We start from the raw sequence: 56,353 nt of genomic DNA on the forward strand, positions 1-56,353 counted from the left end.
GGCAACGGGCGCAGCGGCGGCCGGCTCGGCAGCGGGAGCGTCGGGCACCGTCACGGCGGCACGTGACGTCTCGCCCGGCACAGCAGCGACGGCGGACACTGCCGGCGCGGCCTCGGACGGCGGCCAGGGCTCGCCGCCGGGCACGCGCGGAAGGCCCCGACGGAGAGCCGGGCGCGGTGCAACGTCGTCCGGCAGAGAGGGGGTCGCGACAGCGGTCTCGGCCTCGGCGGCCCCGCGCTCGACGCGCTCCGTCGTCGCGGACGCCGGAACAGACGCCGTCACGTCGGCGGGCGGCCACGGCTCGCCGCCCGGCACCCGCGGAAGCCCGCGGCGCAGCACCCGCGTCGCCATGACTACTTCTTCCGCGCCTCGAGCGCGGCGATCACCTGCGGGACGATCGCGAACACGTCGCCGACGATGCCGAAGTCGGCGACGTCGAAGATCGGCGCCTCCGGGTCCTTGTTGATCGCCACGATGTTCTTCGACGTCTGCATGCCGGCGCGATGCTGGATCGCGCCGGAGATCCCGAGCGCGACGTAGAGCTGCGGCGACACCGAGACGCCGGTCTGCCCGACCTGGTGGGACTGCGGGATGTAGCCCGCGTCGACGGCGGCCCGCGAGGCGCCGACCGCGGCCCCGAGGGCGTCGGCGAGCTCCTCCACGAGCACGAACTTCTCCTTCGAGGCGAGACCGCGGCCGCCCGACACGACGCGGGTCGCTCCGCGCAGCTCGGGCCGGGACGAGGTGGCCTCGACCGTCTCGATGGGGCCTGCCGTCGCGGCGACCGCTCCGGACGGAGTGACCGCGAGCTGTTCGACCTGCGGGGAGGCGACCGCCTCGGCCCTGGCCTCCACCGCACCCTGACGCACCGTGACGACGAGCGTGCCGTACGTCGCGGCCGCGTCGACGAGGTACGCCCCGCCGTAGACCGAGTGGTGGGCGACGATGCCTTCGTCGTCGCGGGAGACCCCGACCGCATCGACGGCGAGCGCACTCTTCGTCCGCACCGCGAACCGCCCGGCGACATCGCGTCCGGAGATCGAGTTCGAGATGAGGACGGCCGCGGGCTGCACCTGCGCGGCGGCGGCCTGCAACGCGTCGACGATCGGGACCGTCAGCGCGGACGGGTCGCCGTCGGCCGTGAGCACGACTGCGGCTCCGGCCTCCGCTGCGCTGGCGACCGCGGCTTCGGTACCGCCGACGATCACCGCGACCGGTGTGCCGATGCCCGCCGCCGCGCCGAGGAGTCCGGCGGCACTGCTGGCGAGCTCGCCGGACGGGTCGACGTCGAGGAGCACGAGGATCGGGTTCTCGGGGTACGCCATGTCACACCAGCCTGTTCTGCACGAGGAACTCGACGAGCTTCTCCGCGGCATCGCCCTCGTCGGTGATCTTGACCCCGGCGGCCCGCGGGGGCTTCTCCGAGACCGCGGTCATGATGGTCCGCGGAGCCGCCGCCGGGTCGGCCGACACGTCGAGGTCGGCGAGGGACAGCACCTCCAGCGGCTTCTTCTTCGCCGCCATGATGCCCTTGAAGTTCGGGAACCGGGCGTCCGGGAGTGCCTCGGTGATGGAGATCACGGCGGGCAGCGGCGCGGTCACCTGCTGGCTGCCCGCGTCGGCGCCGCGGGTGCCGGAGACGCCATCTGCGGTGATCTCGACCGCGGTGAGGGCGGTGGCCTGCGCCCAGCCGAGGTGTTCGGCGAGCATGGCCGGGAGGACGCCGCCGGCGCCGTCGGTGGACAGGTTGCCGGTGATGACGAGGTCGGGGGCGCCGCGGCGGATCGCGGCGGCGAGGACCTCGGCGGTGAGGCCCAGGTCGGCGCCGACGAGCTGCTCGTCGACGACGTGCACGGCTGACGCGGCACCGATCGCGAGGGCGCGTCGCACGGAGGCGGTCGCGCTCTCCGGCGCCATCGTGAGGGCCACGACCTCGGTGCCCTCGTTCTTGTCGGCGTGGGCCAGGGCGACCTCGAGGGCCCGCTCCGTGATCTCGTCGAGGACCACATCCCCGGCGCCGCGTTCGGCGAGTCCGGTCTCGAGATTCAACGTGCGATCGCCATAGGTGTCCGGCACCTCTTTGACCAGGACGAAGATCTTCATCGAATGCTCCTCACGACACGCTGAGTCTATCCGCACGCTCTTCTATGTAGCCAAAGGCGGAGGGATCCGCAGGCCGCACCCCCGATTTCCGCCACGAATGTATACATAGTCGACAGTCGCGCCCCACGGCTCGCCGCTGGCGACCGGGGGCGGCCTCCCCCGGTACCGTAGAGACGTGGTCCGACCCCGCCCGCTTCCCGTCGACCCGCTCGCCGAGGCGAAGCGGCAGTGGATCGCGCACGGCTGGACCGAGGCCGCGGACGGCATGACCGTCGTCACCTCGGTCATGCGCGCTCAACAGCTGCTCCTGGCCCGTGTCGACGCGGCCCTCAAGCCCTTCGCGCTGAGCTTCGCCCGCTACGAGGTCCTCCGCCTGCTGGCCTTCAGCCGCGCCGGACGCCTGCCGTTGTCGAGCGTCGTCGCGCGCCTGCAGGTCCACGCCACCACCATCACGAGCACCGCCGAGCGGCTCATGCGCGACGGCCTCGTCATCCGCGAACCGCACCCGCACGACGGGCGCGCGGCGATGCTCGCCCTGACCGACGACGGCCGCGACCTCGTCGAGCGGGCGACGACCGCCCTCAACGCCGACGTCTTCGCCGACCCCGGCATGAGCGAAGCCGACGCCGCCGAGCTCGTCGCCATCGTCGCCCGCCTGCGCCGCGACGCCGGCGACTTCATCGACCCGCGCCCCCTCCCCGAACCGCTCTGATGCCGCGGTTCGTGCTCGAGACCGTGATCGCGGCACCCCGCCCTGCCGTCTTCGCCGCGGCGCTGGACCCGGAGCTGCATCTGCAGTCGATGGCGCGCTACGACGAGACGATGATCGAGGAGCCCGCGGCCGCCTCGTCGACGCCCTCGTGCTCGGCCGGTACATGGAGCGGCTGATCGCCGAACGCAACTCCGCGCTCGTCGCCGCGATCGAGGATGGCGGGCGTACTCTTCCTGCATGAGCGAACTGCGCGTGCACACCGTCCTCACCGGTCGCGGCCCCGCCGCGGCGATCCTCCTCACCGACGAGCAGGTGGCCTCCTTCGGCGCGGGCAAGGCCTTCCCGGTCGCGGTCACGATCGGCGGCCGCACCGCGCGCCTGCGCCTGGCCCGGATGGGAGGCGAGAACATGATCGGTCTCAGCAAGGCCGCCCGCGCAGACCTCGGGGTGGAGATCGATCAGGAGGTCGATGCCGTGATCCGGCTCGACACCGCGGAACGCACGGTCGACGTCCCGGCCGCACTGGCCGCCGCCCTCGATGCCGACCCCGCGGTGCGCGCGGCCTTCGATGCCCTCTCACCCTCGGCGCGCAAGGAGCACGCCCGAGCGGTCGCCGAGGCCAAGCAGGAGGCGACGCGCGAGCGCCGGATCGCGAAGATCGTGGAGTCCCTGCGCGGCTGACCTGTGCCCCGCCGTCAGCGGTTCTGGAAGTCCGGCGTGCGCTTCTCGCGGAAGGCCGCCATCCCCTCCTTCTGGTCGTGCGTGTCGAACAGTGCCGCGAACGCCTGCTTCTCGTGGGCGAGGCCTGCGGACAACGTCGTCTCCATCGCCGCATCGAGCGCGGCCTTGGCGGCGTAGACCGACGGGAGCGACTTCGACGCGATCGTCTCGGCCAGCGTCGTCGCCTCGGCCAGGAGATCCGCCGCGGGGACGACACGGGACACGAGTCCGGCGCGCTCCGCCTCCTCGGCGCCCATGAAGCGCCCGGACAGCACGAGCTCCGCCGCCTTGTAGTACCCGACCGCGCGGATGAGCCGCTGTGTTCCGCCCATGCCCGGGATCACCCCGAGGTTGATCTCGGGCTGCCCGAACTTCGCGGTGTCCGCAGCGAGGATGATGTCGCACATCATCGCCAGCTCGCAGCCGCCGCCGAGCGCGAACCCGGAGACCGCCGCGATGACCGGCGTGCGCACGGCCGCGAAGTCGTGCCAGACGCCGAAGTGGTCCGTCTCGAGCATCTCCGCCGCGGACATGCCCTCCATCTCCTTGATGTCGGCGCCGGCCGCGAAGGCCTTCTCGGAGCCGGTCACGACGATGGCACCGACGCCGTCATCCGCATCGAAGGCCTGCGCGGCCGCGGTGACCTCCTCGGCGAGCCGGCTGTTCAGCGCGTTGAGCGCCTCGGGACGGTGGAGGGTGATCCAGCCCACGCGTCCGCGCTGCTCCACCAGGATCGTCTCGTACTCCGTCATCGCTCCCGCCTTCCTGTCGTTATCCACCCTCCCCTTCGAATCGCCCGATTTGCTGCATTTCGGCCGGATTCGCGACCATTCAGGCGATTCGAAAGCCGGAGTCAGCCGCGGATGTCCGTGATGATGCCGGAGAAGTCGCGGGCGGCGCCGTCGCCGGCAGCGTAGGCGGCGTACAGCTCCTGCGCCAGACGACCCATCCGCGCGTCCGTCGAGGTCTGCTCGATGGCCTGCAGCGCGAGACCGAGGTCCTTCGCCATGAGGGCGCCCGCGAACCCCGGCTGGTAGTCCCGGTTCGCGGGGCTGGTGGGCACCGGACCGGGCACGGGGCAGTTCGTGGTGAGCGCCCAGCACTGCCCCGACGCCTGGGACACCACATCGAACAGGGCCTGATGCTCGAGCCCCAACCGCTCGCCCAGCACGAACGCCTCGGCGACGGCGATCTGCGACACCGCGAGGATCATGTTGTTGCAGACCTTCGCGGCCTGACCGAGCCCCGGTCCGCCGCAGTGCACGATCCGCTTCCCCATGATCTCCAGCAGCGGAAGCGCCGCCGCGAAGTCGTCGTCGGAGCCCCCGACCATGAACGCCAGGGTCCCGGCCTCCGCCCCGACCACACCTCCGGATACCGGAGCGTCGATGTGCCGGTGGCCCGCGGCGAGCGCGAGCGCATGGGCGGCCCGCGCCTCGTCCACCGCGATGGTCGACGACTCGATGAACAGCGTCCCGGGGCGCGCGGCCGCCAGCAGCTCCGTGCGGTAGGCCTCGATGACGTGCTTCCCCGCCGGGAACATCGTCACCACGACCTCCGCGTCCGCCACCGCCTCCGCGCCGCTCGCCGCCACGGGGATCCCGGCCGCCCGCGCCGCCTCGATGGCCGCGGGCACGAGGTCGAAGCCGTGCACCTCGTGTCCGGCGGCGACGAGGTTCTTCGCCATCGGCAGCCCCATGTGCCCGAGCCCGAGGAAGGCGACGCGGGTCATGATGCGCTCCGCATCGACGCCGACCCCGCGGGTCGCAGCATCTCCCGACCGACAATCAGGCGCATGATCTCGTTCGTCCCCTCCAGGATCTGGTGCACGCGGAGGTCGCGGACGATCTTCTCGATGCCGTAGTCCTGCAGATAGCCGTAGCCGCCGTGCAGCTGGAGGGCGCGGTTGGCCACATCGAAGCCGGCGTCGGTCGCGAAGCGCTTCGCCATCGCGCAGCGCATCGTCGCGTCCGGCGCCTTCTCGTCCACCGCCTGCGCGCCGTCGCGCACCATCAGCCGCGCGGCCTGCAGATCGGTGCGCATGTCGGCGATCGCGAAGAGGATCGACTGCTTCTCCGCCAGGGGCTCGCCGAACGCGACGCGCTCGTGCACGTACTGCACCGCCTTGTCGAGCGCGGCCTGCGCACCGCCGAGCGAGCACGCCGCGATGTTGAGGCGCCCGCCGTTCAGCGCCGACATCGCGATCGCGAAACCGCGCCCCTCGTCGCCGAGCATCGCGGACGCCGGCACCCGCACACCGTCCATGATCACGGGGCGGGTCGGCTGCGCGTGCCACCCCATCTTCTTCTCCGCGGCGCCGAAGCTCAGGTTCTCCGCGTCGCCGGGGACGAGGAAGGCGCTGATGCCCTTGGCTCCCGGCTCGCCGGTCCGTGCCATGACGACGTACACCGCGGCCTCACCGGCTCCGGAGATGAACTGCTTCACCCCGGTCAGTACATACTCGTCGCCTTCACGGACGGCGCTGGTCGCGATGTTCGCCGCGTCGGAGCCGGCCCCCGGCTCGGTGAGGCAGTAGCCGCCGAACTCCTGCATGGCGGTCAGCGACGGCAGCCAGTGCGACCTCTGCTCATCGTCGCCGTAGGTGTCGATCATCCAGACCACCATGTTGTGGATGGAGATGTAGGCGGCCAGGGCGGGGTCGGCCTTGGCGAGCTCCTCGAAGATGGCGACGGTGTCGATTCGGGTGAGGCCCGTGCCGCCGAACTCCTCGCTCACATAGATCCCGCCGAGGCCGAGCTCGCCGCCGCGCTGCAGCGACTCTCGCGGGAACAGGTGCTTCTCGTCGCGTTCGGCGGCGAACGGGGCGAGCTCCGCGTCGGCGAACTCCCGCACGGCATCGAGGATCGCCTCGCGCTCCTCGTCGGTGGTGGTGACGGTGGTCATGGTCATCGCGTGTCCTTAGTGCATCGTGGGGATGACGAAGCTCGCGCCCTCGCGGATCCCCGACGGCCAGCGGCTCGTCACGGTCTTGGTCTTGGTGTAGAAGCGGAAGGCGTCGGCGCCGTGCTGGTTGAGGTCGCCGAAACCGCTGCGCTTCCAGCCGCCGAACGTGTAATAGGCGATCGGCACCGGGATGGGCACGTTCACGCCCACCATCCCGACCTCCACGCGAGCGGCGAAGTCGCGAGCCGCGTCGCCGTCGCGCGTGAAGATGGCGACGCCGTTGCCGTACTCGTGCTCGGAGGCCATGCGCAGCGCCTCTTCGTAGTCGGTGGCGCGGGCGATCACGAGCACCGGGCCGAAGATCTCCTCGCGATAGATCGCCATGTCGGTCGTCACGTGGTCGAAGAGCGTCGGTCCGAGGTAGAAGCCCTCCTCGTGCCCGGGGACCGTGAACCCGCGGCCGTCGGCGAGCAGCGTCGCGCCCTCGTCGATGCCCTGCTGGATGTAGCCCTCGACGCGCTCGACGGCTGCCCGCGTGACCAGAGGTCCGTAGTCGACGTCCGCCGCGAGGGACGGCCCGACGCGCAGCTGCGCGACGCGTTCGGCGAGCTTGGCGGCGAGGGCGTCCGCGGTCTCCTCGCCGACCGGGACGGCGACCGAGATCGCCATGCACCGCTCCCCCGCGGAGCCGTAGCCGGCACCGATGAGGGCGTCGACGGCCTGGTCGAGGTCGGCGTCCGGCATCACGATCATGTGGTTCTTCGCGCCGCCGAAGCACTGCGCCCGCTTGCCGTGAGCGGCCGCGGTGGCGTAGATGTACTCGGCGATGGGCGTGGAGCCGACGAACCCGACGGCGCGGATCCGGTCGTCGGTGAGGAGGGTGTCCACCGCCTCCTTGTCGCCGTGCACCACGTTGAGGACGCCGGCCGGCAGCCCCGCTTCGAGGAACAGCTCGGCGAGACGCACCGGCACCGAGGGGTCGCGCTCACTGGGCTTGAGCACCACCGCGTTGCCGGCGGCGAGCGCGGGACCGGCCTTCCACAGCAGGATCATGGCGGGGAAGTTGAAGGGCGTGATCGCCGCGACGACCCCGAGCGGCTGCCGCATCGAGTACACGTCGATGCCGGCCCCGGCCCCCGTGGAGTACTCGCCCTTGAGCAGGTGGGGTGCGCCGGCGGAGAACTCGATCACCTCAAGGCCGCGCTGGATGTCGCCCTTGGCGTCGTCCACGGTCTTGCCGTGCTCGCTCGCGAGAAGTTCGGCCAGCGAGGTCATCTCCTGCTGCACGAGGTCGAGGAACCGCAGGAGCACACGGGCGCGCTTCTGCGGGTTGGTCGCCGCCCACGCGACCTGCGCCTCTTCGGCGTTCGCGATCACACGGCGCACCTCCTCCGCGGATGCGAGCGGCACCCGGGCCTGCACGGCTCCGGTGCTCGGGTTGAAGACGTCGGCGAAGCGGCCGTCTTCCGGGGTGACATGCGTTCCGCTCACGAAGTGCGGGATAGTACGGGTCATTGTGCAACATCCCTCCGGCCGTCTTTGGCACATCGGCGAGTTTACTCCGACGACCGTGAAAATACGAGGACGTCCTTGTATCTTGCGGCGCCCCGCGTTCGGATGCCGCCGTCGCCCGTTCTCCGGCCGTTCACCCGCCGGACATCCGGGCCGATTACAACTGCAGATGCACGGCACAGACTCAGACCGGATCGGGTAGTCGCGTCTCCCGTGCGCACGGTGAGCACTCTGGCTCCCGAGACCCCCGCCGAATCGGGTCGGCGGGGGTCTTCTCTTCCCTTTCGAATCGCTTGCTTTGCTCCATTTCGGCCGGGGATGGAGCACAGTGCGCGATTCGAACGGGGGCTGTGGAGACGGACCCCGGCCCGACCGCCGGGGTGCGAGCGTGGGGGCATGGGACGACGACAGCAGCTTCCGGGCCGCTTCGAGGGGGACTTCGCGGTGCGGACGGCGCGAATGCACGGAATCAGCCGCGGACGGCTGCGCGGATCCGACCTCGAGGCTCCGTTCCACGGGGTCCGCGTGCACCCGCGCCCGGCGCCCGGGCCCGCCATCGCGGACCCGTACGAGCGGCAGCGACGAGCGCGGGTGGCACGAGCGCAGTCCTATGCCCCGATCCTGCATACCGGGCACTTCTTCAGTCACGAGACCGCCGTGTCGATCTGGGGAGGCCCGCTGCCACTCGCCTTCGACGACCGCGGGGGTATCGCGACGGCGGACGACCTCGCCCTCCACGTCAGTGCGTCCGGCGGGATCCCGTTCCCTCGCGCCCGCGGCGTGACCGGACACCGCACGCTGTCCAGCCTCACCTCGATCCGCTATCGGGACGGACTCCGCGTGACCTCCCCCGCCGCGACCTGGGTCGCCCTGGGCACGCTGCCGCTCGTGGACCTGGTGGCGCTCGGCGACTACTTCTGCCGGCACTGGAGACCGGGCGTCGGGCGGCCGGGGGTCGGGCGGCAGCCGTGGGCGACGGTCGACGAGCTGCGGGAGATGCTGGCTGCCGGGCGGAGGCGCGGGGCGGCACGGTTGCGGGAGGCGGTCGAGCTGGTGCGGGAGGACTCGTGGTCGCCGCGGGAGAGCCGGCTGCGGTGCCTCCTGGTCGCGGCCGGGATTCCGGAGCCGCAGCTCAACGTGGACGTGTTCGACGACCGGGGCCGTTTCCTCGCCTGCGTCGACATGGTCTGGGAGGCCGAACGCGTCGCAGTGGAGTATCACGGCATGGTGCATGGCGCGCAGTGGGCACGGGATGTCGAGCGGGTCGCGGCGCTGCGGGCTGCCGGGTGGACGGTGATCGAGGTCACCGCCCCTCTCCTCCACAGACCAGAGGAACTGATCCGCCGTGTGGCGTCGGCTCTGGGGCGGTGACCCCGCGTTCGAATCGCGCGAATGGCGGCATCCGGCCCGGATTTACAGCCAATCGCGCGACTCGAAGGAGAACTAGAATCGACCAGGCGCCGCGACCCTGGCGCCGCCACCCCGCGTCCGCACCCCGACGCCGCTCACCCCCGAGGACCGCACCATGTCCGCATCCGCGCCCGTCTCCGAACCCGTCACCGTCTCCATCCGCCGCGAGGTCGACCCGGAGCGCATCGCCGAGGCCACCGCGTGGGTGCAGACCGGGGTGAACCTCGCGACGAAGTACCCGGGATTCCTCGGCTCCGGCTGGGTCCGTGCCGGCGAGGACTCGCAGGTGTGGCACATGCTCTACCGCTTCGCGAGCGAGGAGGCGCTCACCGCGTGGGAGCAGTCCGGGGAGCGCGCGTGGTGGCTGTCGATGGGCCAGGGCTTCGTCCGCAGCGAGCGGTCCAAGCGTCGCTCCGGCATCGAGGGGTGGTTCGACGAGCCGTCCACGGGCTCCATCCCCGTCGTCGACCCTGACGGCACGACCAGCACCGTGACCGTCGCCCCCGCGCCGCCGCGGTGGAAGCAGGCCGTCTCGATCTGGCTCGGCTTCTTCCCCGTGAACCTCGCGTTCACGTATGCCATGAGCCCGGTGCCGGGATGGGACGCCGTGCCGCTGTGGCTCCGCGTGCTCATCACCACCCTCGTGCTCACGCCGATCATGACGTACTGGGTGCTGCCGTTCGTCACGCGCTCCCTGCGAAACTGGCTCGCCCGCTAGCGGACCCCCTTCTCAGGAGCCGGATTCCGTACCCGGGGTGACCCCCTTCTTCGCCGGCTCGACGAGCGACAGCGGATCGGCGATGTCCTCCAGCGACTTGCCGGCGGCACTGACGCCGAAGACACCGCACACGACACCGCCGAACATCATGATCGCCGCACCGAGCACATAGCCCCAGAACAGCGGACCGCGGTCGCCGGACTCCGCGCTCGCACCGATCAGCGCACCGTAGAGCACCGGGGCGATGGCGCCGACGAGCTGCCCGATCGAGAAGACGTACGAGATCACCTGGCTGCGCAGCTCGAGCGGGAAGATCTCGCTCACCGTCAGATACGCGGCGGAAGCCCCGGCTGAGGCGAAGAAGAACGACGCACACCAGAACGCCGTGTGCGTGCCCGCGTTCAGCACCCCCGCGTTGAAGAGGAAGGCGCTGACGAGCAGGATCAGTCCCGCGAGCACATACGTGCCGAACAGCATCCGCCGACGACCCCACGTGTCGAAGAAGTGACCGAGGATGAGCGCACCGGCAAGGTTGCCGACCGCGAAGACGATGAAGTACTGCGACGCGGATGCCGGCGGGGTGTCGTAGAAGTTCTCCAGCACGAGCGCGTAGGTGAAGAAGATCGCGTTGTAGAGGAACGACTGCGTCACCATCATCGTGATGCCGACGAGCGTGCGCCGGGGGTATTTCTTGAACAGCACCTTCGCGATCACGAGGAAGGGGACGCTGCCGTACTCCTTGACCGTGATGGCCTTGCTCTCGTCGACGGGCTCGATCGTCTTGCCCTCTTTGCGGATGCGCTCCTCGATCTGGTCGACGTTGCGCTCCGCCTCCTCCTCGCGACCGTGGGTCATCTGCCAGCGCGGGCTCTCCGGGATGTGCCGCCGCAGCCAGATGATGAGCAGGCCGAGGATCGGGCCGACGAAGAAGCTCAGCCGCCAGCCGATGTCGGCGGGCAGGATGTCGGTGTTGAGGAAGAACATGTTGGCCACGGCACCGAGGGCCGCACCGCCCCAGTACGTGCCGTTGATGGCGATGTCGACGCGGCCGCGGTACTTCGCGGGGATGATCTCGTCGATGGCCGAGTTGATGGCCGCGTATTCGCCGCCGATGCCCGCCCCGGCGACGAAGCGCCAGATGTAGAAGAACCAGGGGGCGAACGCGAGGCCGGCGACGGCCGACCCGACGAGGTACACGCCGAGGGAGAGCAGGAAGAGGTTCTTGCGGCCGAGGCGGTCGGCGAGACGGCCGAACACGAGGGCGCCGAACACCTGGCCGAGCAGGTAGCAGGTGCCGGCGAGGCCGACCTCGGCCGGGCCCATCCCCAGCGTCTGCGCGTAGCCGTTCGCCGCGACGATCTGCACCTCGAGGCCGTCGAGGATCCAGGAGAACCCGAGTCCGACGACGATCATCCAGTGGAAGCGCGACCAGGGGAGCCGGTCCATGCGCGCGGGGACGAGCGACCGGACCTCCTTGACGGTGACGTCGGACGCGGACATGGGGCCTCCTTCTCGCGGGACACGCTTTCGTCCCGGATCCGGTTTACTCCTCCCCGGAATCCGCCGCATCGGCTTGACCCCGGGGGCGTCGGCACGCTACCGCTCCGAATCGCGCGAATGGCTCCATCCCGGGGTGAGATGGAGCCATTCAGGCGATTCGAACGGAGGAGGTCAGCCGGTGACGTGCCGCTCGTCGGGGCCGTCGTAGTGCGACAGCGGGCGGATCAGGGCGTTCGCGCCGGCCTGCTCGATGACGTGGGCGGTCCAACCCGTCACCCGCGCCGCGACGAACAGCGGCGTGAAGGTGAGGGTGTCGAAGCCGATGAGGCTGTACGCCGGACCGGACGGATAGTCGAGGTTCGGGTGGATCCCCTTGCGCTCGACGAACTGCGACTCCAGCGCGTCGTACAGCTCCGCGACATCCTCCCGGCCGTAGTGCGCGACGAGGGTGTCGAGGGCGGCCTTCATGGTCGGCACGCGGGAGTCGCCGTTCTTATACACGCGGTGCCCGAAGCCCATGATCTTGCGCTTCTCCGCGAGGGCCTTGTCGAGCCAGGCCTCCACGGCGTCCGCCGACCCGATCTCGGTGAAGATGTGCAGCACCGCCTCGTTCGCCCCGCCGTGCAGCGGGCCCTTGAGCGCGCCGATGGCTCCGACGACCGCGGAGTAGATGTCGCTGAGGGTCGAGGTGATGACCCGGGCGGTGAACGTCGAGGCGTTGAAGGAGTGCTCGGCGTAGAGGATCATCGACCGGTTGAACGCATCGACCACGACGTCGTCGGCCTCCTCCCCGAACGTCATCCAGAGGAAGTTCGCCGAGTAGTCGAGGTCGTCGCGCGGAGCGATGAGCTCCTGGCCACGACGGCGACGCTGACCGTAGGCGACGATGGCCGGCAGCGCCGCGAACAGGCGGATGCTGCGCGCCAGGTTCTGCTCGGGACTGCCACCGGCGTCGAGCACCGAGCCGCCGGCCTCGGGGTCCGATGCGCCGATGAGGCTCACGGCCGTGCGCACCTCGTCCATCGGGTGCGCCTCGAGGGGCACGAGATCGATCGCGGCCTTCACGTTGTCGGCCAGGGCGCGGTGCTTGCGCTCCTCCAGCCGGAACGCGGCGAGCTCGTCGCCCGTCGGCAGCTCGCCGTTCCACAGCAGGTACGCCACGGCCTCGAAGGACTGCGTGTCGGCGAGCTCCTGCACGGGATAGCCGCGGTAGAGCAGGCTGTTCGTCTCGGGGTTGACCTTCGAGATCGCCGTCGTGTCGACGACGACCCCCGCGAGGCCCTTCTTGATGTCCGGCTCGGTCATGGTCACTCCTTCGTAACGGTGAAGTTGAAGACGCCCGAGTCGAAGTGGTTGTACGACTCGTAGTCGATCAGCTCGTAGAGGTCGGCGCGGTGCTGCATCTCGCCGAGCTTCGAGGTCAGGTGCCCCTCGTCGTTCAGCGTATCGAGCGCACGGCCCGCCGCCCCCATCGCGATCCGCAGCAGCGAGACCGGCCAGATGACCATGCGCACCCCGGCATCGCGGAGTGCGTCGACCGAGAACAGCTCGCTCTTGCCGAACTCGGTCATGTTCGCGAGGATCGGCACGTCCAGCGCCGCGGCCATGGCCTCGAACTCGCCGATCGTGCGCATCGCCTCGGGGAAGATCGCGTCGGCCCCCGCGTCGACGAGCGCCTTGGCCCGGTCGATCGCCGCGTCCAGCCCCTCGATCGCGCGGATGTCGGTGCGCGCCATGATCAGGAAGTTCTCGTCGCGGCGGGCATCGGCGGCCGCGCGGATCCGCTTGATCGCGGTGTCCTCGTCGACCACGGCCTTGCCGTCGAGGTGGCCGCAGCGCTTGGGGTTGACCTGGTCCTCGATGTGCGTTCCCGCGAGGCCGGCGTCTTCGAGCTCCTGGATCGTGCGGGCGACGTTCATCGGCTCGCCGAAACCGGTGTCGGCGTCGACGATCGCGGGGAGGTCGGTCATGCGGGCGATCTGCTTCGCCCGCCCGGCGACCTCGGTGAGCGTGGTGAGGCCGATGTCGGGCAGGCCGAGGTCGGCGGAGAGCACGGCGCCCGAGATGTAGACGCCCTCAAACCCCTTCTGCTCGATCAGCCGGGCGCTCAGTGGGTTGAACGCGCCGGGGAACCGCAGCAGCTCCCCGGAGGCGAGCCGTTCCCGGAACAGGCGCCGCTTCTCGGCGGGCGTCGTCGTGGAGTACAGCATCAGAACAGACCGGCCGGGGCGTCGGCGTCGTCGAGCAGACCCGGCTTCGCGACGATCGAGAGCTCGGCGACCTCGGCAGCCGTGAGCTCGGGCAGGCGCTGCACGAGCTCCAGGAACCGCTCGATCTCGGCCGGCTCGAGCACCGGCTCCGCGAGCAGACGGAACTTGGCGATGTAGTTCTCCCGTGCGAACGGACGGGCACCGAGCGGGTGGGCATCGGCGACGGCGATCTCGTCCACCACGGTCGAGCCGTCGGTGAGGCGGATCTCGACGCGACCGCCGAAGGCCTTCTCGTCCGGGTCCTCCGAGTGATAGCGGCGCGTCCACTCCGCGTCCTCCGCCGTGGTGATCGTGTGCCACAGCGCGACGGTGTCGGGGCGGCCTGCGCGCTCCGGCGTGTAGGAGTCGACGTGGTGCCAGCCGCCGTCCTGCAGCGCCACCGCGAAGATGTACGGGATGGAGTGGTCGAGCGTCTCGCGGGAGGCCGTCGGGTCGTACTTCTGCGGGTCGTTCGCGCCCGAGCCGATCACGTAGTGCGTGTGGTGGCTGGTGTGCAGCACGATCGAAGCGATGTTCGCGGGGTCGCGCAGGGCCGGGTTCGCGGTGCCGAGCTTGCGGGCGAGGTCGATCCACGCCTGCGCCTGGTACTCCGCGGAGTGCTCCTTCGTGTACGAGTCGAGGATCGCGCGCTTGGCCTCGCCGGCGGCGGGCAGCGGCACCTCGTAGGCCGCGTCCTTGCCGTCGAGCATCCAGGCGATCACACCGTCCTCGCCTTCGTAGATCGGCGCGGGGCTCGTCTGTCCGCGCATCGCCCGGTCGACCGCCTCGACGGCCATCTTCCCGGCGAAGGCCGGGGCGTGCGCCTTCCAGGTGGAGATCTCGCCCTTGCGGCTCTGGCGCGTTGCGGTCGTGGTGTGCAGCGCCTGACCGACCGCCTGGTAGATCGTCTCGACGTCGAGGCCGAGAAGGGTGCCGATGCCGGCGGCGGCGGACGGGCCGAGGTGTGCGACGTGGTCGATCTTGTGCTTGTGCAGGCAGATCGCGCGCACGAGGTCCATCTGGATCTCGTAGCCGGTGGCGATGCCGCGCACGAGCGCCCGGCCGTCCTTGCCGGTGTGCTGCGCGACCGCGAGGATCGGCGGGATGTTGTCGCCCGGGTGCGAGTACTCGGCGGCGAGGAAGGTGTCGTGGTAGTCGAGCTCGCGCACGGCCACGCCGTTCGCCCAGGCCGCCCACTCCGGGCTGGTGCGGCGGTCGAGCGGGGTTCCGAACAGGTTGGCGCCGGCCCCTCCCGTCGAGACGGGGTGGCTGAACGCCTGCGCGCGGGCTGCGACGATCGGCGCGCGGGTGAGGGAGGCCGCCGCGACGGCGGCGTTGTCGATGATGCGGTTGATGATCATGTCGACGACGGGCTGCTCGACCTCGACCTGGTCGACCGCGACCTCGGCGATCTTCCAGGCGAGCTGATCCTCGCGGGCGAGGTTCTCGGAGCTGGCGTGCACGCGGACGTGGTGGGTGACGGTCATGAGTGTCCTTCGCTGTCGGGGAGGGAGTCGAGGATGCCGGTGAGCGCGTTGTGCAGGTGCACGTGCGTGGCATGGGCGGCGAGGTCGCCGTCGCGCGCGGCGAGCGCCTCGGCGATCGTGCGGTGCTCGGCGGCGGAGGCAGCGAGCCGGGCGGGCTTGTCCCGCGCCATACGCCGCACGCGGACGAGGTGGGTGCGGACCGTGCGCAGCGCCGCAGCGATGTAGTCGTTGGCGACGGCGTCGTCGAGGGCCGCATCGAATCGCGCGATCAGGGCGTAGTAGGCGTCCCGGCCCTCCGCCCTGGTGAGGTCCACGTGCGCGAACTCCGCGGCGAGCGCGGCGAACCGGTCGGCGTCGCCCCGGACGGCCGCCAGTCGGGCGGAGGTCTCCTCCAGCGCGCGACGGATCTCGAACAGGGACCGGATGTCGTCGGCGTCGAGGTCGGCGACAACCGTGACGCGCGGCGACTGCTGCACGACCAGGCCGTCGGCGGCCAGGCGGCGCAGAGCCTCCCGCAGCGGAGTCCGGCTCACACCCAGGCGCTCGGCCTGCTCCACCTCGCCGAGCACGTACCCGGCCGGCAGCTCCCCGGACTGGATGCCGTCGAGGAGCGCCGCATAGGCGCGATCGCCCATGGACGTGCGCTCGACAGGGAGGACCATCTCGCCAGTGTATACATAAACCGGCCCACATGGTCGACTTCTCGGGCGCGAGCGGTCTATTCGTATACATAGTCTCCCCCGCCTCCTTCCCACACCCACACCCACACCCGGGCACAGCTTCGGAGATCGCCCGGGACACGCCGCACGGCCGGGCCGGGGGCCGGCGTGTCGGCTCCGATCTCCGAAGCCGTGCGCGCGAGTGGGCTCAGGCCGCGGGGCGGGGCTCGCCGAGCTTCACGACGACCACGCCGGCGAGCACGAGCACGCCCCCGAGGGCCTGCAGCGGACCGGGGAGCTGCCCGAGCAGGAGCCAGCCGAAGAGCAGGGCCGCCACGACCTCGGCGAGCGCGACGAACGAGGCCAACCGGGAGCCGAGCATCCGTGTCGAGACGATGCCGAGCACGTACGCGAGGGCCGTGGCGATCACGCCGATCGCGAGGACCGGCACGAACCAGGGCACCGCGCCGAACCGGTAGTCCACGTCGACCGTCGTCCACGCGAACGGCAGCACGCCGACGAGCCCGGCGAGACTCAGCCCCACGGCACCGAGCAGCAGGCCGCTGCCCGCGAGGGCGATCGGCGGGATCCCGGTGCCGGCCCGGGCGGACAGCACGAAGTAGCTCGCGGCACCCACCATCGCCCCGAGCGCCCAGAGGACACCGACCACGTCCACCTGCGCCCCGGTGACGATGTCGAGCATGAGGACGAGTCCGACGAAGGCGATGCCCGCACCGAGGATGCTGCGCCGCGTGGGACGCTCGCCCCGGCGCAGCCAGAGCCAGAGGAGCACCGCGACCGGGGCGGTGTACTCGATGAGCAGCGCGATCCCGACGTCCATCACCGCGACGGCCTGGAAGTAGCAGAGCTGGGTGGCCGCGACGGCGAGGAGGCCGTAGGCGCAGACCATCCCCACGTTCTGCCGGAGGGCACGCCACCGACCCCGCAGCGCGAGGATCGTGGGGACGAGCAGCACGAGCGCTGCGACCCACACCCGCACCGTGACGGCGGCGCCCGGCGTCCATCCCGCGTCGATGAGTCCGCGCGCCCACGCCCCGGACGAGCCGAACGCGAAGGCGGCCGCGACAGCGAGCGGGAGCCCCAGGCGCATGCCGGTCCGCGTCCGGGTGGTGTCATCAGCCACAGCGCTCATGGGACGTGACGCTACGCCGGCGGGAGTAAGCTGTCAACATGGTCTTCACCGATGACACAGAGGATGCGCTGCGCGCGGCGGTCTGGCTCGCGAACTCGGCGGAGGACCCGGACACCCTGGTCGACATCGAGGACGAGAAGACCTTCCTGCAGGTGTTCCCCTACACGGGGCGCGTCGACGGGGACACGGTGGAGCTGGACGACCTCCGCGCCCTGCGTCCGCGGCTCCGCGCGATGCTGCTGGCCCCGCGCGACGAGATGGCCGCGCACGTCAACGCCGCCCTCGCCGAGGTGCGACTGACCCCTCGCCTCGTCCGCCACGGCGAGCTGGACTGGCACCTGCACGGCCTGGCCGATGAGCGCCCGCTCGCCGAACGCGTGCTCGTGGAGACGGCGATGGCCCTGATCGACGTCATCCGCACGGACGAGGGCTCCCGGCTCACCGTCTGCGACGACGCGACCTGCCAGGCGATCGCGCTCGACCTCTCCCGCAACCGCTCCAAGCGGTACTGCTCCACGAGCTGCGCCAATCGCAACGCCGTGGCGGCCTACCGCGCCCGCCGCGCCGCCGGCTGATCCCGTCGCCCACCACGCTCGGAGTCCGCCTTCTCCGAGCGTGACCTGATGCTGCCCGCCCTTCACAAACGATTATCGATCAGTGTAATGTCGCGAGCGGCCCTCCCTTATGCATCAGGAAAGGATCAACGATGATCAAGGCCCGAGTCCTCCCCCTCGCCGGCATCGCGGCGGTGTCCGCCCTCGCCATCGCCGGCTGCTCGACCACCGCCGGCGACGACGGCGGGGACGCCGGCGGCGACGTCACCGTGCGCATGCTCGTGAACGTCACCCCGAACCTGACCGAGGAGTTCTGGAACGACCTCGTCGCGCCGTTCGAGGACGCCAACCCGAACATCGACGTCGTCATCCAGAACCCGGGTGCGGAGGGCGTCGAAGCCGCCGTGCCGCGCCTGCTGGCCGCCGGCGACGCTCCCGACGTCGTGCAGTCCATCGCCCCCACCACCAAGCTCGCTCCCGAGCTCGTCGATCTCTCGCAGTACGAGTGGGCGTCGTCCGGTCCGCTCGCCGACCAGTACTCGATCGACGGCAAGAACTACATGGCCGGCATCGGCGTGCAGCTGCAGAGCCTCTTCTTCTACAACAAGACCGCGTTCGAGGAGGCGGGGATCACGGAGGTGCCGACCACGGTCGACGAGCTCACCGAGGCCCTCGGCAAGCTCAAGGACGCCGGGTGGACGCCCGTCCAGACCGGCGGCGACTGGATGACGAGCCACACCCTGCAGGCGCTCGGACTGCCGACCATCATCGCCGAGGACCCGGAGTGGTTCCAGGACATCTCGGCAGGCGACGTCACCTTCAGCGAGACCTACGGCGATGCGGTCGAGACCTACGCGGACTGGGTGTCCGAGGGGTACATCCCCGGCGACGCCCTGGGCATCAAGTACCCGGACGCCGAGCAGGCCTTCCTCTCGGGCAAGACCGCGGTGTACTCGATGGGCAGCTGGTTCGCCGGCACGCAGGCGAAGGCCGCCGACTCCGCGGATATCGGCGTCTTCCGCGCCCCCGCCACGAGCGCCGACGAGCAGCCCGCGATGGGCGCCAACATCGCCAGCCCGTACTCAATCCTCAAGGCGAGCAAGAACCAGGACGCGGCGGCGAAGCTCATCGAGTTCCTCACCACCGACCAGACCGCGGTGAGCGACCAGCTCGCGGTCGACGGCAACTTCCGCGACGGCTACGAGTACGACATGACGCCGCTCGGCGAGGAACTGCTGCAGATCGTGGCCGACACCCCTGCCGAGGCCTACACGCCCACCGGCGGCGGGTACGGCGAGCGCACGCTCCCCGACGGCTACTCCGGCGAGATCAACACCCAGACCCAGGCCCTGCTCGGTGGCGCACCCGCCGACCAGGTGCTGCAGGCCATGGACGACTGGTTCGCCGCCAACGCCGGCTGACCCTCGGGGCGCCGGGGAGGCTTCCTCCCCGGCGCCTCCCCGGCGCCTCCCGCGCCCTCCCCCGAACGCGCCACCGAGAACGAGAGTGCCGCCATGACCCCGCCCACCACGACCGCGCCGCCGTCGGCCGCCGCCGCCATCCCGACAGGACCATCGACGCCGATGAGCTCGACCCCCGCCCCGCGCCGCCGCACCGCGCTGCAGCAGTGGCGGAACCGCATCCCCGGCATCCTCATGGGCGGCCCGGCCGTCGCCGTGTTCCTGGCGATGTTCGTCATCCCGATGATCCTGGCTGCGGTGCTCAGCTTCACCGACTGGAACGGCTACAGCCTCAACTTCACCTTCATCGGCTGGGACAACTACATCAAGGCGTTCCACAGCCCGCGCTCGACGCAGGCCGCGATCTTCACGGGCATCATCGCGGTGGTGGGCACGATCCTCTGCAACGCCATCGGCCTCGCGATCGCCGCGCTCATCTCCGGGCCCGGCCGCTCGAACACGATCCTGCGCACGATCTTCTTCTACCCGTACGTGATCAGCGCGCTCATCATCGGCTTCCTCTGGTCGGCGATGCTCTCCCCCACCGGCGCCGTCAACGGTCTGCTCAGCACGCTCGGCCTCCCGGCGATGCCGTTCCTCACGGACCCGACCTTCGCCAAGGCGAGCGTGATCTTCACGATCGTGTGGTCGCACTTCGGCTTCAACATGATCCTGTTCCTCGCCGGCATCAAGTCCGTCCCCGCGGAGTACTACGAGGCGGCGACCGTGGACGGCGCCTCGCGGTGGCAGCAGTTCCGCTCCATCACGCTGCCGCTCATCGCGCCCGTCTTCACCGTGAACCTCGTGCTCACCCTCGTCGGGCTCCTCAAGGCGTACGACGTGGTGCTGTCGCTCACCGACGGCGGGCCTGCCGGCTCCACGCAGACGATCGTCTACCAGATCCTCAAGGACTCCTTCGCGAACTCGGCCCTCGGCTTCGGCGCCGCGCAGTCCATGATCCTCCTCATCGTCACCGCGGTCGTCGGCCTCGCCGTCACGCTGGTGCGACGCCGCGCCGAGCAGAAGGCGACCGACTGATGAAGCAGACCCGCAACCGCCCGGCCCTCGCCGTCAGCACGATCCGGTGGATCGTCCTCGGCGTCGTCGCGATCACGATGCTGATCCCGATGTACACGATGCTGATCAACGCGTTCAAACCGCAGGCCGACATCATCGAGAACCCGCTGCTGATCACTCCGCAGATGTTCACGTTCGACTACCTGTGGGCCGCGATCACGAGCAGCAAGTTCAACGTGATCGCCGCGTACGGGATCACGCTGCTGTTCGTCGTGCTCGTGAACCTGTGCTGCATCGCCCTCGCCGCGCCCGTCGCGTACGTCATCGCCCGCGGGCGATCGAAGTGGCACCTGGGACTGCTGCTGCTCTTCGTCTCCGGGCTCTTCATCCCGGGGCAGGTGACGCTGATCCCGGTGGTCTTCGTGCTGCGGGTGCTCGGGCTCATCAACACGATCCCCGGGTTCATCCTCTTCGAGACGGCGGCGACCCTGCCGGTGACGATCTTCCTGTTCACCGCGTACCTCCGCAGCGTGCCCCGCGACATCGACGAGGCGGCGTCGCTGGACGGCGCCGGTCCCATCCGCGCGTTCTGGGCGTGCATCTTCCCGATCATGAAGCCCGTGGTCGCGACGGTCGTGGTGCTCAACTCGATCGGGGTGTGGAACGACTTCGTGAGTCCGCAGATCATCCTCGGGCCGAGCTCCGGGATCTACACGGTCACCACCGGCGTCTACGCGGCGGTCGGACAGTTCTCGACCGACTACACCCAGGTGTTCCCGACCCTCCTGCTGGCCGTGCTGCCCGCGATGGTGTTCTTCATCGTCATGCAGCGCCACATCATCGGCGGCCTCGTCGCCGGCGCGACGAAGGGATGACCGTGCCCGAGACCCCGCTCACCCGTCCGCTGCGTGCCATCCCTGCGTGGGCCGTGCTGCAGCGCCGGCTCTTCGCCGAGGTCGAGGAGGCCCGCCGCCTCTTCCGCGACCGTTACACGCTGCCGGACGGCCGCCTCCGCGGCGTCGCCGAGTTCATCGACCGTGACGGCGTGGACGACCTGTACGAGCCCTTCTTCAACTGGCCCGCGTTCTACCTGCTCGGCGGACCGGACGAGGTGCTCGCCGACGCGAAGCGGAACTGGGAGGGCGTGACCGTGCAGCTCGCCGAGGCGGGCATGCTCACCGAGGAGTACGACAACGGCTACGACTGGTTCCATCAGGGGGAGTCGCTGCTGTTCCTCGCCGGCATCTGCGCCGCCGACCCAGCCGACACCGCGTTCGCCGCGCGCGCCGCCCGGTTCGCCGCCCTCTTCACCGACCCCGCGCAGGGCAACTACGACGCCGAGCGCAACATGATCCGCTCGCCGCACAACGGAGCCCTCGGCGCCCGCGAGGGGCTCGACGAGAAGATCGTGCCGTACACCGCTGACCGGGACGAGATGCGTCCCTACGGTCTCCCGCTGCACGGCCTGGACGGCATCGCCTCGTGGGACGATCTCGCCGACCCCGCGCACGCGCAGCGGATGGCGGAGGAGATGCAGCGCCGGGCTGCTGGCGACATCGCCGTGAACCTCGCCGCGACCTCGCTCGCCGCGAACCGCTGGCTCTACGACGGCGACGAGGAGGCGGCCGCGTGGATCCGCCGCTACGTCGACGGCTGGCGCGCGCGGGCGGACGGGGGCCTGCTCCCCGACAACGTGGGCCCGGACGGCACCGTCGGCTCCCTCCACGACGGCCGCTGGTGGGGCGGCCACTACGGCTGGGCCTGGCCGCACGGGCTGCACTCCGTCGGCATGAGCGCCCTGATCGGTGCCCTCAACCACGCGCTCGTCACCGGCGACGACGGCGCCCTCGACCTCGTGCGCACCATGCTCGACACGGTGCTCGCCGAGGCGCGCAGAGGCAGCGTCGCGGAGTCCACGTACAGCCTGCGCGGCGGGTGGATGGCCCGACTCGGCGCTGCCGCCACCGAGCCTGCTCTGCTCGTCCCCTACCGCCACGGTGCGGACGGCTGGTTCGACTACGGTCCGCTGCAGCTCGATCTGCCGCTGTGGCTCTGGTGGTGGTCGCGACGTGCGTCCGATCGGGAGCGGCTGGAGACGGCCATCGCCGGTCTGCCGGAATCCGCCGACCTCGTCGCCCCGTTCCGCGACAAGGAGGAGGCGGGTCACGAGGCCGGCTGGTTCGCGTACCTCTCCGGCAACCTGCCCGACTACCCGGTGCGGGCGCTGGAGATGGCGCTCGGCCAGGTGGCGCGCCGTGCTGCCATGATGCTCGCCGACGACCGCGACCCCGACGCCGCGCACCTGCACTTCTGGCAGCGTGTGAACCCCGTCGTGACGGAGGTGCTGACCCAGCTCGTCGCCGGGGCGCCGCAGGTGCTCTACAACGGCGGGCTCGGTTTCACGGCGCTCCGCTACGAGGACGTCGACCGCGCCCGGCCCGGACTCCCGGCGGACGTCGCCGCGCTCGTGCACCGTCTCGACGACGGCGGCATCGGCGTGCAGCTCGTGAACACCTCTGCCGTGCACACCCGCACCGTGCGCCTGCGCGGCGGACGCTTCGGCCTCGACCGGATCGTGCGGGTCACGGCCTCCGGCGAGGAGCCCGGCTTCTGGCCCGGCGCCTCGGGCACGTACACCGCCCCGGACGCCCCCACCGTCACCACGACCTTCGACGTGGACGACGACCTCGTGGTGACCCTGCCCCCGGCGCACATCGCCGACCTCGACCTGACCATCGCGCGTGCGACCGGATCGCCGCGCCACCTGTTCCCTGAAGGAGACGCATGAGCGCCGATCTGATCCGACCCGACTTCGCCCTGCCTGTGCGGGGTGGGGCCTACCAGCGGCCCTCGCGCGAGGTGGTCGACTCGTTCGACGCGATCTCGTCCGCCACCGCGTGCGCCAAGCTGCACGGGCTCGGGATCCGCCGCAGCTACATCGACGGGCCGGAGCCGCTGAGCCTCGGCCAGCGCGTCGTCGGCTCGGCGCTGACCCTGCAGTTCATGCCGCAGCGCGAGGACATGGCCTCGGGCGACGGCCAGGAGTACGCCGAGCGGAACACCGCCCTGTGGCACGTGCTCGAGGCCGTGCAGCCCGGCGACGTGCTGGTGATCCAGGCGTACGGCAGCCGGTTCTCCGGGTGCATCGGCGACATCCTGGCGCGCTACTTCGCACGCAAGGGCGGCGCGGGGATCGTCGTGGACGGGCGCATCCGCGACGCCGGCCGCATCCGCGAGCTCGGGATCCCGGTGTGGTCGACGGGCACGACCCCGCACTACGCCTCGCAGTCGGAGCTCGTGCCGTGGGCGTACGACGTGCCGGTCGCGGTGGGCGGGGCCCTGTGCATGCCGGGCGACCTCGTGGTCGCCGACGACGACGGCCCCGTCGTGGTGCCGCAGGCCCTGGCGCCGCAGGTCGTGGACGACGCGCGCGATCATGAGGAGTGGGAGGTGTTCAGCCGCCGCCGCCTCGACGAGGGCGCGCGCCTGAGCGACTACTACCCGTTGACCCCCGACAGCCGCGAGGAGTACGAGGCATGGCGTTCCGTCCAGAGCTCCGTCCGCTGAATCCCGAGGTCGCCGCGCGCGACGACGTCGGACTCGGGTGCGCGCCGATCGGCAACCTCTTCGCCCCTGTGCCTGACGGCGACGCGGTGGCAACGGTGCAGGCGGCGCTCGCCCGCGACGTCCGTTTCTTCGACACCGCACCGCTGTACGGCTCGGGCGAGAGCGAGCGGAAGCTCGGCCTCGCCCTGCGCGGCGTGCCGCGGGACGACTACGTGATCGCGACGAAGGTCGGCCGGGTGCTCGTCGATGCGGACGGCCGCCCCGTCGCGGGGGCCGCGAGCGGACACGACTCCGTCGTCGACCTCAGCAGGGACGGCGTGCGGAGGAGCCTCGACGGCAGCCTCGCCCGGCTGGGCGTCGAGCGTGTGGACGTTCTGCACCTGCACGACCCCCTGGACGTGGAGGCGGCGCTCGCGACGGCGCTTCCGGCGCTCGTCGAACTGCGCGACGAAGGGGTGGTGCGCGCGATCAGCGTGGGCCTCGGGCGGCTCGACCCCCTGGAGCGGTACGTCGCCGAGGCGCCGCTGGATGTGGTGATGGAGGCCGGCCGGCTCACGCTGCTCGACCGCACTGCGCTGGACCGGCTGCTGCCGACCGCGGCGGCCCGCGGCATCGGGGTGCTCGCGGCCGCGGTGTTCAACTCCGGCATCCTCGTCGACCCGGTCGGCTCCCCGTTCTTCGAGTACAAGCCCGCTCCCCCGGAGCTTCGGGAGCGGGCGCAGCGCCTGCAGGCCGTGTGCGCCTCGTACGGCGTGCGCCTCGCGGATGCCGCGGTGCAGTTCCCGCTGCGGCAGGGTGCGGATGCGGTGGTCGTCGGGGCGCGCACCCCCGCCGAGGTGGACGCGTTCGTGGACGGCCTCGACGCCGTGCTGCCCGCCGCGCTGTGGGACGCCCTCGACGCGGAGGCTGCATGACCGCGCGGCCCGGGAGCTGACGTGCGGATCGTCGACGCCCACGTGCACGTCTGGGATGCGGACGCCGTGCCGATCCCGTGGTTCCGCGACGACCTCGGGCTCCCCCGGCAGGCCGCGGCCGCTCGTCTCGGACGGGAGCTGACCGTAGCCGGCGTCTCCTCCGCCATCGCCGTGCAGGCGGCGGACTCGGTGGCGGAGGCGGAGTGGCTGACCGCGACCGCCGCCCGCGACCCGTTCCTGCGACGCGTGGTGCTGCAGTACACCCCCGCGCCGGGACGGGCCGCCGGCGCCACCGCAGTCGCGTTCTCTCCCGCCGTGGTCGGCGTGCGCGCCGCGGTGCCGCAGTTCGCCGCGGATCTCTCGGATGTGGACGGCCTCGACGCCCTCGCCGACCACCTGGGCGCGACCGCCCGCACCCTCGAACTCCTCATCCGCCCGGATCAGCTGCCCGCCGCGGCCGCCCTCTCCCGACGGCACCCCGACACCGCGATCGTCGTCTGCCACCTCGGCCTCGGCGCCCGGACGGCCGATGCCGCATGGCTCTCCGCGCTCGCCGAGGCTGCGTCGGCTCCGGGGGTGTCGGCGAAGGTCTCCGGGCTCGACCTCGCGGCGCGCGGGGCGGACGAGTTGCGGGGACTGCTGCGCTCCGCCTTCGCCCTCTTCGGCGCGGATCGGCTGATGTACGGCAGCGACTGGCCGATGTCCACGCGGACCACGACCTACGCGGAGGTGCTCGCCGCGACCCGGCGGGCTCTTCCACCGCTCTCCCCTGCCGAGGCTCGAGCATTCTGGTCCGGCACCGCCGACCGCCTCGCCCCCTTCACCGCGTAGCCCCGTCGCAGTTTCGCACCGAGGTCGCAGCGACTCCGGTCACCCCTGCGACCTCGCGCCGAAACTCCGACCTCGCGCAGGGAGTCCGCACCCCGGACACTTCCGCACCCCCGTCGCGGATCCGCCCCGCGTCGCAGGGACTCCGGTCAGCCGTGCGACCCCGGTGCGAAACTGCGACCTCGCGCGGGGGTCAGTCGAGGAGAGTGCCGGCAGCGTGGGCGCGGAACAGGGAGGACGCGGCCTCTTCGTCACCGGCCTCCAGCGTGTCGAGCAGGCCCTTGTGCCAGTCCGCGACCTCGTGCCAGTTCCCCGTGAAGGTGGGGTCGCCGAGCACGTGCATCACGCGCAGGCTCGGCTCCAGGAGGTCCCACATGCGCGGGAGGTACACATTGCCGCTGGCCTCGATGACCGCACGGTGGAAGGTGAAGTCGAGCTCGCGGAACCGGGCGAGGTCTTCCGCCTCAGCCGCCTCGTGCATCTGCGCGATGAGGCCGACGAGCTCGGCACGCCGCTCGGGATCCAGCGCCCCGCAGGCCAGCCGACCGGCGAGCCCCTCCAGCTCGACGCGCGCCACCTTCGCCTGCGCCGCCTCCTCCGCGGAGTAGCTCGCGACGAAGTTGCCCTGATGCCGCACGTGCGACACGAGCCCCTCGTGGGCGAGCCGCTTGAGGGCGTCGCGCACGGGCGCTTGGCTCACCTGCATCTGCCGGGCGAGCTGCGACTCCACGAGCTGCTCGCCGGGAGCCAGCGTGGAGTCCTTGATCATCGCCTTGATGAGCGCGTAGATCTGATCGGACAGCAGTCCGCGCTGCAGTCCGGCCGTGCCGAGAGCATCCGTCATGACCATCAGTCTACGTCCATTATCGACTATCGCTAATGGACGCGGCCGTGCGCCAGGCATCCGCGATGAGGGCGGATCCGAGGGGCGTCGGGTGCACCCCGTCCGGCGCGAGCTCGACGACCGGATACTGCTCCGCCGCCGCCGTCAACACCCCATGCAGGGGCACGAACGCCGCCCCGTGCTCCGCGGCGAGAGCCCGTACCGCCGCCCGCTTCCCGTCGAGGTCGTCGAGCCACGTGCGCTGCTCTTTCGTCACCGGAAGGAAGTACGGCTCCATGAGGATCAGCCGCGGGGCGTGCGCGGCCACCGCGCGGCCGAGGAGGTCGCCGAGCGTGGCGGCGAACTCCTCGGCTGAGGTCGGGTCGTCGCTGTCGAACCGACGCCACATGTCGTTCACGCCGACGTACACGGTCAGCAGCTCCGGCGCCGTGGGCAGCAGCTCCGCGTCCCACCGCGCGGCCAGGTCGCGGGCGCGGTCCCCCGCGATCCCGAGGTTGCGGACCGTGGCCCCAGCGGCCTGCAGCTCGGGGACGAGGAGCGACACATAGCCGTCCCCGAAGGACTCCGGGTCGGAGCGATCGCGCCCCGCGTCGGTGATCGAGTCTCCGATGAAGGTCACCCGCATCGTGGCACGTCCTGTTCGTCGTTCTTGAGCTTCGGTCGCACCGAGATCGGGAGCTCGACGCTCGCGCCAGCGTACGTCACGGTGATCGTGTGGTGCGGGCGCACCTTGCTGCTGTCGAAGCCGCTGACCATGTCGGCCGTCACCTGCTGCGTGGTGCGGGACCCGTCGCTCCAGTCCACCCCCAGCAGCATGCCGGTCACGTCGAGCTCCTCGCCGCGCACGTAGCGGGTCTTCGGCTCGGCTTCGGGCGCCCAGCAGATGCCGGTCACGGTCGCGGGCGGCGGTGTCGGCCGCACGACCAGGGTGTTCGTCTTGCCGTAGTGGTAGACGTTGAAGAAGCCGTCGGCACCGATACGGAGGTTCTCCCTGGCGTCGACCATGTTCCACACGGTCACGTCGTCGACCCGGAGCACGATGCGGGTGCCGCCGTCCTCGGCGACGGCACCGAACTCGATGCGGTGCGTGGAGCCCGGCTCGATGACGGTGTTGGGGATGCTGTCGAGCATGGTCTGGCCCGGCGTCCAGCTCTGGAACTCGATCACGTCCTCTTTGATCACCGCGAGGTATCCGGTGTTGGAGTTCTGCCAGGCGGGGAGCCCGGTCTGGTCGGAGCGCGCCTGGAAGCCGTACCAGCCACCGTCGAAGGCGCCGAACTCCGCCTCGAACTGCAGCAGGGTGTCGCCGAAGCGCTCGGCCTCGTAGCCGTGCACGCCCTGACCGCTGATCACGACACCCGTGTCGTCCACCGCGATGAGGTCGGACTCACTCCAGTTCGCCCCGTCCTTCAGCTGACCGTCCAGGCGGGTGGTCGGGTACTCGGCGTCGTCCACGGTCACGGTGACCGTGTCGCTGAGGCTCGGATCGGCGACCGAGGTCGCGGTGATCGTCGCAGTCCCCGCCGCCACCCCCGCGATCCGTCCCCCGGAGACCGTGGCGACCTCCGGGCTGTCGGTGGTCCAGGTGACCCGGGCGTCGCTGGCATCCTCCGGGGCGACCGTGGCCGCGACGGACCGCCGCTCCCCCACGGTGAGTCCGACGGCGTCGGCGTCCAGGCTCACGCCCGTGACCGGCACGCCGGAGAGCGAGAACCCGATGTCGTCGAAGTCGAGCGAGGCGTAGTTCTCCACGTAGAACCCGACCCGGCCGGCCTTTCCGGGGCCGGGATCGGCGCCTTCCAGCGCGATCGCCCCGTTGACGGAGATGCGGATCTGCCCGTCCTGCACCGCGATGCGGACGTGCGACGTCTCGCCGGGGGTCAGGCCCTGCGCCGCCGGCACGACCTTCTCCGCAACGACCTTCCAGGCGTCGTCGAAGATCGTCCAGGTCGGCCCGGCGGCGGCCTGGCGGAAGCGGATGTAGCCGCCGCCCTTGCCGTTGCGGTCGTAGACGATGAGTCCCGCGTTGGCGGGGGTCGTGGCCGGGGCCGTGACGTCGAAGTCGAGCACGAACTCCGTGAAGTCCCGCGGCAGGATGCTGTTGGCGCCCTTGAGGATGCGGTACACCTTGTCGCCCGCAGCATCCACCTGGATGCTGCGGTTCGGGTCGGTCGGCCAGCCGTTCGCCCCCGACTCGAAGTCGGTGAAGTGCAGCACGCCGTCGCCCTCCTCGACGATCACCTCGATGGTCGCGGTCTTGGTGGCATCGGCCTTCGCGGTCGCGGTGACCGCGGTCGCACCGGGGCCCATGCCGAGCACCACGCCCTTGTCGTTGACGGTGGCGACGGCGGCGTCGGCCGAGGCGTAGGTCACCGCGGCGTCGTCGGCGTTCCAGGGCAGCGGCACGGCGCGCACGCGCACCTCGTCGCCCGCGTCGATCGTGAGCGTGTCGCTGTCGAACGCGATGTCCTCGAGCGGGATGGTCTGCGGCTGCTGCGTCTGCCCGATCGCGCCGTCGACCCCGATCTCGCCGAACGCGATGGCCTCGAAGCCGGGGATCTGGTCGAACACGGCCGCATCGGCTTTCAGCGTGTAGTCGCCGTTCGCAGCGTCCACGAAGCCGGGGTCGGCGTCGGCCACCCAGTTGTCCTCGTAGTTCAGGAGGTTCTTCCCGTCCTTCGCGCCGTGTTCGTTGACGCCGGCCATCCGGGCCCGGTTCGGGTTCCACACGACGTTCTCGGCGAACGTGCTGTGGTTCGGGAAGTGGTGGTCGTCCTCGAAGAAGTGCGCGAGCTCGGGGTACTTCGTCAGGTACGGCGTGCCGACGAAGTCGTTGTTGTCGGCGAACACCTTCTCCCAGGCCGGCATGTAGTCGCGGTCGACGACGTTGCCCTCCTGGTCGCCCATCCACTGCTCGTAGTTGTCGTACGGCGCGTACGCGTCGACGAACACGTTGTTGCGCGCCTCGATGTAGTCGGCCGAGCCGCTCTTGATCGCGCCGTTGCCCATGTTCACGAACACGTTCTTCTCGATCGTGAGGTCCCACGTGAAGTTGTCGGCGTAGATGCCCTCGACGCCCGCCATGCCGACGCCGATGTCGTGGAAGTAGTTCTCCCGGAACACGTGGCCGCGCTGCTGCGGGGTCTTGCCGGAGTTCATGTAGATCGCACCGAGATCGTGGAACTGCTTGCAGACGTCGTACACCTCGTTGCGTTCGAACAGGTGGTCGTTGCCGTGCACGATGATCCCGGGGTGCGGGGCGTCGTGGATCTCGTTGTCCCTGGCGATGTTGCCGACGCCGTCGAACATCACGCCGGGGTTGTAGGCCTTGTGGTAGTACGCGAAGTCGGCGATCTCGGAGTTCTCGACCCGGTTGCGGCCGGGTTCGAGCGTCGTCTTGTCACCGCCCTGGAGCACCACGCCGACGCCGCCGACGTGCGTGAGCCGGCTGTCGGTGACGGCGTGGTCGCGGCCGCCGCGGTTCACCGGGATGCCGTCGTACGTGTAGCGGCCCGGCGAGTTGATGAGCACGCCGCCGTCGGTGAAGTTGCGGATGTCGCTGTGCGAGATCGTCACGTGCGAGCCGCCGAGGATCACCGCGGCCGTCGCGCGCCCGTACTCCATCACGAGGTCGTCGAAGTTCACGTACGAGGCCCCGTCCGCGCGCAGCATCGGCTCGTCGAGGGTCGTCACCGTCACGGCGCCGCGACCCGACGTGAACGCGGCGTTGGGGATGAGGTACAGCTTCCCGGCGTCGCGGTCGATGTAGTACTCGCCGGGGGCGTCGAGCTCCTCCAGCAGGTTCTGCGCGAAGTGGAAGTCGGGGAACCAGCTTTTCATGATCCCGGACATCTCGCCGTAGCGGAGGGTGATGGTCTTCGCCTCGGTGTCGATGCTCTCGATCTTGTTGTACGACCACTCCCAGCTGTAGCCGAAGATGCCGTCCAGCCACACGTCCTCGGCCTGGGTCCAGTGCTTCGGACGGTCGTAGCCGTAGCGGAACGTGCCGCCGCGCTCCTGCAGGTCGGCGTCGTTACGGTCCGGCCCGGCGTCGATGATGTCGCCCATCTGCACGGTCGGGGTGGCCGCGTCGGCGTTGGGCCAGCGCGCGAGGGTCATGCCCTGGCCATCGATGAACAGCTCCATGGGCGGCGTGGTGCTGACGTCGTTGGCCTTCCAGTAGCCGTGACGGCTGAGCTGGCCGTAGTCGGTGATGCCGAGGTCGGCGAGGTCGATCCCGACCACGCGGTCGCGGGCAGCCGGGTCGATGATGCGGTCGGTCACCGCCGCGTCGTCGACCGCCGCGAACTGGTCACGCGGCAGCTCGCGACCGCCGGTGAGGGTGGCGGTCTCCCCCGGGTACGAGCGGTAGGTGATGGGGGCGTCGGCAGTGCCCGAGTCCTGCGCGCCGATCTCGAACGACGCCGAGCGGGGGTACGTGCCCTCCCGGAGGTACACCGTGAGGCCGTCGTCCGGGAGCGCGGAATCCGCCTTCAGCGCGCGGATCCGGTCGCGGGCGCCTTCCAGCGTCGCGAGGGGGTCGTCGATCGTGCCGGAGGCCGCGTCGTCACCTCCCGGCGCGAGGTAGAGGGCGTCATCGTCCGCGGCCGCAGCCGCCGACGGGACCGCCGCAGCGAGGGCGGATCCGAACACCGCCGCCAGGGTCAGGCTTGCCAGTACACGCTTCATCGCGTCTCCGAACTGTCGCTTCCCGCACGGCCGATGCGCGCGGCGCCGCGGGAGCGGCTGCTCCGACCGTAGCCAATCGATAATCGACTAGCAAGGATCGATACTGATCGTTTCGGATCCTCGAGGCGCCAGGGCGTCGCGGCTGATCGGGCTCGGCGCTGGTCGACGCCGCCTTCGGCATCCCGATCCCGATGGCCCTCGCGTACCGAGGCTCGCATCCGAGAAACCAGTTCACAAAACAAACACTTTCCACCACTTTCTGACTATTGCGCTCTCCAGTTGACGTCGCTGTAATCTGCCGGAAATACTGAGGAAGCCCGAGACCGCACTGCGAGAGTGCGGACACATCACCCCAGGCCAAGGATGACCTAGATGACAGAACAGACCATTTCCTCACAGATAGGAACAGGTCGCCGGCCCCGTCGCCTCTCGGACGGGATGTTCGCGCTCCTCCTCACGGCTCCCGGCCTCGCGCTCCTCGCCGCCGTGGTCGTGTACCCGCTGATCACGGCCCTCATCACCGCGTTCTACAAGCAGAGCCTCGTCGAGCCCGGCCGCGAGTTCGTCGGCTTCCAGAACATCGTCGACGTGCTCACCGGTGAGTTCTTCCCGCTCCTCACCCAGACGCTCGTCTTCACCCTCGGCACGACCATCGCGCCGTTCGTGATCGGCTTCGGCCTCGCCCTCGCCCTGAACACGCGCATCCGCGGCGCCAAGGTGCTCCGCGGCCTCATGCTCATCCCGTGGCTGATCCCCGGCGTGGTCGTGTCGTTCCTGTGGATGTGGATCTTCAACGCCAACTACGGCGTGCTCAACGCCGCCCTGGAGACCGTCGGCCTCATCGACTCCCCCCAGGCGTGGCTCGCGAACCCCACCACCGCCATGATCGCCGTGATCGTCGCGAAGACGTGGCAGTCGTTCCCCTGGATGATGGTCATGCTCCTCGCCGGCCTGCAGACCGTGCCGATCGAGCTGCACGAGGCCGCCGAGATCGACGGCGCCGGCACCATCCGCCGCTTCTTCTCCATCACGGTCCCGCAGATGAGCGGCATCATCGGCCTCGTGATCCTGCTGGAGTTCATCTGGAACTTCCAGCACTTCGACATCATCTACGTCCTCACCGGCGGCGGTCCCGCCGGCTCCACCCAGACGTTCGCGACCGCGGTGTACGAGACCGCGTTCGACGGCTTCGACCTCGGCCACGCCGGGGCGATCGGCCTGCTCTGGATGATCCTGCTGATGGCGCTCGTCGTCGTCTACGTCCGTCTGTCCGAGAAGGGAGAGAAGCGATGACCGCCGTGCTGACCGAGGAGACGGTGGCCGCCGTCTCCGCCCCGCCCGCCGCGCCCCGCCGTCGACGCCACCGCGCCGACCGCCGCGCCTCCACCGTGAGCGCCTGGATCGCCGTCGTCGTGTTCGGCGGGTTCGCTCTGCTGCCCGTGTACTGGCTGCTCGCGACCTCGCTCACCCCGCGCACGGAGGTGTTCAGCTACCCGCCGAAGCTGTTCCCCACCGAGATCACGTTCGAGGCCTACGCCGCGCTCGCGAACAACCCGGCCCTGTTCGGCTACCTCCGCAACAGCATCGTCGTCTCCGTCATCACCGCGATCCTCTCGGTGCTGGTGTCGGCGTACATGGGCTACGCGTTCTCGAAGTTCCGCTACCGCGGCCGCCGCAGCCTCATGTACTTCGTGCTGGCGTCGCAGATGTTCCCTCAGGCGCTGCTGCTCATCACCCTCTACGCGGTGTTCTCGGCCTACGGCCTGCTCAACACCTACACGGCGCTCGTGCTGTCGTTCACGACGTTCACGCTGCCGCTGTGCGTGTGGATGCTGAAGGGCTTCTTCGACACGATCCCGGACGAGCTCATCGAGGCCGCCCGCGTCGACGGCGCCTCCCGCCTGCGCATCATCCACTCGATCGTGCTGCCGCTTGCCGCGCCCGGCCTCATCGCCGCAGGACTCTTCGCGTTCGTCCGGGGCTGGAACGACTTCATCTTCGCCCTCACGCTCGCCGGCCCCGACAAGCAGACCCTGCCGCCGGGACTCGTCAACACGTTCATCGGGGAGGCGTCCACCGCCTGGCCCGAGCTCATGGCGGCTTCGCTCGTGGTCTCGCTCCCCGTGGCCATCGCGTTCATCGCCCTGCAGCGCTTCCTCGTCGGCGGGCTCACCGCCGGCGCGGTCAAGGGCTGACCCGCACCACCCCCTCATCCGCAGTCCCTCGAAGAAGAGAGAGCACCCCCATGTCCGAGAACACCACCGTCTCCCGTCGCCAGCTCCTGCAGTTCGCCGGGCTCGGCGCCGCCGGCCTCCTCCTCGCCGGTTGCATGCCGAGCGGCGGCGGCAGCGGCAGTCCGTCCTCCACCCCCGGCGCCGGGCTCGGCGCGGGCGACTTCACCGCCACCGACTTCTCGTTCTCCAGCTGGTCGCTCACCGAGGAGGCCGCTGCCCCGGCCACCCGCGCGCTGCTCGACGGCTACAAGAAGACCAACGACGTCGGCATCACCGAGGTCTCCTTCCCCTACAACGAGTACTTCAAGCAGCTCATGCTCCAGGTGCGCGGCGGACAGTTCACGGGCGCCGCGCACGTCGACGTCGCCTGGCTCGCCTCGCTGGCCGCGCTCGGCAAGCTGGAGGACGTCTCGGCGCTCACGAAGGGTCGCGGCTACACCGCGTCGAGCCTGGACGCGACCCAGCTCGACGGGAAGCAGTACGCGTTCCCGTGGACCATCGGCGCGATCGGCCTCATCACCAACTCCGAGCTGCTGAAGAAGGCGGGGATCTCCACGTTCCCCACCACCGTCGACGACTTCGAGGCGGCGCTGAAGAAGCTCAAGGCCCTCGGCGGCGGCCTCATCCCCTACGCCGCCTCGACCAAGGCCGCCCAGCTCAAGGACGTCCTCATCTGGATGCAGACGTTCGGCAGCGACCTCGTCAAGGACGGGAAGGTCACGATCGGCGACGACGCCAGCATCGAGGCAGTCACCTGGTACAAGTCGCTGTACGACCAGGGACTCATCGCCGCCGACGTCGACCGCTTCGACGCCCGCTCCCTGTTCTCCCAGGGCCGCGCCGCCATCTACGACGACGCCCCCGTCGGTCGCGCGTCCGTCACGAAGGACTCGCCGGATCCCGACCTCGCCTCCAAGCTCGTGCCCGAGTCCCGCCCGGTGCTGAAGAAGGGCGACACCCCGCGCGCCCTCGTCTGGGGTGGCGCCATCGCCATCGTCGGCGGCGGCTCCGGCGACAGCACCCGCACGGCCGCAGACTTCGGCCAGTGGGCCACGAGCGACCTGAAGGCAGTGCTCGGCGACTACGAGCTGCGCGGCCTGCCGCCCGTGACCGAGGAGGCGCAGGCCTCGAAGGAGGTGGCGTCCGACGCGTTCGGGGCCCGCTTCGCCGAGAAGATCACGGCGACCGCCACCACCAACCCCTTCTGGCAGTACCCGCAGTACGCCCAGATCGAGACCGTGATCGCCGACCGCGTGCAGGCCGTCCTCGTCGGTCAGCAGAGCGCCAAGGACGCGATGGCGCAGGCCGGCGACCAGGCGCAGAAGCTGCTGGGCTGAGGAGCATCGCCATGACCCTCCGCTGGAAGGCCGGCGCCACTGCTGCCGCCGCCCTCACCGCACTCGTCCTCGCTGTGCCCGCTCCGGCGGCCGCCGCGACCCCCGACGTCGAGACCGTGCCCGTCACGGTCGACAGCTCCAACCAGTCCGGCTGGTGGAACCCGATCGTCGTCGACGGCGATGAGACGTACTTCGCCTACAACGTGCCCGGCTCGGTGGCCGCGAAGCACCAGGTGAACCTGGCCGTCCGCGCCGCCGACGGCACGTGGACCTCGGGCTGCCTGCGACTGGCCACCGGGGCCTGCGCGGAGTACCTCGACGACAACGGCCACAACCAGCCGTCCATCGCGATCGACGGCGACGGGTACATCCACGCGTTCGTCTCGATGCACCACGAGCCCTGGAAGTACTTCCGCTCCACCGTGCCCTATGACGCGACCTCACTCGTCGACGTGAGCGCCGAGATGCCCGACGCCGGGGCCGCGGTCTCCTACCCGGTCACGGCGCAGGGCGCCGACGGCGACATCTGGCTCATGGTGCGCATCGGCGCCGACCCGCAGGCTCGCCGCGACGGGGTGCTGTACCACTACGACCCCGCGGCCGGGACGTGGACCCGCGAGACGACGATCGCCGCCGCCGTGAACCACTCCTTCTATCCCGACGACCTCGAGGTCGACGCGAGCGGCAAGGTCCACGTGCTGTGGGAGTGGGGCCCGTGGCCCGCCGATCCCTACCGCCACCTCGGCTCCTACGCGGTGTACGACCCGGCCGCGGGCGGCTTCCGCGACGTCGCCGGGCAGGCGCTGCCGACCCCGATCCGCCCGGACACCCCCGGCGCCGTCGTGTGGCGCGGCTACGAGCCCGGCGAGACCATCGGCGACGCCGTGCCGGCGGTGCAGACCGCGAAGATGGCCCTCGCCGACGGCGAGCTCGTGGGCGTGACCTACCGGTACGCGGACGAGACCGAGAACGCCTTCGACGTGCGGTGGGCGACCTGGACCGGCTCCGCCTGGACGAGCGAGACCCTCGTGGACACGGACGCCCTCGGTGGCGGCGTGCAGACCATCGCGGCGCTCGACACCCCCACCGCCGGCGGCGAGACCCGCGTCTACGCCGTGGTGTCGGTGCAGGACTGCGGCATCACCCGCAGTCAGACGGTGCTGCTGACCGCCGGGGCCTCGGGATGGACTGCCGACACCGTGGGCGATCCGGTCGTGGGCCAGCAGCGCCTCCGCGCGGCCACCCGCACCGACGGCACCGACGTCGTCTACCTCAGCGCCCCCGCTGTTCCCGGCGGAGGGACGCTCCGGCGCGCCGAGGTCCCGCGCGACGGGCAGCCGGGGGCGACCACCCTCCCCGCCATCGTCGCCTCCCTCCGCGGCGACGCCGGCGGCGAGAACCTGGCGCTCGGCGGCACCGCGACCGCCTCGTCCCAGCTCCGCGCCGACACCGGCCCGGAGAAGGCGATCGACGGCGGCTGCACCGACGCGAGCCGGTGGATCTCGGCGACCGAGGACACCCAGCCGACCATCACCGTCGAGTGGGACGAGGCCACGCCGCTGGACGTCGTCCGGGTGCGCAGCGGCTACACGGTCGGGCTGCCGCAGACGTCCGTGCTGCGCGACTTCACCGTCCAGCTGCGCACCGCGAGCGGCTGGGTCACGGTCGGCACCGTCACCGGCAACACCCAGACGACGGTCGTGGTCGACGCCCAGGGGCGGACGGCCGATGCCGTGCGCCTCGTCATCACCGACCCGTCCGACTCCGCCACCGACGTCGCCCGCGTCTACGAGATCGAAGCGATCGCCGCACGCTGAGCGGCATCACCACCCCACCCGAAAGGAACCCATCCCCATGCGCACCCAGACCGTCGAAGCCGACATCATCGTCGTCGGCGGCGGCCTCGCCGGAGTGAGCGCCGCCGTCGCGGCGGCCCGCCTCGGCCGACGTACCGTGCTGATCAACAACCGGCCGGTGCTCGGCGGCAACTCCTCCTCGGAGGTGAGGGTCTGGGTGTGCGGAGCGACCGCCCACGGCAACCAGCGGTGGGCGCGGGAGACCGGGATCATCGGCGAGATGTACCGGGAGAACCAGTTCCGCAACCCCGAGGGCAACCCCGTGTACTGGGACGACGTGGTGCTCGACATCGTGCGCCGCGAGCCCAACCTCACGCTGTTCCTCAACACGGAGGTGCTCGAAGCCGAGGCCACCGGCCCCGACGACGCCCGTCGGGTCCGGTCGGTCACCGGCTGGACGATGGGCTCGGAGATCCGCACCGTCTTCCGCGGGCCGCTCTTCCTCGACTGCACGGGGGACGGCCTGGTCGGACGGCTCGTCGGCGCCCGGCACCGGCTGGGCAAGGAGAGCCGCAGCGAGTTCGGCGAGGACTGGGCGCCCGAGCAGCCCGTGCGCGAGTTCCTCGGCTCGACGCTCCTCTTCTACACGAAGGATCTCGGGCACCCGGTGAAGTACGTCGCGCCGGAGAGCGCGAAGGACATCTCGACCACCCCGATCCCCTCGTCGCGCATCATTCGCAGCGGCGACAGCGGCGCGCACTACTGGTGGATCGAGTGGGGCGGCACGCTCGACATCGTCGACGACAACGAGGCGATCCGCGACGAGCTGCGGTCGGTGATCCTCGGCATCTGGGACCACATCAAGAACTCCGGCGAGTTCGACGCCGACAACCTGACCCTGGAGTGGATCGGCAACATCCCCGGCAAGCGCGAGTACCGTCGCTTCATCGGCGACTACACGCTGCGTCAGCAGGACATCCTGGAGCAGACGTCGTTCGACGACGGCGTCGCGTTCGGCGGCTGGTCCATCGACCTCCACCCCGCCGAGGGCATGTACGCGACGGGGGCGGGCGCGGTGCAGCGCTTCTCGGACGGCGTCTTCGAAATCCCGTTCCGCTCGCTGTACTCCGTCAACGTCGACAACCTGCTCATGGCGGGCCGCGACATCTCGGCCACGCACATCGCCTTCGGTGCCGCCAGGGTGATGGCCACGTGCGCGGCGATGGGCGAGGCCGCGGGCACCGCCGCCGCCCTCTGCTACGCGCACGACGCCACGCCCCGCGAGCTGTACGAGCACCATCGTGCGGAACTCCGCCAGACGCTGCTCCGCGCCGACGCCTCCCTCATCGGCGTCGCGAACGAGGACGCCGCCGACCGCGCCCGCACCGCTGCCGTCACCGCATCGAGCACCCTGCGCACGATCGGCACCCCGGAGAGCACCGTGGCCGCGGCGACCCCGCACGCCCTGACGGACGACCTCGGCATCGTCGTCCCCGTGCACCCGCGCCTCGACACGACCGAGCTGCTGCTCAGCGCCGAGGCCGACACGCAGGTCACGGTGGAGGTCTGGTCCACCGGCCGTCCGCAGAACATCGTGCCCGCGGTGCTCGAGCACCGCACCGTGATCGACGTCCCCGCCGGGGGTCCGTCCTGGGTGCGGGCGGAGACGCCTTTCGCCCCGGAAGACCCGCAGAACGCGATCATCGTGCTCCGCGCGAACCCGCAGGTGCAGGTGCAGCTCGCCACCGAGCTCCCACCAGGGGTGCTCACCCTCGTGCACCGGGTCGACAACGACGACCGGAACGTGCAGGTCGACCGCGACGGCCTCCTCGTGCAGTGGCCGACCAAGCCGCTGCGCGGACGGGTGCCCGCGTTCCGCACGAGCCCGGACTCCGAGGCCGTCGCCCCGGAGCGCGCCGTCTCCGGGTACAACCGCCCGTTCGGCGGACCGCACCTGTGGGCGTCCGCCCCGGAGGCCGAGGGCCCGCAGTGGTTGCGCCTGGACTGGGAGCAGCCGGTCACGGCCTCCGAGATCCGCCTGGTGTTCGACGACGACGTGGACCTCGAGCTCAACACCCTGCATCACCACCGGAGCCCCGACGAGGTGCTGCCCCAGCTCGTCCGCGACTACCGGGTCGAGGTGCAGCAGGCGGGTTCCGAGGAGTGGCGCACCGTGGCGGAGGAGCGGGACAACCGCCATCGCCTGCGGGTGCATCCGCTGCCGGACGACCTCGGCGCCCTCACGGCCGCCCGCCTCGTGGTGGAGCGGACGAACGGCGTCGCGGAGGCACGCGTGATCGCGTTCCGAGTGCAATCGTGACGGAGGGCGCTAACGTGAAGGGCATCCGTCGACCCGGCGGAGACCGTCGTCCCTCCAGGAGGCCGCAGGTGACCACCTCGCCCGGCGGCCGCGTGCTCCCCGTCGCGCGCGCCACCCGCACGGGACTCATCGCGCTCGCGGTGCCGCATCTGGAGGAGCCGTACTTCGCGGAGCTCGGCTCGCGCATCGTCCGCGGCGCCGACGATCGGGGCCTGGCGGTGCTCATCGTGCAGACCGAGGGCGATCACGGCCGCGAGATCGACGTCGCCAACGGCGTCGGCCTGCCGCCCATCGACGGGCTCATCCACATCCCGCGCTCGCTCACGGTCGCCGACCTCACGCGCCGCACCTCCCCCGGGCCGCTCGTGCTGCTGGGCGAGCACATCCAGGTGAGCCCGTTCACGCACGTCACGATCGACAACCGCGCCGCCGCCTACACCGCCACCGAGCATCTGGTGGCGGTGGGGTGCCGTCGCATCGGCTTCGTCGGACGCCGCGACGCCCGCCCCTCGGACGCCGCCGACCGCCGGCATGCGGGGTATCTGGAGGCCCTGGCGGCCGCCGGCATCCCGGCTGACCCCGCGCTCACCGCGCAGGTCGACGCCTTCACGGCGGAGGAGGGTGAGCGCGTGGCGGGCGCCATGGCCACCGCGATCCCCGATCTCGACGGCATCGTCTGCTCGAACGACTCGGTCGCCCTCGGTGCGCTGGCCGCTCTCCAGGCCCAGGGGCGGAGCGTGCCGGGCGACGTCGCCGTCGTCGGCATCGACGACATCCGGGCCGCGCGCTTCGCCGTGCCCGCCCTCAGCACCATCGCCCCCGACCACGCCCGCCTCGTGGACGCGGCGTTCACGGAGCTCGAACGGCAGATCGCCGCGCCGCCGGGGGCGGATCTGCCGGTGCGGCATGTGACGGTCGGCGCCCGGCTGATCCCGCGGGCGAGCACGGCCCGATGACGGCGGCGGACTCAATCCGCGAGGGCCGTCGCGAGAGCACGCTCGTCGCCGCCGTCCCGCGGCGCGACGTGCAGGGTGCCGACGTGGGCCGCGAGCAGCTCCCGCGCGCCGTCGTCGAGGCCGTCGTCGGTGACCAGGCGGTCGATGTCGCTGAGATCGGCGACGGTCGTGAGCCCGACCACGCCCCAGCGGGTGTGCTCCGCGAGGACGACGACCTCACGCCCCGCAGCCATGAGCGCCCGGTTGGTCTCGGCCTCCAGCAGGTTCATGGTCGTGATGCCGGCCTGCTCGTCGAGGCCGTGAGCGTCGAGGAACACGAGGTCGCAGTGCAGGTGCTCCAGGGCGCGGACCGCGACCGGCCCGACGAGGGCCTGAGAGGGCGTGCGCACGCCCCCGGTGAGCACGACCGTCTGCGTGTACGGGGCGTCGGCGCGGTCCGGTGGCGAGAACAGGTCGGAGACCGGCAGGGCGTTCGTGACGATCGTGAGCTCGGGAACGCGCACGAGCTCCCGTGCGAGCGCCAGGGCCGTGGGTCCGCCGGAGATGCCGACCGCCATGCCGGGCTCCACGAGGTCCGAGGCCGCCGCGACGATCGCCCGCCGTTCGGCCGAGGCCGCCGGAGCCGGAACCAGACGTTGGAGGCCCCGCGCCCGCACGCCGCCGCGGATGCGCTCGACCGCGCCCTCCTCGGCCAGCTGGTCGATGTCGCGCCGCACGGTCATCTCGCTCACCTGCAGCGTGGCCGCGAGCTCGCCGATGGAGGCGGTACCGCGATCGCGGGTCAGGGCGAGGATGCGCTCGCGGCGTTCCGTGACCAGCACGCGGTCTCCTTCCGATGGAGCCTCCAGTCTGCCACGCACCCCCGCCCGTCCCACTCCCGGAACAGGATCCCTCAGCCCGCATGACCTTCCCCGAGCCCTACGCCACCTGGTTCCCCGATGCCGCGTTCGACGGCAGCTATGGGCGGACCGAAGCCGACCTCCGTGCTGCCCGGCCGGTACCCGCGCCGCCCGGGTTCGCCGACCGCTGGCGGCGCTGGCGGCGCGAGGCGGCCGCGATGGACGCCGCCCCCGTCGTCCTCTCCACCTCCGAGGAGCAGGGACGCCGGGTGTCCGTCGTCGAGCATGCCGGCGTCGACGGTGTACGGCTGCGGGCCTGGGTGGTCGAGCCCCTCGACGGCCCTCCCCGCGCCGGGGTCGTGCACGGGCACGGCTACGGGGGTCGGGAGGCGGTCGATCTCGCCCGGGTGCCGGACGACGTCGCGGCGATCTATCCCGTCGCCCGCGGGCTCGGCGTGCTGAACGCCGGTGTGGGTGCACCCGAGCCGACCCCGGAACACGTGCTCGCGGGCATCGACGATCCGGAGCGCTACGTGCTCGGCCTCTGCGCGCGTGACCTGTGGCTGGCGGCCGACGTCCTCGTCTCGGTCGTCGGGGCGTTTCCTCTCTACTACGTCGGAGAGAGCTTCGGCGGCGGCATCGGCGCGCTCGCCCTGCCGTGGGACGACCGGTTCGTGGGGGCCACCCTCATCGTGCCGAGCTTCGGCCAGTACGACGAGCGGCTGGCGGTGCCCTGCCTGGGGAGCGGGGAGACCGTGCGTCAGCACGTGCAGCGCCACCCCGAGGCCCGCGAAGTGCTGCGCTGGTTCGACTCCTCCACCGCGATCGGGTTCACGGAGGTGCCGGTCCGCGTGGAGGCGGCCCTGTGGGACCAGTACGTGCCGCCGCAGGGGCAGTTCGCGGTCGCCGCCGGGGCCCGTGACCTCGACCTGGCAGTGCTTCCCGCCGGTCACGCCGAGTACCCGGGGTCGGCGGAGGTGACGGCGAGCGCCATCCGCGGCGGGCGCGCGCACCTGGAGCGCGTGCTCGCCGGCTGACGCCCGTCGCGCGCGCGTCCTCCTCCGCGCAGGAGAGCACTGGACGCAACCTGTCATAACAGGTACAGTAAGCTTGTCATTACAGGTTGCGCGACGACGCAGCACCCGTTTCGAGGAGCATGGATGCCCGAGTACCAGACCCCGCCGATCTCCCCGATGGCGATCGCCTTGGACGCCGAGAAGCTGACGCTCTCCCCCGAAGGCCCCACGCTGACCCGGCGGATGTCCGACCTCGAGGGCCTGTTCCGCGACCACGACGCGTGGGCGACCGCCGCCGCGGGCGACGACCCGATCGTCTACACGGTCGTCAGCTCCCCGGTCCCCGAGATCGAGCGGGAGCTGCCGCAGTCGATCACCACGATCATGCCCGGCGACACGGGCGGCGAGCTCTGGATGACCAAGGGCCACCAGCACCCCGACCACCAGGGCGAGATCTACCTCGCGCTGCACGGCCGCGGCGGGCTGCTCATGTTCGACGGCGAGCGCACCGAATGGCTCGACATGCTCCCGGGCACCATCGGCTACATCCCGCCGGGCTGGGCGCACCGCTCCGTGAACACGGGGGACGAGCCGTACTCCTTCCTCGCCGTGTACCCCGGCGGCGCCGGCCACGACTACGGCTGGGTGCTGGAGCACGGCATGGGCTCGCGGGCGTTCCGCGCGGAGTCCGGCGTCGACCTGCGCCCCTACGCGGAATAGGCTCCGGCCATGATCATCGCCCACGACCTCGGTACCACCGGGAACAAGGCGTCCCTGCACCACGACGACGGCCGCCTGATCGCCGCGGTCACCGTGCCCTACCCGGCCCACTTCGCGGCGGGCGGCGTCGCCGAGCAGGACCCGGCCGACTGGTGGCACGCGGTCGTCACGGCGACCCGCGACCTCCTCTCGCGCACCGGCACCGCCGCTGCGGAGGTCGCCGGCCTCGTGGTCAGCGGACAGATGATGGGCGCCGTGCTGCTCGACGCCGACGGCGAGCCCGCACGACCGGCCATCATCTGGGCCGACACCCGCGCCGGCGTCCAGCAGCGCGAGCTCGAGGCGGCGGTCGGCGCCGAGCGCGCCTACGGGATCCTCGGCCACCGTCTGAACCCCACCTACTCGATCGAGAAGATCATGTGGGTGCGCGACAACGAACCCGAGGTGTGGGAGCGCGTGCGCCGGGTGTGCGTCGCCAAGGATTTCATCGTGCTGCGGCTGACCGGGCGGCTCGCCACGGACCGCTCGGACGCGTCCGGCACCAACGCCTACGACCAGGTCGCGGGCACGTGGTCCCCGGAGATCCTCGCCGCGGCGCGGCTGGACCCCGCCCTGTTCCCCGAGATCCTGGAGTCGACGCAGATCGCGGGACCGCTCACGCCCGCCGCGGCCGAGGCGCTCGGACTGCACACGGGCGTCCAGGTCGTGATGGGCGGGGGCGACGGACCGCTCGCCGCGGTCGGCTCCGGCGTCGTGGCCCCGGAGGACGGCGCCTACGTGTGCCTCGGCACCTCCTCGTGGATCTCCTTCGCGGCGGACGCCCCGCTGCACGACCCCGCGATGCGGACCTTCACGTTCGACAACGTCGTCCCCGCGTCCTTCGTGCCGACCGCGACCATGCAGGCCGGCGGCGCCTCGGTGCAGTGGATCGCCGAAGCCCTCTCCGTCGACCCCGCGCACCCCGAGACGGGGCGCCTCGTCGCCGAGGCCGCGAGCGACATCGACACCGACGACCTCTACTTCCTCCCCTACCTGCTCGGCGAGCGCTCCCCGCTGTGGGACCCGGATGCGCGCGGGGCCTTCGTCGGCCTCGCCCGCCACCACGGGCGGGCCCACCTCGTGCGCGCGGTCCTGGAGGGGACGGCGTTCAACCTCCTCACCTGCATCCAGGCGTTCCGGGAGGCCGGCGCGACGATCGACCGCATCGACGCCGTCGGCGGCGGGGCGCAGAGCGACGTCTACCTCGCCGTCCTCGCCGACGTGTGGGGCGTGCCGGTGCGACGCCGCACGATCGTGGAGGAGGCGAACAGCCTCGGTGCCGCGGTCACGGGAGCCGTCGGCCTCGGTCTCACCGACTTCTCTGCCGCCCGGGCGCTCAGTGAGGTCACCGCCGAGTTCACGCCCGATCCGTCCCGGCATGCGGTCTACGCCGAGCGCCACGCCCGCTTCACCGACTCGTACACGGCGCTCGCGCCGTGGTTCGCGGGAAGGCCCCGCTGATGGGCGTCATCCTCGTCACGAGCCGCTCCTTCTCGGACGGCGACCTCGACCTGGTCGGACGCGCCGCGCAGGCCGGACACCGCATCCTCCGCGGGCCGGCCCACCACGACCTCGACGAGCTGGGCGTGCTGCTGCACGGCGCCGACGCCTGGATCGCCGGCACCGGACCGGTCACCGACGCGCACCTCGCTGCCGGCCCGAAGCTCAAGGTCGTGGCGCGCTACGGGGTCGGCACGGAGGCGGTGGACCTCACGGCGGCGCGCGACCGCGGTATCCCGGTCACGAACACCCCGGGCGCGAACGCGGATGCGGTCGCCGACCACGCGGTCGGCCTCATGCTCGCCGCCCTGCGCACCATCCCGGACGGCGACCGCCGCGTGCGGAACGGCGACTGGAGTGTGCGCCGCGGGCGGGAGCTCGGGGCCGCGACCGTCGGCATCGTCGGCTTCGGGCGGATCGGCCAGGGGGTCGCGCGGCGACTGGGCGGGTTCGGTCCGCGGCTGCTCGCCTCCGACCCGTTCCTGCCCGCCGACCTCGTGCGGGACCGCAGCGCCGAACCCGTCGACCTCGACGACCTGTTCCGCACCGCCGATGTGATCACCCTGCACGCCCCCGGCGGGCAGCAGCTCGTCGACGCCGACCGCCTCTCCGGGATGCGACCGGGGACCGTGCTCGTCAACACCGCCCGCGGCGACCTCGTGGACGAGCAGGCCGTGGCCGACGCGCTCCGCGACGGCATCCTCGCCGGGTACGCGGCCGACACGCTCGACGGCGACACCGCCGCGCACGACAGCCCCCTGCTCGCCGCGGACCTCGCCGACCGTGTCATCGTCACCCCGCACCTCGGCGCCCAGACCACCCAGGCCGTCGACAACATGGGGGCGCTGTCCCTCGACGACGTGATCGCCGTCCTCCGCGGCGCCGACCCCGCCCACCTCGTCTCCGTCCCCGCGTCCGCCCCCGAGGAGAACCGATGACCACCGCAGCGACGTCCGCCCCCGCCACCGCCGACTACATGGGCTTCGTCGGCGTCACCACCGCCTCGTCGTCGATCATGAAGGTGTTCCCGCTGTGGGCCGACATCCTCGGCCTCCCCACCCGGACCCTCGTCGGCCACGACCTGCCGATGGATGCCGACCCCGCGCAGTACCGCGCCATGGTCGAGCAGATCCGCGACGACCCGCACCACCGCGGCGCGCTGGTCACCACGCACAAGATGAACGTGTACGCGGCGGCGTCCGACCTGTTCGACGAGCTCGACCCGTTCGCCGTGTCCTGCGCCGAGGTCTCCAGCATCGCCAAGCGCGGGTCCACGCTGTCCGGCCGTGCGAAGGACCCGATCACGGTCGACCTGGCGCTGCGCGACTTCCTCCCCGCCGACCACTTCGCGCGCACCGGGGCCGAGGTCGTGATCCTGGGTGCGGGCGGATCGGGCACCGCGCTGAGCTGGGCCCTCGCCGAGCGGGAGGATGCCCCGGCCCTCATCACCGTCACCGCGCGCACGCAGGACAAGCTCGACCACCTCCGCGAGGTGCACCGCCAGCACGGCACCCCCGAGGGACTCCTCCGCTACGTCGTCACCGAGACACCGGAGGAGGCCGACGCCCTGGTCGCCGCCGCGCCCGCGGGATCGGTCATCGCGAACGCCACCGGGCTCGGCAAGGACCGCCCAGGCTCCCCGCTGACCGACGCCGTCGTGTTCCCCGAGGGCGCGTACGTGTGGGAGTTCAACTACCGCGGCTCGCTGGAGTTCCTGCACCAGGCCGAAGCCCAGGAGGACGATCGCGCGCTGCACGTGGTCGACGGCTGGCGGTACTTCATCCACGGCTGGTCGCAGGTCGTGGCGGACGTGTTCGACCTCGACCTCACGCCCGAGACCGTCGAGCGCCTCGCGGAGGCCGCGGAGTCGGTGCGCTGATGCCCGCCGTGCGGACCGTCCTCGGCGATCTCGACCCGTCGCGGCTCGGGCGCGTGGACTACCACGAGCACCTCTTCCAGGTGTCGCCGCTGCTGGTCGGGGACGAGCTCGACGACGAGGCCGCGTCCGGCGAGGAGGCCGGTCTGCTGCGGGCGAGCGGCTTCGAGGCCATGGTCGACGCCACCCCGTTCGGCCTCGGGCGCGACCCGGCCGCCGTCGCCCGCATCAGCGCCGCGACCGGACTGCACGTGGTCGCCACGACGGGTCGGCACCGCGAGGCGCACTACGGCGCCGATCATCCGATGCAGGTGTGGGGCGCCGACCGCCTCGCCGCCCTGTTCGTGTCCGACCTCACGCGGGGAATGCCGGCGGACGACGCCGCGGTGTTCGAGACGCCCGAGGTACCCCTCGCGGCGGGTCCCGATGGGCAGCCGGTGCGCGCCGGCATGCTCAAGGGCGGGGCCGACTACTGGCGCCTCAGTCCATTCGAGCGCACGACCCTCGTCGCCGTGGCTCAGGCGCACCGGGAGACCGGAGCCCCCGTCATGGTGCATCTGGAGTTCGGCACCGCGGCCCACGAGGTCCTCGATCTGCTGGGCGCCGAGGGGGTGCCGGCGGAGCGCGTCGTGCTGGCCCACGCCGACCGCGACCCCGATCCCGGTCTGCACGTCGCGTTGGCCGAGCGCGGTGCCCACCTCGGGTACGACGGCTTCGCCCGCCCGCGCACCCGCTCCGACGCCGAGCTGCTGGCCCTCACAGTCGCCGTGGTGGAGCGAGGAGTCGGCGACCGGATCCTGCTCGGGGGCGACGTCGCCCGGCGCACCCGGTACATCGCCTACGGCGGCATGCCGGGTCTCGCCTACCTCGGCGACCGCTACCTTCCGCGGCTTCGCGAGGCCGTGGGCGACGACGCCGTGCACCGGATGCTCGTGACCACGCCGGCGCGCTTCCTGGCCCTCCGCACCTGATCACCCGAACCCGAGGAGTCGTCATGCCCGAACCCACCGTCCTCCACGCCGTCTTCACCGCGCAGCCGGGAGCCGCCGACCAGGTCGCCGCGCTGCTGCGGGACTTCGCCGAGGTGGTCCGCGCCGAGGAGGGCAACATCGTCTTCGACGCCCACCGCCTCGTCGACGACCCTGACCGCTTCTTCGTCTACGAGGTCTACCGCGACGAGGACGCCTTCCAGGCCCACCTGCACGCGCCCGCCGGCATCCCCTTCAACGCCGCCCTGCAGGAACTCATCGTCGAGCCCACCTCGATCCTCACCTTCCTCCGCCCCCTCTGACCCCCTCCTCCCCCCTTCTCTCCCTCTCCGCATCTCCGTCTCTCCGCCTCTCCGTCTCTCCGCCTCTCCGTCTCCCCGTCCCCGTCTCCCCGTTTCACCTGCACGACCCCGCGACGCCCGCACGCCCATTCGGGCCGCCGCGTCGTGCGCCCGTCCCCCGGCCGTGCATCCGTCCCTCGTCGTCCCGCCCGTCATCCGGGGACGGTCCCCTCGGGCTGACCGTCCCTGCCCCGAACGGCTCCCCTCGGCCATCCGGTTTCACCTGCACGACCCCGTCACGACTGCACGACCGAACTACCACTCCGGCCACACATCGGTCCCCACGTCGTGCATCCGGCCACGCATCGGTCCCCTCCCAGGCCCAGGCCGAGACCCCACCCGACTCCGGACCCGGTTCGTCTGCACGACCCCGACGCGGGTGCACGAGGAAACCGGGGATCCGATCGTGCAGTCGCCCCGGGATCGTGCAGCCGGACCCACGGACCACGGACCCGGAGCCGGAGTTCCCCACACACGACGAAGCCCCCCGCCCGAAGGCGAGGGGCTCCGCCGTGCGGGTCACTCGTAGAGGACCGCGGCGATCTTGTCGTCGTCGATGTTGTTCTTGTCGTACCAGTAGGAACCGGTGTCGTAGAACTCCTCGACGTCGTCGCCGTTGGCCGCGTCGTAGGCCGCCTGCACGACCTGGGCGCCGATGCCGATCGGGTCCTGCGTGATGGCGCCGGCCATGGTGCCGTCCTTGATGGCGTTGATCTGGGCCGCACCGGAGTCGAAGCCGACGATGGTGATCTTGCCCTTCTCGAGGCCGAGCTCGTTCACGGCGTTCACGACGCCGATGGCCGAGCCCTCGTTGGTGCCGTAGATGCCCTTGAGGTCGGGGTGGGCCGCGATGAGCGTCTTGGCGATGTCGGCCGACTTCAGGTGGTCGCCGTCACCGTACTGGATGTCGACGATCTCGATGTCGGGGTAGTCTGCCTCGATCTTCTCGACGAAGCCGTCGCGACGCTCGACACCCGTCGAGTTGATCTGCGAGTGGCCGACGATGGCGACCTCGCCCTCGCCGCCGATCAGCTCGGCCATGTGCTCGGCCGCCAGTGCGCCGGCGACCTTGCTGTCCGTCGCGGAGAGGCTGAGTCCGACGTCGCCGTTGCACGGGGCGTCGAAGTAGACGACGGGGATGTCCTTCGACTTCGCCTGCTCGAGCGGGGCGACGCACGCCTCGGGGTCGAGGGCGGCGTAGGCGATGGCGTCCGGGTTCTTGTCGATCGCGGCGGTCAGCATCTCGAGCTGCTGCGCGATCTCGGTCTCGGCGGCCGGGCCCTCGAAGGTGATCTTGACGCCCAGCTCCTGGGCCTTCTCCTCCGCGCCCTTCTTGACGGCCTGCCAGAACTGGTGCTGGAAGCCCTTCGAGACCATGGCGATGTACATCTCGCCGTCGCTGCTGCCGGTGTCGCCACCCGAGCCCTCTTCGATCACGTCGCCGCCGCCGGCACAGCCGGCGAACACGAGCGCGGATGCGGCCACGAGTGCCGCGAATGCGGTCTTCTTGCCGAATTTCATGGAAACTCCGTTGTTCTGTGTGGGTGCCGGCCAGGACCGGCGGGTGGACATTCGTGGTGCCTGTGCGGAGGGTTTCCGCGGGTTCCGGCCGGAGCCGGGGACGGCGGCGGGCACGGGTTTCGCCGCCGCCGTGTCTCAGGTCCGCTGGCGGTTGCGCAGCGAGTCGAGGAAGACGGCCAGCAGGACGACGACGCCGACGACGATGTTCTGCCACTCGGGCTGGATCGACATGATCCGGAGGCCGTTGACGAGGACGCTCATGATGAGCGCACCGATCACGGTTCCGAGGATCGAGCCGCGGCCGCCGAGCAGCGAGGTGCCGCCGATGATCACTGCCGCGATGGCCTGCAGCTCGTAGCCGGTGCCGATCTGCGGCTGCGCCGAGTCGAGGCGGGCGGCGATCACGATGCCCGCGATGCCGGTGAAGGCGCCGGCGAACATGTAGATGAGGATCGTCCAGCGGCGGGTGTTGACGCCGGAGAGGCGCGTGGCCTCCTCGTTCGACCCGATCGCGAAGGTGTAGCGGCCGAGCAGCGTCTTCGACAGCACGAGCCAGGCGACGATCGCGAGGGCCGCGGTGATGAGCACCGCGTTCGGGATGCCGGGGATGAGCACGCCGAGCGCGATCTTCTTGAAGTCGGGAGCCGAGGTCGAGAAGTAGATCGGCGCGACGTTCGAGATGACGAGGGCGAGGCCGCCGGCGATCATCATCATCGCCAGCGTCGCGATGAACGGAGGCAGCCGCAGGAACGTGATGTTGACGCCGTTCACCAGACCCATGAGCACACCGGTCGCGATGCCGCCGAGCACGCCCACCCACACCGGCAGGCCCAGGTTGGTGATGAGGACGCCCGTCATCACGGCGCAGAGCGCCATGCCGGTGCCGATCGACAGATCGATACCGCCCGTGATGATGACGAACGTCGTGCCGAGGGCGAGGATGCCGATGACCGCGGTCGACAGCAGCACCGTGGCGATGTTGCTGAAGGTGAAGAAGTTCGGGCTGGCGATCGAGAAGAAGATGACCAGGACGATCAGGGTGCCGAACGCGAGCGACTGCTGGAACTGCCGCTTGAGGAACCCGGCGACGTCGCGCTTGTCGGTGTCCTCGTTGACGGCCGTCTGGATGATCGTCGTCGTCGACGATCCGGACTGCTGTGGGGTGCTCATCAGTCTTCCTCCCCGTGGGCTGCGAGTTGCATGATCTTCTCCTGGCTGGCTTCCTCGTTGCGGAGCGTCCCGGTGATGCGGCCGTTCGCGAACACGGCGATGCGGTTCGCGACCCGGAGGATCTCGGGGAGCTCCGACGAGATGACGATGATGGACTTGCCCGCGTCGGCGAGCTGCTGCATGAGGCGGTAGATCTCCTCCTTCGCGCCGACGTCGATGCCTCGCGTCGGCTCGTCGAAGATGAGGATGTCGCAGTCGCGCATCAGCCACCGGGCGATGACGACCTTCTGCTGGTTCCCTCCGGAGAGGAGCTTGACGACCTGGTTGACCGAGGGGGTCTTCACCCGCAGCTGCTGGACGTACTCCTTGGTGCGGTTCTTGGCCTTGCTGTCGCCCATCCAGCCGATGCCGTTGGCGTAGGAGCCGAGCGACGCGAGCACGGTGTTGAAGGTGACGTCCTGCTCGAGCATGAGGCCGAGCAGCTTGCGGTCCTCGGAGAGGTAGCCGACGCCGTGCTTGACCGCGTCCGCGGGCTGCGCGATGCGGACGGTGCGCCCGCCGATCGTGATCGTGCCGCCGTCGCGGTGGTCCGCGCCGATGACGGCACGGGCGGTCTCGGTGCGGCCGGCGCCCATGAGGCCGGCGAATCCGAGGATCTCGCCCTTGTGCAGCTGGAACGACACGTCCTTGAGGAGCTTCCGCGTGGAGAGCCCCTGCACGTCGAGCACGATCGGGTCGTTGAGGTGCTCCCGCGCCTGCGGGCGGGTGCCCTCGTCGATCACGCGGCCAACCATCATCTCGATGATCGTCGGGATCGTGATCTCGGACTTGTCGAGTGATCCGATGTATGTGCCGTCGCGGAGCACGGTCACCCGGTCCGCCAGGCGGCGCAGCTCGTCCATGCGGTGCGAGATGTACACGATGCCGGTGCCGCGGGCCTTGAGCTGCTCGATGAGGACGAAGAGGGTCTCGACCTCGCTGTCGGTGAGGGCCGACGTCGGCTCGTCCATGATGAGGACCTTGGCGTTGAAGGACAGCGCCTTGGCGATCTCGACCATCTGCTGCTCGGCCACCGTCAGCTCGCCCACGCGCTGGCGCGGGTCGAGGTGGATGTCGAGGCGCTGCAGCAGCTCCGCCGTCTGCCGGTTGAGCTTCCGCTCCGACAGGAACGGGCCCGTCGTGGGCTCGCGGCCGACGTAGATGTTCTGCGCGACCGTGAGGTCGGGCATCAGGTTGAGCTCCTGGTGGATGATCGTGATCCCCAGCTCCTGCGCCTGCAGCGGGCTGGTGAGCTCGACCTCCTGCCCCTCGAACGTGATCGTGCCCTCGTCCTTGGTGTAGATCCCGGAGAGGATCTTCATCAGGGTGGACTTGCCGGCACCGTTCTCACCCACGAGCACGAGCACCTCGCCGGCGCGCACCTCGAGATGCACGTCCTTCAGCGCCTGGACACCGGGGAATCCCTTGCTGATCCCCTCGACCCTCAGGATGGGTCCACTCATGCGCTCACCTGCTTCCTTGAAGGTTCTGTCGCGATTGCGGCGGACCGTTCCGCCGTAAACATCGGATCAATTCTGCGACCTGCACCCGGGTCAGTGCAAGTTGTATCTAAATGTATCTAACGATCGGCGGCGAGGGAAGACCTGTAATAACATCTTGGTCTCGAACCGCCGCCCGGCGTCAATGGAGGCGGATCGAGTCGACGGCGACGAGCTTGTCGCGGATGTACGCGTTCGCGTGCGTACCCAGCTCGTCGTTGTCGGTCCAGAGGTTGCGCCAGATGCCGAGCATGCGGCTGAGGTCGGGCGCCACCACGGCCGAGGAGAACGACTCGAACACGATGGGGCCGTCGTAGCCGATGCGTCCGAGCGCCTTGAAGAACGTGTCGAAGTCGACCGTCCCGGTGCCGAGATAGCCGCGGTGGCTCTCGCCGATGTGCACGTACCGCAGGGCCGGGGCCGCGTCGAGCACCGGCGCGAACATATCCGACTCCTCGATGTTCATGTGGTACGTGTCCAGGTGGATCCCGAGGTTCGGGCGGTCGACCTCGCCGAGGTACGCCAGCGCCTGCCGAGCGGTGTTCAGCACGTTGGTCTCGTACCGGTTCACGACCTCCAGCGAGACCGAGACTCCGCGCGCGGCGGCGTGATCGGCGACGCGCGCGATGGTGCGACGGCTCGACGCCAGACCCTCCGGCGTCACCGGATCCATGTACTTCTTCATGGCGCTGTAGATCACCCCGCAGAAGTGCGTACCGCCGAGCTCGGCGAGCACGTCGACCGCGCGGAGCAGGAGGGCCTCCCCCGCGGCGACCACGGCAGGGTCCCCGCTCGTGATGTCGGTCTCGTCGGAGAGCCCGAGCGAGGCGCTGACCGCGAGTCCGTGCTCCGCGAGGGCGGCCCGGGCGGCAGCGACGTCGAACGAGAACGGGTCCATGAGCGGGAACTCGATGAGGTCGAAGCCCGCGTGCTTCGTCTTCTCCACCGCGAGCCGGATGCCGTCCGCGTCGAAGGTCCCCGTCCAGACGAGTCCGTGGCAGCCGATGTTCATGAACGCTCCTCCGGCGGGTGTCCGGCACCGTCGCCGCACGGACTTGGCACGTTACAAGTCCGCTGTGCGAGTCACGCTACGTCGCCCTCCGCGGACGTGTCAAGAACTTTCTTGGCACGTTACAAGTCCTCCGCTAGCCTGGGCCTCATCCGGCCGCACGCCTGCGGTCCCATCGCCGAAGGAGGCCCATGGCCGCGAGCGTGAAGGATGTCGCGGCTCTCGCGGGGGTCTCGGCATCGACCGTGTCGAACTACCTCAACCACCCGCACGTCCTCGGGGCCGCCAGCCGGGAGCGGGTGCGGGCGGCGATCGCCGAGCTCGGCTTCGTGCCGAACGAGTCGGCCCGCCAGCTCCGCGCGGGATCGAGCAAGGCCCTCGCCCTCATCCTCCTCGACGCCTGGCTGCCCTACTTCAACGACCTGTCCCGCGGCGTCGACGACGTGGCCCGTGAGGGCGGCTGGTCGCTCTTCTTCAGCGACAGCGCCCGCGATGCCGCTCGCGAGGAGCAGAACATCGACATGTTCGAGGCCCACCGGGTGCAGGGCATCGTGATCTACCCGCATGGAGATGTCGTGCCGCGGCTGGAACAGCTCGCGACGCGCGGGATCCGCGCGGTGGTCGTCGGCCCCATCCGCGATTCGCCCTCCGTCGCCGCGGTCACCTTCGACGACCGCGGCGGTGGGCGGCTCGCCGGCGAGCACCTGGTCTCCCTCGGCCGTCGCCGCATCCTGTTCCTCGGAGCCCCGACGGTGAGCCAGTCGAACGATCGCCTCGCCGGGCTGCGCGACGCGGTGGCGGGGACCGACGCCCGCGTCTCCGTCCTCGATGTCGAGCATCTGACGACCGAAGACGGCCTCCGGGCCGGGGCGCACCTGGCGGGGCTTCCCGCGGATGAGCGCCCGGACGCGGTCTTCGCCGCGAACGACGGGGTGGCCCTCGGCGTGCTGACGCAGCTGCTCCGCCACGGCATCCGGGTGCCGGAGGAGATCGCCCTCGTCGGCTTCGACGACGTGGCCGCCGCACATCAGAGCGTGGTGCCGCTGACGAGCGTGCGGCAGCCCGGCTACGAGATCGGTCGCGCCGCCGGGGCCGCGCTGCTGCAGCTCCTCGCCGATCCGACCGCTGCGCCTCCGGCACCCACGCCGTTCCCCGCCGAGCTCGTCGTGCGGGAGTCGACCGTCGGGCGCTCATCGCGTTCCGTCCCTCCGGAGGGGTTCACCGCCTGAGACCGCGCCTGGCGACGCCACGCCAGCGGCGCCTGCCCGAAGCGGCGGCGGAAGGCCCGGGAGAATGCCGGCTCCGATGTAAAGCCGACGGCACCGGCGACCTCACCGATCGGCATGGCCGTCGCAGCGAGCAGACGCTGCGCCGCTGTCATTCGGCGCTCCGCGAGATAGGCCAGGGGAGGCCGACCGACGAGCGCGGTGAAGCGATGCGCGAACGCCGACCGCGACTGGTGCGTGAGCGCGGCGAGCTCTGCCACCGTCCACGCATGCTCGAGACGTCCGTGCATGGCGGACAGCGCCGGGGAGAGGCGCTCGTCGAGAGCGCTCGCCAACCAGCCGCGCTCGCCGTTCTCTCCACTCGCCCAGCGCCGCAGCGCGTGGATGAAGACGAGGTCGAGGATGCGCGAGATCATCGCCTGCGACCCTGGTCCGCGCCTCCGGATCTCCGCGAGCAGAAGGCGCTCGCTGACCATGATCCACTCGTTCTCCGGCGCGGAGCGTGGGATGTGCACCACGGCGGGGAGCGCAGCCTCGAGCTGATCCGACTCCCCGCATTCGCCACGGAGGTATCCGGTGATCCAGCCGCGGCCGATCGGTGCCTCGACGCTCGGACGGTCGTCGGGACGGAGCGGGCGCGCCGGCGCCGAGGCACCGACGGACGACAGGACATGGGGAAGTCCGCGCCGGACGAGCACGATGTCGGAAGGGGCGACGGGCAAATCCCGCTGTCCGGGGACCTGCAGGATGAGCCCCTCGCCCAGGATGAAGTAGAGGCTGGTCGCAGTGCCGGGAAGAGCGATGCGGAACGGCATCTCGGGGTGGAGCCATTCCGCTCCATCGCCTCGCAGCCGCGACTGCTGGAGCACCTCGGACAACACGTCGAGTTCTTGGACTGCGTCCGGGGATGCAGGATGGGCATGTTCTTCGAGTGGATGGGTCATGGTTTCTGCTCCTGCGTCCACCGTAACCTCGTCGTGACCCCGGGCGGGGTTGACAGGGGGCGGTCCGACGGCCGCCACGACGACAGGAGATGAGCATGACCGACAAGCCGGCGATCGTTCTGGTCCACGGGTTCTGGGGAGGCGCCGCCCACTGGGCGAAGGTCATCGTAGAACTGGACCGACGTGGATTCACCGACGTTCACGCCGTGGAGAACCCCCTCACATCCCTTGCCGCGGACGCGGAGCGCACAGTCCAGATGGTGCGGCAGATCGACGGACCCGTGCTCCTGGTCGGACATTCGTACGGCGGAGCGGTGATCACCGAGGCCGGGGATCTTCCCCAGGTCGTCGGACTCGTCTACATCGCGGCCTTCGCACCGGACGCCGGGGAAAGCGCCGGGCAGATCACCGAGGAGCACCCTCCCGCCGCCGTCGACGCCATCGCACCGGATTCGGACGGTTACCTCTGGATCGCCAAGGATCGGTTCCACGCGAGCTTCGCCCAGGACCTTCCCGCGGACGAGGCCCTCGTCATGGCGGTCACACAGAAGGCGCCTCAGGGCTCGACGTTCGCCGACGCCATCTCCGCCCCCGCCTGGAAGGTCAAGCCGACGTGGTATCAGGTCTCCACCGCGGACCGCATGATCGACCCCGATAACGAGCGCCGGATGGCTGCCCGGATGAACCCGCGTGCCATCGTCGAACTGTCGGCGAGCCATGCCTCTCTCGCGTCGCAGCCGGTCGCGGTCGTCGACCTGATCGAGGAGGCGGCTCGCGCGACTACTGCTTCGTAGGCTCCCACTCAGGCGCGCGCTGCCACGGAAGGGTGACCGACCACGCCCTTCCGGAGCAGTGCGTTGCCGTACTTGCGCGTCTCGCCCGTGCGCACCATGAGGTACGCCTCCTTCGCGACCTCGTAGTACGCGAAGCGCTCGACGAAGCGCGTGGTGTCGAGTTCCGTGCCGGCGGCGGCCATGAGTTCGCGCTGCACGTCGAGCACCTCGCCGTCGGCCGAGGTCATCAGGTCGAGGCCCGGCGCATCGTCGAGCGGCAGCACGCTGCGGATGGCCGCGACGACCGCGGGCGTCGTGGTGCCGGGAAGATCGACCACGCGCGCCCCGAGGCCCCAGGCCGGGAAGTGCGCGTCGGCGACGACCACGGCGTCGGAGTGCCCCATCCGGTCGAGATGCAGCAGCAGCTCCCCGGTCAGCAGCGGGTGGATTCCTTCGAGCACGACGGCTCCTCTCGGTGGACGGAGGTCAGGAGGCGGGGATGAGGCCCTCGGCCGCGAGGTTCTCCCACAGGGCCGGCGGGATCTCCCGGGCAGCGTACTCGGCGTTCTGCCGGAGCTGCGCGGGTCGACTGCCGCCGACCACCACGGAGCGCACGACGTCGGCCTGCAGCGGGAACCGGATCGCGGCGGCCGGCAGGGGCACATCGTGATCGGCGCACACGGCGGCGATGCGCACGAGCCGGTCCCACAGCTCGTCGGGGAGCTGCCCGTACTCGTAGCGGCCATCCCGTCGCGGCTCGTTCGAGGCGAGGAGCCCGGAGTTGAACACCGACGCCGCGACGATCCCCGTCCCGGTCTCCCGGCACGCGGGCAGCACGTCGACCGCGGCGGGCTGCTCCAACAGCGTGTACCGGCCGGCCACCATCACGAGGTCGAGGTCGGCGGAGCGCACGGATGCCGCCAGAGCCTCCGAGACCATCGAGCCGATGCCGATCGCGGTCACCTCGCCGTCCGCGCGCAGCTGCTCCAGGGCGGGAAGGGCCTCGGCGAGCGCGAGGTCGAGGTCGTGCCGTTCCGGGTCGTGCAGATAGAGCAGGTCGATGCGCTCGATGCCCAGCCGCTCGCGTGACTCCTCCAGGCTCGTCCGGATGCCGTCCGCCGAGAAATCCCACACGCGCTGCAGGTCGTCCGGCACGTGGAAGTCGTTCGCGGTGTCGAGGCCGCCGGCGTGGTCGGGGTTCGGGCGGAG

Annotated in this window: 50 protein-coding genes and 2 pseudogenes (1 of these 52 cut by a window edge); 28 read left to right on the forward strand and 24 right to left on the reverse strand. The window is 70.9% G+C overall.

Annotated features, from left to right (window positions below; genetic code table 11):
- From BK819_RS10730 to BK819_RS10740, 3 genes and pseudogenes are all read right to left on the reverse strand, one after another.
- A pseudogene (locus BK819_RS10730) lies at positions 1 to 351 on the reverse strand (cytochrome b/b6 domain-containing protein); the annotation flags it as partial.
- A gap of 2 nt (positions 352 to 353) precedes the next feature.
- Positions 354 to 1,325 (reverse strand): electron transfer flavoprotein subunit alpha/FixB family protein, encoded by a 972-nt coding sequence (locus BK819_RS10735; protein ID WP_071329142.1) that lies wholly within the window; start codon positions 1,323 to 1,325, stop codon positions 354 to 356.
- A 1-nt stretch (position 1,326) separates the two neighbouring features.
- The gene (locus BK819_RS10740) at positions 1,327 to 2,103 is read right to left on the reverse strand and encodes an electron transfer flavoprotein subunit beta/FixA family protein (protein ID WP_071329143.1); all 777 of its coding nucleotides are present in this window, start codon (positions 2,101 to 2,103) and stop codon (positions 1,327 to 1,329) included.
- Positions 2,104 to 2,278: 175 nt separating this feature from the next.
- On the opposite strand from BK819_RS10740, the gene BK819_RS10745 reads away from it, so the two are divergent.
- From BK819_RS10745 to BK819_RS10750, 3 genes are all read left to right on the forward strand, one after another.
- Positions 2,279 to 2,815, forward strand: a complete 537-nt coding sequence (locus tag BK819_RS10745) for a MarR family winged helix-turn-helix transcriptional regulator (protein ID WP_071329144.1) — start codon at positions 2,279 to 2,281, stop codon at positions 2,813 to 2,815.
- On the forward strand, positions 2,815 to 2,991 hold the full coding sequence (locus tag BK819_RS16840) for a hypothetical protein (RefSeq protein WP_177173828.1): 177 nt from the start codon (positions 2,815 to 2,817) through the stop codon (positions 2,989 to 2,991). Before BK819_RS10745 ends, BK819_RS16840 begins: the two co-directional genes overlap by 1 nt.
- Before the next feature lie 61 nt (positions 2,992 to 3,052).
- Entirely contained in the window at positions 3,053 to 3,496 is a 444-nt protein-coding gene (locus tag BK819_RS10750) for a YdeI/OmpD-associated family protein (RefSeq protein ID WP_071329145.1), read from the forward strand.
- A 14-nt stretch (positions 3,497 to 3,510) separates the two neighbouring features.
- On the opposite strand, the gene BK819_RS10755 is transcribed toward BK819_RS10750, so the two are convergent.
- The 4 genes from BK819_RS10755 to BK819_RS10770 form a co-directional block, all read right to left on the reverse strand.
- The gene (locus BK819_RS10755; protein ID WP_071329146.1) at positions 3,511 to 4,287 is read right to left on the reverse strand and encodes an enoyl-CoA hydratase-related protein; all 777 of its coding nucleotides are present in this window, start codon (positions 4,285 to 4,287) and stop codon (positions 3,511 to 3,513) included.
- Between the two features lie 101 nt (positions 4,288 to 4,388).
- Positions 4,389 to 5,267: a 3-hydroxyisobutyrate dehydrogenase gene (gene mmsB, locus BK819_RS10760; protein ID WP_071329147.1), complete on the reverse strand. Its 879-nt coding sequence runs from the start codon at positions 5,265 to 5,267 to the stop codon at positions 4,389 to 4,391.
- Positions 5,264 to 6,445 carry an acyl-CoA dehydrogenase family protein gene (locus BK819_RS10765; RefSeq protein ID WP_071329148.1) on the reverse strand — a complete coding sequence of 394 codons (1,182 nt, stop codon included), beginning with the start codon at positions 6,443 to 6,445 and terminating at the stop codon, positions 5,264 to 5,266. Before BK819_RS10765 ends, mmsB begins: the two co-directional genes overlap by 4 nt.
- Positions 6,446 to 6,454: 9 nt before the next feature.
- Positions 6,455 to 7,954, reverse strand: a complete 1,500-nt coding sequence (locus tag BK819_RS10770) for a CoA-acylating methylmalonate-semialdehyde dehydrogenase (protein WP_071329149.1) — start codon at positions 7,952 to 7,954, stop codon at positions 6,455 to 6,457.
- A 393-nt stretch (positions 7,955 to 8,347) separates the two neighbouring features.
- Between BK819_RS10770 and BK819_RS10775 the strand changes: the two genes are divergently transcribed.
- Together BK819_RS10775 and BK819_RS10780 are read left to right on the forward strand one after the other, a co-directional pair.
- Complete coding sequence (locus BK819_RS10775; protein ID WP_071329150.1) at positions 8,348 to 9,322, forward strand: DUF559 domain-containing protein; 975 nt, start codon at positions 8,348 to 8,350, stop codon at positions 9,320 to 9,322.
- Between the two features lie 154 nt (positions 9,323 to 9,476).
- The gene (locus BK819_RS10780; protein WP_071329151.1) at positions 9,477 to 10,079 is read left to right on the forward strand and encodes an antibiotic biosynthesis monooxygenase; all 603 of its coding nucleotides are present in this window, start codon (positions 9,477 to 9,479) and stop codon (positions 10,077 to 10,079) included.
- Positions 10,080 to 10,091: 12 nt separating this feature from the next.
- Here BK819_RS10780 and BK819_RS10785 read toward each other — a convergent pair whose 3' ends face one another.
- The 6 genes from BK819_RS10785 to BK819_RS10810 all read right to left on the reverse strand — a co-directional run bounded on the left by BK819_RS10785 (position 10,092) and on the right by BK819_RS10810 (position 17,127).
- The gene (locus BK819_RS10785) at positions 10,092 to 11,579 is read right to left on the reverse strand and encodes an MFS transporter (protein WP_071329152.1); all 1,488 of its coding nucleotides are present in this window, start codon (positions 11,577 to 11,579) and stop codon (positions 10,092 to 10,094) included.
- Between the two features lie 171 nt (positions 11,580 to 11,750).
- Complete coding sequence (locus tag BK819_RS10790; protein WP_071329153.1) at positions 11,751 to 12,884, reverse strand: bifunctional 2-methylcitrate synthase/citrate synthase; 1,134 nt, start codon at positions 12,882 to 12,884, stop codon at positions 11,751 to 11,753.
- Positions 12,885 to 12,886: 2 nt separating this feature from the next.
- A complete protein-coding gene (gene prpB, locus BK819_RS10795; RefSeq protein WP_071329154.1) occupies positions 12,887 to 13,789 on the reverse strand; it encodes a methylisocitrate lyase in 903 nt (300 codons plus the stop codon).
- Positions 13,789 to 15,315: an MmgE/PrpD family protein gene (locus BK819_RS10800; RefSeq protein ID WP_071329155.1), complete on the reverse strand. Its 1,527-nt coding sequence runs from the start codon at positions 15,313 to 15,315 to the stop codon at positions 13,789 to 13,791. The genes prpB and BK819_RS10800 overlap by 1 nt, the downstream gene beginning before the upstream one ends.
- Positions 15,312 to 15,977 (reverse strand): GntR family transcriptional regulator, encoded by a 666-nt coding sequence (locus tag BK819_RS10805; RefSeq protein WP_025105405.1) that lies wholly within the window; start codon positions 15,975 to 15,977, stop codon positions 15,312 to 15,314. Before BK819_RS10805 ends, BK819_RS10800 begins: the two co-directional genes overlap by 4 nt.
- A 205-nt stretch (positions 15,978 to 16,182) precedes the next feature.
- Positions 16,183 to 17,127, reverse strand: coding sequence for a DMT family transporter (locus BK819_RS10810; RefSeq protein ID WP_071329156.1), 945 nt, complete (start codon positions 17,125 to 17,127; stop codon positions 16,183 to 16,185).
- Between the two features lie 38 nt (positions 17,128 to 17,165).
- Between BK819_RS10810 and BK819_RS10815 the strand changes: the two genes are divergently transcribed.
- From BK819_RS10815 to BK819_RS10850, 8 genes are all read left to right on the forward strand, one after another.
- A complete protein-coding gene (locus BK819_RS10815; RefSeq protein ID WP_071329157.1) occupies positions 17,166 to 17,702 on the forward strand; it encodes a CGNR zinc finger domain-containing protein in 537 nt (178 codons plus the stop codon).
- Between the two features lie 131 nt (positions 17,703 to 17,833).
- Positions 17,834 to 19,102: an ABC transporter substrate-binding protein gene (locus BK819_RS10820; RefSeq protein WP_071329158.1), complete on the forward strand. Its 1,269-nt coding sequence runs from the start codon at positions 17,834 to 17,836 to the stop codon at positions 19,100 to 19,102.
- A 93-nt stretch (positions 19,103 to 19,195) separates the two neighbouring features.
- Entirely contained in the window at positions 19,196 to 20,179 is a 984-nt protein-coding gene (locus BK819_RS10825; RefSeq protein WP_256209445.1) for a carbohydrate ABC transporter permease, read from the forward strand.
- Positions 20,179 to 21,033: a carbohydrate ABC transporter permease gene (locus BK819_RS10830; RefSeq protein WP_017204137.1), complete on the forward strand. Its 855-nt coding sequence runs from the start codon at positions 20,179 to 20,181 to the stop codon at positions 21,031 to 21,033. Before BK819_RS10825 ends, BK819_RS10830 begins: the two co-directional genes overlap by 1 nt.
- Complete coding sequence (locus BK819_RS10835) at positions 21,030 to 22,946, forward strand: hypothetical protein (protein WP_071329159.1); 1,917 nt, start codon at positions 21,030 to 21,032, stop codon at positions 22,944 to 22,946. Before BK819_RS10830 ends, BK819_RS10835 begins: the two co-directional genes overlap by 4 nt.
- A complete protein-coding gene (locus tag BK819_RS10840; RefSeq protein WP_071329160.1) occupies positions 22,943 to 23,725 on the forward strand; it encodes a ribonuclease activity regulator RraA in 783 nt (260 codons plus the stop codon). The genes BK819_RS10835 and BK819_RS10840 overlap by 4 nt, the downstream gene beginning before the upstream one ends.
- The gene (locus tag BK819_RS10845) at positions 23,695 to 24,639 is read left to right on the forward strand and encodes an aldo/keto reductase (RefSeq protein ID WP_071329161.1); all 945 of its coding nucleotides are present in this window, start codon (positions 23,695 to 23,697) and stop codon (positions 24,637 to 24,639) included. Before BK819_RS10840 ends, BK819_RS10845 begins: the two co-directional genes overlap by 31 nt.
- Before the next feature lie 21 nt (positions 24,640 to 24,660).
- Positions 24,661 to 25,470, forward strand: a complete 810-nt coding sequence (locus BK819_RS10850; protein ID WP_071329162.1) for an amidohydrolase — start codon at positions 24,661 to 24,663, stop codon at positions 25,468 to 25,470.
- Positions 25,471 to 25,660: 190 nt separating this feature from the next.
- Here BK819_RS10850 and BK819_RS10855 read toward each other — a convergent pair whose 3' ends face one another.
- The 3 genes from BK819_RS10855 to BK819_RS10865 are packed head-to-tail and all read right to left on the reverse strand — an operon-like array spanning position 25,661 to position 31,000.
- Positions 25,661 to 26,311: a GntR family transcriptional regulator gene (locus BK819_RS10855; protein ID WP_071329404.1), complete on the reverse strand. Its 651-nt coding sequence runs from the start codon at positions 26,309 to 26,311 to the stop codon at positions 25,661 to 25,663.
- A gap of 19 nt (positions 26,312 to 26,330) precedes the next feature.
- Positions 26,331 to 26,936 (reverse strand): SGNH/GDSL hydrolase family protein, encoded by a 606-nt coding sequence (locus tag BK819_RS10860; protein ID WP_071329163.1) that lies wholly within the window; start codon positions 26,934 to 26,936, stop codon positions 26,331 to 26,333.
- Positions 26,927 to 31,000, reverse strand: coding sequence for an Ig-like domain-containing protein (locus tag BK819_RS10865; RefSeq protein ID WP_071329164.1), 4,074 nt, complete (start codon positions 30,998 to 31,000; stop codon positions 26,927 to 26,929). The genes BK819_RS10860 and BK819_RS10865 overlap by 10 nt, the downstream gene beginning before the upstream one ends.
- A gap of 438 nt (positions 31,001 to 31,438) precedes the next feature.
- Here BK819_RS10865 and BK819_RS10870 point away from each other — a divergent pair, with 438 nt between their 5' ends.
- From BK819_RS10870 to BK819_RS10895, 6 genes are all read left to right on the forward strand, one after another.
- Positions 31,439 to 32,293, forward strand: a complete 855-nt coding sequence (locus BK819_RS10870) for a carbohydrate ABC transporter permease (RefSeq protein WP_174235390.1) — start codon at positions 31,439 to 31,441, stop codon at positions 32,291 to 32,293.
- Positions 32,290 to 33,195 carry a carbohydrate ABC transporter permease gene (locus tag BK819_RS10875; protein WP_025105392.1) on the forward strand — a complete coding sequence of 302 codons (906 nt, stop codon included), beginning with the start codon at positions 32,290 to 32,292 and terminating at the stop codon, positions 33,193 to 33,195. The genes BK819_RS10870 and BK819_RS10875 overlap by 4 nt, the downstream gene beginning before the upstream one ends.
- 50 nt (positions 33,196 to 33,245) lie before the next feature.
- On the forward strand, positions 33,246 to 34,571 hold the full coding sequence (locus tag BK819_RS10880; RefSeq protein WP_071329165.1) for an extracellular solute-binding protein: 1,326 nt from the start codon (positions 33,246 to 33,248) through the stop codon (positions 34,569 to 34,571).
- 11 nt (positions 34,572 to 34,582) lie between these two features.
- Positions 34,583 to 36,388, forward strand: coding sequence for a BNR-4 repeat-containing protein (locus BK819_RS10885; RefSeq protein WP_071329166.1), 1,806 nt, complete (start codon positions 34,583 to 34,585; stop codon positions 36,386 to 36,388).
- A gap of 37 nt (positions 36,389 to 36,425) precedes the next feature.
- Entirely contained in the window at positions 36,426 to 38,687 is a 2,262-nt protein-coding gene (locus tag BK819_RS10890) for an FAD-dependent oxidoreductase (RefSeq protein ID WP_071329167.1), read from the forward strand.
- 68 nt (positions 38,688 to 38,755) lie between these two features.
- Positions 38,756 to 39,643 (forward strand): LacI family DNA-binding transcriptional regulator, encoded by an 888-nt coding sequence (locus tag BK819_RS10895; RefSeq protein WP_256209446.1) that lies wholly within the window; start codon positions 38,756 to 38,758, stop codon positions 39,641 to 39,643.
- An 11-nt stretch (positions 39,644 to 39,654) separates the two neighbouring features.
- On the opposite strand, the gene BK819_RS10900 is transcribed toward BK819_RS10895, so the two are convergent.
- Positions 39,655 to 40,464 carry a DeoR/GlpR family DNA-binding transcription regulator gene (locus BK819_RS10900; protein ID WP_071329168.1) on the reverse strand — a complete coding sequence of 270 codons (810 nt, stop codon included), beginning with the start codon at positions 40,462 to 40,464 and terminating at the stop codon, positions 39,655 to 39,657.
- An 80-nt stretch (positions 40,465 to 40,544) separates the two neighbouring features.
- On the opposite strand from BK819_RS10900, the gene BK819_RS10905 reads away from it, so the two are divergent.
- The 7 genes from BK819_RS10905 (at position 40,545) to BK819_RS17080 (ending at position 46,924) form a co-directional block, all read left to right on the forward strand.
- On the forward strand, positions 40,545 to 41,519 hold the full coding sequence (locus BK819_RS10905; protein ID WP_071329169.1) for an acetylxylan esterase: 975 nt from the start codon (positions 40,545 to 40,547) through the stop codon (positions 41,517 to 41,519).
- A 123-nt stretch (positions 41,520 to 41,642) separates the two neighbouring features.
- On the forward strand, positions 41,643 to 42,218 hold the full coding sequence (locus BK819_RS10910) for a glucose-6-phosphate isomerase family protein (protein WP_071329170.1): 576 nt from the start codon (positions 41,643 to 41,645) through the stop codon (positions 42,216 to 42,218).
- 9 nt (positions 42,219 to 42,227) lie between these two features.
- Positions 42,228 to 43,718, forward strand: coding sequence for a xylulokinase (gene xylB / locus BK819_RS10915; protein WP_071329171.1), 1,491 nt, complete (start codon positions 42,228 to 42,230; stop codon positions 43,716 to 43,718).
- On the forward strand, positions 43,718 to 44,695 hold the full coding sequence (locus tag BK819_RS10920; protein WP_256209447.1) for a phosphoglycerate dehydrogenase: 978 nt from the start codon (positions 43,718 to 43,720) through the stop codon (positions 44,693 to 44,695). The genes xylB and BK819_RS10920 overlap by 1 nt, the downstream gene beginning before the upstream one ends.
- A complete protein-coding gene (locus tag BK819_RS10925) occupies positions 44,692 to 45,636 on the forward strand; it encodes a shikimate dehydrogenase (protein ID WP_071329172.1) in 945 nt (314 codons plus the stop codon). The genes BK819_RS10920 and BK819_RS10925 overlap by 4 nt, the downstream gene beginning before the upstream one ends.
- The gene (locus BK819_RS10930) at positions 45,636 to 46,604 is read left to right on the forward strand and encodes a phosphotriesterase (RefSeq protein ID WP_071329173.1); all 969 of its coding nucleotides are present in this window, start codon (positions 45,636 to 45,638) and stop codon (positions 46,602 to 46,604) included. Before BK819_RS10925 ends, BK819_RS10930 begins: the two co-directional genes overlap by 1 nt.
- Positions 46,605 to 46,627: 23 nt before the next feature.
- On the forward strand, positions 46,628 to 46,924 hold the full coding sequence (locus tag BK819_RS17080; protein WP_071329174.1) for a putative quinol monooxygenase: 297 nt from the start codon (positions 46,628 to 46,630) through the stop codon (positions 46,922 to 46,924).
- A gap of 558 nt (positions 46,925 to 47,482) precedes the next feature.
- Here the strand turns inward: BK819_RS17080 and BK819_RS10940 are convergent.
- From BK819_RS10940 to BK819_RS10955, 4 genes are all read right to left on the reverse strand, one after another.
- Entirely contained in the window at positions 47,483 to 48,484 is a 1,002-nt protein-coding gene (locus BK819_RS10940) for an ABC transporter substrate-binding protein (RefSeq protein ID WP_071329175.1), read from the reverse strand.
- A gap of 135 nt (positions 48,485 to 48,619) precedes the next feature.
- On the reverse strand, positions 48,620 to 49,654 hold the full coding sequence (locus BK819_RS10945; protein WP_025105378.1) for an ABC transporter permease: 1,035 nt from the start codon (positions 49,652 to 49,654) through the stop codon (positions 48,620 to 48,622).
- Positions 49,654 to 51,156, reverse strand: a complete 1,503-nt coding sequence (locus BK819_RS10950; protein ID WP_025105377.1) for a sugar ABC transporter ATP-binding protein — start codon at positions 51,154 to 51,156, stop codon at positions 49,654 to 49,656. Before BK819_RS10950 ends, BK819_RS10945 begins: the two co-directional genes overlap by 1 nt.
- Before the next feature lie 178 nt (positions 51,157 to 51,334).
- Positions 51,335 to 52,204, reverse strand: coding sequence for a sugar phosphate isomerase/epimerase (locus tag BK819_RS10955; protein WP_071329176.1), 870 nt, complete (start codon positions 52,202 to 52,204; stop codon positions 51,335 to 51,337).
- 188 nt (positions 52,205 to 52,392) lie between these two features.
- On the opposite strand from BK819_RS10955, the gene BK819_RS17000 reads away from it, so the two are divergent.
- On the forward strand, positions 52,393 to 53,430 hold the full coding sequence (locus BK819_RS17000) for a LacI family DNA-binding transcriptional regulator (protein WP_071329177.1): 1,038 nt from the start codon (positions 52,393 to 52,395) through the stop codon (positions 53,428 to 53,430).
- Between the two features lie 20 nt (positions 53,431 to 53,450).
- Here the strand turns inward: BK819_RS17000 and BK819_RS16375 are convergent.
- Positions 53,451 to 54,371 (reverse strand): annotated as a pseudogene (locus tag BK819_RS16375) (AraC family transcriptional regulator); the annotation flags it as partial.
- A gap of 95 nt (positions 54,372 to 54,466) precedes the next feature.
- Here BK819_RS16375 and BK819_RS10975 point away from each other — a divergent pair.
- Positions 54,467 to 55,165, forward strand: a complete 699-nt coding sequence (locus tag BK819_RS10975; RefSeq protein WP_071329180.1) for an alpha/beta hydrolase — start codon at positions 54,467 to 54,469, stop codon at positions 55,163 to 55,165.
- A gap of 8 nt (positions 55,166 to 55,173) precedes the next feature.
- Here BK819_RS10975 and BK819_RS10980 read toward each other — a convergent pair whose 3' ends face one another.
- Both BK819_RS10980 and BK819_RS10985 read right to left on the reverse strand, forming a co-directional pair.
- Positions 55,174 to 55,605, reverse strand: a complete 432-nt coding sequence (locus BK819_RS10980) for an RbsD/FucU family protein (RefSeq protein ID WP_071329181.1) — start codon at positions 55,603 to 55,605, stop codon at positions 55,174 to 55,176.
- Positions 55,606 to 55,630: 25 nt separating this feature from the next.
- Positions 55,631 to 56,353 carry the 3' portion of an aldo/keto reductase gene (locus tag BK819_RS10985; protein WP_071329182.1) on the reverse strand. It continues 246 nt past the right edge of the window, so the window shows 723 of its 969 coding nt (coding positions 247–969); its start codon lies beyond the right edge, outside the window — the gene reads right to left on this strand; its stop codon occupies positions 55,631 to 55,633.

It is taken from the genome of Microbacterium sp. LCT-H2 (genome assembly GCF_001866135.1).
In the GTDB taxonomy this organism is placed as follows: domain Bacteria; phylum Actinomycetota; class Actinomycetes; order Actinomycetales; family Microbacteriaceae; genus Microbacterium.

Excerpts from the sequence above, each read along its gene's own strand:
- BK819_RS10735 (WP_071329142.1), bottom strand. The coding sequence starts at position 1,325 with ATGGCGTACCCCGAGAACCCGATCCTCGTGCTCCTCGACGTCGACCCG.
- BK819_RS10740 (WP_071329143.1), bottom strand. The coding sequence starts at position 2,103 with ATGAAGATCTTCGTCCTGGTCAAAGAGGTGCCGGACACCTATGGCGAT.
- BK819_RS16840 (WP_177173828.1), top strand. The coding sequence starts at position 2,815 with ATGCCGCGGTTCGTGCTCGAGACCGTGATCGCGGCACCCCGCCCTGCC.
- BK819_RS10750 (WP_071329145.1), top strand. The coding sequence starts at position 3,053 with ATGAGCGAACTGCGCGTGCACACCGTCCTCACCGGTCGCGGCCCCGCC.
- BK819_RS10755 (WP_071329146.1), bottom strand. The coding sequence starts at position 4,287 with ATGACGGAGTACGAGACGATCCTGGTGGAGCAGCGCGGACGCGTGGGC.
- mmsB (WP_071329147.1), bottom strand. The coding sequence starts at position 5,267 with ATGACCCGCGTCGCCTTCCTCGGGCTCGGGCACATGGGGCTGCCGATG.
- BK819_RS10765 (WP_071329148.1), bottom strand. The coding sequence starts at position 6,445 with ATGACCATGACCACCGTCACCACCACCGACGAGGAGCGCGAGGCGATC.
- BK819_RS10770 (WP_071329149.1), bottom strand. The coding sequence starts at position 7,954 with ATGACCCGTACTATCCCGCACTTCGTGAGCGGAACGCATGTCACCCCG.
- BK819_RS10775 (WP_071329150.1), top strand. The coding sequence starts at position 8,348 with ATGGGACGACGACAGCAGCTTCCGGGCCGCTTCGAGGGGGACTTCGCG.
- BK819_RS10780 (WP_071329151.1), top strand. The coding sequence starts at position 9,477 with ATGTCCGCATCCGCGCCCGTCTCCGAACCCGTCACCGTCTCCATCCGC.
- BK819_RS10785 (WP_071329152.1), bottom strand. The coding sequence starts at position 11,579 with ATGTCCGCGTCCGACGTCACCGTCAAGGAGGTCCGGTCGCTCGTCCCC.
- BK819_RS10790 (WP_071329153.1), bottom strand. The coding sequence starts at position 12,884 with ATGACCGAGCCGGACATCAAGAAGGGCCTCGCGGGGGTCGTCGTCGAC.
- prpB (WP_071329154.1), bottom strand. The coding sequence starts at position 13,789 with ATGCTGTACTCCACGACGACGCCCGCCGAGAAGCGGCGCCTGTTCCGG.
- BK819_RS10800 (WP_071329155.1), bottom strand. The coding sequence starts at position 15,315 with ATGACCGTCACCCACCACGTCCGCGTGCACGCCAGCTCCGAGAACCTC.
- BK819_RS10805 (WP_025105405.1), bottom strand. The coding sequence starts at position 15,977 with ATGGTCCTCCCTGTCGAGCGCACGTCCATGGGCGATCGCGCCTATGCG.
- BK819_RS10810 (WP_071329156.1), bottom strand. The coding sequence starts at position 17,127 with ATGAGCGCTGTGGCTGATGACACCACCCGGACGCGGACCGGCATGCGC.
- BK819_RS10815 (WP_071329157.1), top strand. The coding sequence starts at position 17,166 with ATGGTCTTCACCGATGACACAGAGGATGCGCTGCGCGCGGCGGTCTGG.
- BK819_RS10820 (WP_071329158.1), top strand. The coding sequence starts at position 17,834 with ATGATCAAGGCCCGAGTCCTCCCCCTCGCCGGCATCGCGGCGGTGTCC.
- BK819_RS10825 (WP_256209445.1), top strand. The coding sequence starts at position 19,196 with ATGACCCCGCCCACCACGACCGCGCCGCCGTCGGCCGCCGCCGCCATC.
- BK819_RS10830 (WP_017204137.1), top strand. The coding sequence starts at position 20,179 with ATGAAGCAGACCCGCAACCGCCCGGCCCTCGCCGTCAGCACGATCCGG.
- BK819_RS10835 (WP_071329159.1), top strand. The coding sequence starts at position 21,030 with ATGACCGTGCCCGAGACCCCGCTCACCCGTCCGCTGCGTGCCATCCCT.
- BK819_RS10840 (WP_071329160.1), top strand. The coding sequence starts at position 22,943 with ATGAGCGCCGATCTGATCCGACCCGACTTCGCCCTGCCTGTGCGGGGT.
- BK819_RS10845 (WP_071329161.1), top strand. The coding sequence starts at position 23,695 with ATGGCGTTCCGTCCAGAGCTCCGTCCGCTGAATCCCGAGGTCGCCGCG.
- BK819_RS10855 (WP_071329404.1), bottom strand. The coding sequence starts at position 26,311 with ATGACGGATGCTCTCGGCACGGCCGGACTGCAGCGCGGACTGCTGTCC.
- BK819_RS10860 (WP_071329163.1), bottom strand. The coding sequence starts at position 26,936 with ATGCGGGTGACCTTCATCGGAGACTCGATCACCGACGCGGGGCGCGAT.
- BK819_RS10865 (WP_071329164.1), bottom strand. The coding sequence starts at position 31,000 with ATGAAGCGTGTACTGGCAAGCCTGACCCTGGCGGCGGTGTTCGGATCC.
- BK819_RS10870 (WP_174235390.1), top strand. The coding sequence starts at position 31,439 with ATGTTCGCGCTCCTCCTCACGGCTCCCGGCCTCGCGCTCCTCGCCGCC.
- BK819_RS10875 (WP_025105392.1), top strand. The coding sequence starts at position 32,290 with ATGACCGCCGTGCTGACCGAGGAGACGGTGGCCGCCGTCTCCGCCCCG.
- BK819_RS10880 (WP_071329165.1), top strand. The coding sequence starts at position 33,246 with ATGTCCGAGAACACCACCGTCTCCCGTCGCCAGCTCCTGCAGTTCGCC.
- BK819_RS10885 (WP_071329166.1), top strand. The coding sequence starts at position 34,583 with ATGACCCTCCGCTGGAAGGCCGGCGCCACTGCTGCCGCCGCCCTCACC.
- BK819_RS10890 (WP_071329167.1), top strand. The coding sequence starts at position 36,426 with ATGCGCACCCAGACCGTCGAAGCCGACATCATCGTCGTCGGCGGCGGC.
- BK819_RS10905 (WP_071329169.1), top strand. The coding sequence starts at position 40,545 with ATGACCTTCCCCGAGCCCTACGCCACCTGGTTCCCCGATGCCGCGTTC.
- BK819_RS10910 (WP_071329170.1), top strand. The coding sequence starts at position 41,643 with ATGCCCGAGTACCAGACCCCGCCGATCTCCCCGATGGCGATCGCCTTG.
- xylB (WP_071329171.1), top strand. The coding sequence starts at position 42,228 with ATGATCATCGCCCACGACCTCGGTACCACCGGGAACAAGGCGTCCCTG.
- BK819_RS10920 (WP_256209447.1), top strand. The coding sequence starts at position 43,718 with ATGGGCGTCATCCTCGTCACGAGCCGCTCCTTCTCGGACGGCGACCTC.
- BK819_RS10925 (WP_071329172.1), top strand. The coding sequence starts at position 44,692 with ATGACCACCGCAGCGACGTCCGCCCCCGCCACCGCCGACTACATGGGC.
- BK819_RS10930 (WP_071329173.1), top strand. The coding sequence starts at position 45,636 with ATGCCCGCCGTGCGGACCGTCCTCGGCGATCTCGACCCGTCGCGGCTC.
- BK819_RS17080 (WP_071329174.1), top strand. The coding sequence starts at position 46,628 with ATGCCCGAACCCACCGTCCTCCACGCCGTCTTCACCGCGCAGCCGGGA.
- BK819_RS10940 (WP_071329175.1), bottom strand. The coding sequence starts at position 48,484 with ATGAAATTCGGCAAGAAGACCGCATTCGCGGCACTCGTGGCCGCATCC.
- BK819_RS10945 (WP_025105378.1), bottom strand. The coding sequence starts at position 49,654 with ATGAGCACCCCACAGCAGTCCGGATCGTCGACGACGACGATCATCCAG.
- BK819_RS10950 (WP_025105377.1), bottom strand. The coding sequence starts at position 51,156 with ATGAGTGGACCCATCCTGAGGGTCGAGGGGATCAGCAAGGGATTCCCC.
- BK819_RS10955 (WP_071329176.1), bottom strand. The coding sequence starts at position 52,204 with ATGAACATCGGCTGCCACGGACTCGTCTGGACGGGGACCTTCGACGCG.
- BK819_RS17000 (WP_071329177.1), top strand. The coding sequence starts at position 52,393 with ATGGCCGCGAGCGTGAAGGATGTCGCGGCTCTCGCGGGGGTCTCGGCA.
- BK819_RS10975 (WP_071329180.1), top strand. The coding sequence starts at position 54,467 with ATGACCGACAAGCCGGCGATCGTTCTGGTCCACGGGTTCTGGGGAGGC.